Below are 46,644 nucleotides of genomic sequence, written 5' to 3' on the forward strand. Positions count from 1 at the left end.
GTGGTGCCACTTCGCGTAGGGTCGCCGCACCCGCCGTCTCGCCGTCATGTGACTCCTCCCCGTCCTGAAGGACGGGGCTTCTCGCTATGCCGGGTTGGCGTGGCGACGGACCAGCCCGGCCCGTAACACGTTGGTGGCTCCGATTGTGTCGGCGTGGGCGGTGTGGCCGCAGGCGACGCAGTGGAACTTTTCCTGGGTGGGCCGGTTCTCCTTGGCGGTATGCCCGCATGCGGGGCAGGTGCGGGAGGTGTTGCGGGGGTCCACGGCGATCACTTCCCGTCCGGCGCTTTCAGCCTTGGCGTGCAGGATCGTCAGGAACACCCCCCAACCGGCATCGTTGATCGATATGTTGAGCCCTGCCTTCGCGGCGGCCCCGTTGGGCAGGAACGCGCCCGGCTGGTCGGGGTCGGGCTTCGGCGCGGGAGCCTTGCTCATATTGCGGATCTTGAGGTCCTCGTGGGCGATGAAATCGTGTGCGCGGACCAGGCCGAGGGCGGTCTTGTGTGCGTGGTCGAGGCGCTGGCGCCGTACCTTGCCGTACAGTTCGGCGACTTTCTCCACAGCGCGCTGGTGGTTGGCGGTGCGGTCCTTGGCCTTGCGGCGCGGGAACCGGGACAGGGCCTGCTGCGCGGCTTCGAGTTTCGCCGCGGCCTTACGCCCGTGGCGGGGGTTGGGGACGAAATCGCCGTTCGAGTCGGCGAGGAAGTTCGCGATGCCCAGGTCGATCCCGACCACGCTGCCGGTCGCGGGCAGCGGCTCCGGCCGTTCCTGTTCGGCGGTCAGTACGACGAACCACCGACGGCCCTCACGCTTCACCGAAACGGTCTTGACCTTGCCGAGCACCGGCCGGTGCTGGTTGACCTTCACATGCCCGACGCCCTGGAGGCGGACGCGGGTGGTCGCATCGCGCGGCGTGGAGTCCCACCGGCAGCCGTCCCCGTCCTTCGGGAAGTCCACCGTGTCGAACCAGTTCACCCCACGGAAACGCGGATAGCCCGGCGTGTCACCGGACTTGACCCGACGGAAGAACGCGGCGAACGCTTTGTCGAGACGGCGCAAGGTGGCCTGCTGCGAGCTGAAGGACCAGCGGCCCTGACGCTCGGGGTCGAACGCCCGGATGCCCTTGAGCTGCGCCGACTGGTCACCGTACTTGACGCTGGTCTTCGACGGGTGCCGGTAGGCGTCACGCCGCTCCTGCAAGGCCCCGTTGTAGAGGGAGCAGTGATCCCGCAGCATCTCGGACAGTGCCTGCGCCTGACGGACGGTGGGCCGCAGGAGGAACTTGTACGCACGGATCATCCAGCCCACCCCCTCCGGTCGAGTTCGTCGATCCTACTACACTTGGTGTATGTCACCACGCTGGGAACCAGATCCCGACGTCAGACGGGGAAGCCACGTTGTCCACAACCTCCACGCACACTTGGTGTTTGTCACGAAGTACCGGCGGGAGGTCTTCGATGACGACATGTTGACGCGCTGCGAGGAGATCATGCGGGACGTGTGCCAGTCCTTCGAGGCCGAGCTGCGTGAGTTCAACGGTGAAGGCGATCACGTCCACCTGCTCGTGCATTACCCGCCGAAAATCGCCCTGTCCAAACTCGTCAACAGCCTCAAAGGCGTCAGCTCCCGCTACCTGCGCGCGGAGTACACCGGCCGGATCAACCGGATCGGCACGGGATCCGTGTTCTGGTCCCCCTCCTATTTCGCGGGGTCCTGCGGCGGCGCACCGCTGAGCATCGTCAAGGACTACATCGAGAGCCAGAAGCGGCCGGCCTGACCGTCACCCCACAGGCACAGAGAACTCCGCGCTTCGGACCTTCGGACCGAGGATCGCATTCCCGCCCGGCCTGAAGGCCGGGATTCCCTGCGAAAAGCAAGGGATGGGACCGAGGGTCCGTCTCAGGCGATCACGGTGGCGGGTGCAGTGTGGCTACCTCCTCGTCGCGGCACTCCGGGACGAGCTCGCGGTGCCAGTGTCCGAGGCCGGGGCCCCGGGCCGGCCGTGGAATCCGGGCCCGCCCGTCGAGGCGGTGCCGGCCGCCGCGGCGACCAAGCCGATCCGGATCGGGTACGCCCGCCGGGCCCGAAGCGGTCATCTCGACCATCGAAACACCACACACAACGTCTCCCGACCGTCTCGTCAGGAGACGCCCAGGACGGAATCATTCCCGAGCCTGCCGACCCGAGCACGAGCCGACTCGTCGTTCACGCCCGCTCTGGCCGGGTGTGACATGCCGCTGTCGGCCTAATGGGCTCGTTGGGCCGGTTGGCTTGGTCAGGCTGTGCGGGTTGATCACGGTCTTGTCAGGAGTCCGTGTGTACAAATCGCGTCAGTGGGTCTTCGAGCGGGTCCGCGTGGCCACCGAAACGGGCCTCCACCGTGCCCGGTGAAACCCCTGGAGGCAGACATGGACGACGCGGGTATGGCGGACGATGAACGGCCTGACAGCAGCGCGGTGGATCGGTCGGAAGGGTTCGGTGAGCGGCTGCTGGGCGTGCTACTCGACCGCGCGCACGAGATGCCGCCGCAGCTCATCGCTCCGCTGATCGTGGAGGAGGTCAGCAAAGTCGGTGGCCGGGACGTCTCGATCCTCTTGCAGGACTATGGGCAGCTGTATCTGGTGCCGCTGCCCGGCAGGCGGCTGGTCGTCGGCGAGCCCGAGCCGATCGGTGACTCCCACGCCGGCACCGCGTTCCTGCGTGCGGTCCCGGTCGAGGTTCAGCAGGCCGGCGGCGTCCGGATGTTCCTGCCGTTGCTGAACGGCAGCGACCAGGTGGGGGTGATGGCGCTGACCCTGGACACCGTCGATGACGATGACCGGCGTCTGTTGCGCAGGCTCGCCGGCCTGGTCGCCGACATGTTGGTCACCAAGCACAGCTACGCCGACCAGTTCTTCCTGGCCCGGCGCCTGGAACCGATGAGCGTGGCCGCGGAGATCCAGTGGTCCCTGATGCCGCCGCTGGCGATGGCCGTCCCGCAGGTCGCGGTGGCCGGAATCCTCGAGCCCGCCTACAACGTCGCCGGGGACAGCTTCGACTACGCGCTCAACGGCGACATCCTGCACCTCGCCGTGATCGACGCGATGGGCCACGGCCTGGACGCCGCCACGATGGCGACCGTCGCCATCGGTGCCTACCGGCATGCCCGACGCGCCGACATCAGCCTGTCCGAAAAGTATGCATTCATGGACCGGGCCATCGCCGAGCAGTTCGGGCCCGATCATTTCGTCACCGCGCAGATGATGCACCTGAACGTCACCACCGGTCATCTGCAGTGGGTCAACGCGGGCCATCCCGCACCGCTGCTCATCCGCGACCGCGAGGTCGTCCGGCAACTCCACGGGCCCACCACCCTGCCGGTCGGTTTCGGCGGCGAACAGCCCCAGATCAGCGAGCTGATGCTCAAGCCCGGCGACCGTGTGCTGTGCTTCACCGACGGGGTGATCGAGGAACACGCAGCCGGCGGCGAGCAGTTCGGCGAGGAACAACTCATCGACTGCGTCAACCGCACCGAGCAGGCCGAAGAAGGGGTGCGAGCGATGGTGCGCTCCCTGTCCCACACTCTGAAGCAGGAACGGGGCGGGATCACCAGCGACGACGCAACGCTCTTCCTGATCGAGTGGCGCGGCGGCGCCGCCGACCACCTCGCCACCATGGAATGAACCGACACTGCCTCGGAAGAGATTGCACGAGCAGGGCCACCAGGCGCCGTCCAGGAGAGCGCTCATGGCGGTGCCCGCGTGGTCAACTGGGGCGGTGGGCGTGGGCGCCTGGCCTGTGGTGCTTGCGGCTGGGGCAACCCCACCGCCGTCGCCGAACTACGGCGCCACAGACGTCGAGTTCCTCAGGGGCACCATCGAGGCCATCCCGCTGCCCGCGAACACCATCGACGGCGTGGTCTCCAACTGCGTGATCTACCTGTCCGTCGACAAGGCCGCCCTCTTCACCGAGACCTACCGCCTCCGGAGGCCCGGCGGCCGGATCGGCGTCTCCGATGTCGTCGCCGACGACACCCTCACCGCCGAGCAGCGCGCCGAGCGTGGCGACCACGTCGGCTGTATCGCAGGCGCGCTGTCCTTCGCCGAATACCGCTCAGGGCCGCAAGCCGCGGGCTTCACCGGCATCGAGATCACCTAGACCCACCAGGTCACCGACGGCATGCACTCCGCCATCGTCCGAGCCACCAAGCCGACGGCCACGGAACCCCCCTCCGAGCCGGCGGAGCCGGCCGGCGCGTGCTGCGGCGTCGATGCCTGCTGCAACCATGGCGAGACCTCCGTCGACCCCGCCCTGACCGTCACCGAGGCCAAGACAGCGTCCGGCTGCGGCTGCCAGAACTGAGGCCACGCGGGCAGGACTCCGCACACTTAGGGCCCTGCGCGGCGACCCGCCCCAACCTCTCCCCCGCCGGCGCCGCCACGCTTCCCTTTCCCTCACTCCAGCCAAGGGACGTGGGCGAAAGCGGCCGCAACGGCGACGTCAGCAGCAGATGGTGCGACAGATGTCGCAACCCAGTGCTGTTCAGCTCTCCAGGGCTGGAAAGCCGCGCGGCGGCACGGTCATCGATGCCGTGCCGCCGCGTTACTCGCCCCAGCGCCACCTGTCGCGTGCCCGCACAGAGCCGATCTACACGCTCCCACGGCTCATCGTCTTCCTGCGGAGAAATGCCCTGGAGGCAGGTGGTAACCCGCCCGAAGCGGGGATGAGCAGCAAGCCCCTGCTGGTCCTTCGGGAAACTGCTCCCGGAGGATTCACGCGTGGTGCAGCGGGCCCGGACTCACGCCCCGTCGTGCCAGGTGGCGATACTGGTCACCGTGACCTCGACGGTGACCCGCTCCACGGCGTCGAGGGCGGCGAGGTGGGAGATGACGGCGGCCGCCACCCGGTCGTGGACGTTCTGGGCCACGTCCAGCGCCCGGCGACTCTCGGACAGGACGCAGCGCACCTCGATGTGCCATCCCGAACCGTCCGGCGACCGGCCGGCGCGGATACCCGCCTCGGGCGATGTGTGGTACGGCGTGGGGTCTGTCAGGGTGGGCGCGGCGGCTGCCGCGAGGCGACGGGAGAGACGGGGTTGCAGGCCCGTTACGCCGGGAACCGCGAGGGCCGCCTCGACCGCGACGCCGAGGACGGTGGTCGTGCGGATGACGGTCATGATGGACCACCGCCGGGCGGGAGGAGCGGTTCCGGCTCCAGGACGTCGACCACGGTGATGTCCACGGCCGTCACGGCAAGACCCAGGTCCTGTACGGCCGAGTGGATGACCGATCGGCGCACCTGCTGGACCCGGTCGGGCAGGGGGCGGTCGAGAGCGGCGGCCAGGGTCATGGTCACCCGCACGTCGGTGCCTTCGCCGTCGGGTACGAGCCGGCAGGTCGCGGCCCAGGCGCCGGGCACGGTGTCCGCGGCCTGCCGGAGTACCTTCGCCGCGGCGCTCTCGGCGATCCGCAGGTCCCGGTCCGGGTCGGCCAGGGGCAGCAGCCGCCCGAGCCGTACCTCTGCTCTGACGATGTTCATGACGCGGTCGGCGAGTGCGTGGAGGCCGGGAGCTTCGGCGCGCAGCGCTTGGGTGGCCGCGTTCACCGCGGCCAGTCCCTCGGCGGCCTCGCGGCAGTGTGGACAGGACACGGTGTGCGGGTCTGCGGTCGGCGCCGCGTCCCGGGTCTGTTCCCAGACCCGGCTGAGCAGTCGGCCGCAGGGCAGGACCTCGTCACCTGCGAACGGGGGGACGTCGGCGGCACCCGGCTCGGGTCCGGTCCCATCGGCTCCGAGAGGTTCGGAGGGCCGCGCGTGCGGGTCGTCTAGCGCCATGGGCCCATCGCCTCCTGCAGGGATCGGCGTGCCCTGAACAGTCTGCCGCGCACCGTCTGTTCGCTGGTCCGCGTCACCTGGGCGATCTCCTTGTAGGGCAAGCCCTGCACTTCTCTCAGGATCCAGCAGAGCCGCTGCCCGGCGTCCAGTTCGGCGAGCGCGTGGGACAGGGCGGCGGTGGCCGCGTCCTGCTCGGCGGATCGGGCGGGCTGGCTCCAGGCATCTCCCGCCGCGGGCTCGACGACGGTGTCAAGGGAGAGGGGCGGCGGCCGGCGACGGCGCATGGTCAGGCATCGGTTGACGGTGATCCGGTACATCCAGGTACGGAACTCCGCGCTGTGGCGGTATTCCGGCAGTCGCCGCCAGGCGCTGACGAAGGCGTCCTGAACAGCGTCCTCGGCGTCCTGGGGGTTGCCGAGCATGCCGCGGGCCAGGGCGAGGAGGGACGAGCCGTGCCGCTGGACGAGAACGGCGAAGGAGTCCTCGTCCCCCTCGGCCGCCCGTACGGCCAGGAGGCCGTCCGGCAGGTCGCGTCCCAGCAGGTCGCGCCCCAGCGGTGGGGAAGCAGTGCGTTCGATCATGGCGCTCCCGCACAAGGCTCGGACAGTCCGCGTACCCGAGAGGCTCCATGTGATGCACATCACACTCGATGCGTGTGAGAAATGCGCCGCCCTCTGTATCCAACCTCTCGACGGGTGCCGCACCGGTGCCCGACCGACCGATCACCGTCATGACGGAGAACATCACCAGCGTCGGCGGGGGCAGCAGGCCCGAGGCGGGCATGAGCGCGCCCAAGGGCCGCACCGTGGCCGGGGCTCCGGCCGAGACACGGGGGAAGACCACCATCGCGGACGGGGTGGTGGCCAAGCTCGCGGGCATGGCCGCCCGCGAGTCACCTGGCATGACCGGCGACAGCTTCGACTACGCCCTCAATGGCGGTGTCCTCCATGCGGCCATGATCGACGCGATGGGCCACGGACTGGATGCCGCCACGATGGCCACGGTGGTCATCGGGGCCTACCGGCATGCCAGACGATCAGTGTCGGCCTGTCGGAGATTCGGCCCCGACCACTTCGCGACCGCTCAGACGATGCGGCTCGAGACAGCCGGGGGCCGGCTTCAGTGGGTCAACGCGGGACATCCCGCTCCTCTGCTGATCCGCGGTCGTACAACCGCTGCGCGGCCGACGACGCTCCCCGTCGGTTTCGGCGGTCAGGAGCCCCGGACCAGCTCATCGCCTGGTTGAACCGCCTTGAACCCCTGATCGAGTGACGCGGCTCGGGCTGACCGGACTCGCGGCCGGCGCCTGCTCGATGTCGTACGGTCAATGGTCACGGGCATGGCGCGGACCTGTCCCCGGGCTCGTGGATGCGGCCCGGCGTTGTCGACAACCTTGGGGACCTTGTCCCCAGCGCCGAGGGCCCGCCCGGCCAGAACCAGTCATGCTATTTGACCTGCGATCTTCTTGATCGCACGGCCTGCGGTCCGCACCCGGCCCGCAGGCCGCCGAGCACGGCGTCCATGACGGACCGGGTGCAGTTCGCCCGGCCACAGGTGCGCGTAGATCCGCAGCGTGATGACGGCTGGCGCTGCCGCTCGACGCGGGCGGTGCGTCCTTGGCCGCCAGTACCGCCGTCGAGAGTCCAGCCCCCTGGACAGGTCTGCGGCCATCCGCTGCTCCGCCCTGCGGTGTGTGGTGGAAGTCCATCGGCCCGAGGCGTACGGCCCGCGGTCGGCGCGGGCGGTGTACGCGTCGGCCCGCTCCCAAGAGGCACGATCGCCGGCCCTCGTGTACGACGGTATCCGCCACGGTGCGGCCCGCACTGCCGCTGTGGCGGTTCATACCCCGGTGATGGTCCATTCGTTGTTGGTGCTGGAGTTCGGTGTCCACATCACCGTGGTCGAGCCGACCGTGGTGCTACCGCTGCCGTCAAGGGCGGTGCCGGTGCCCCGATTGACGATCTGGTAGCGGTTGCCACCGAGGCTGTTGAGCGACCACTGTTGGTTGTTGCCACCGTTCCACGCCTCCTGGCGGGCGGGAGAGCCGTTGGCAGAGTTGCCCCAGCTGTCGGCTGCCATGCCGTTGGTGCGGTTCATGATGCGGTAGTAGCCGTTGCCGAGGTCGATCAGCTGCCACTGCAGGTTCGTACTGCCGTCGTAGTTCCACTGCTTGAGGTTGGAGCCGGACGCTACGTTGCCCCCGCTGTCGAGCACCAGTCCGCTGGTCACGTTGGCGATCCTGACCCAGGTTGTGGAGCCGCCCGGCGCGCCCAGGACGGGGATCTGACCGGAGAAGGTGAGCTTGACCGTGTACGCCAGGGCGCTGAACGGCGGGTTGGACGAGGGCATGGTGAGGTGCAGGCCGGAGGCATCCTGGGCCGGTGCGGGCAGATTGATGTAGGTGCCGGCCGTGTTGTTCAGGAGTTGCGCGCCTGTCAGGCTGCTGAGGTTGATCTGGTTCGAGTTCAGCGTCGTGATGGTCATGGTTCCGCCCTGCCAGCCCAGCGCGGTGGCGTAGAGGACCTTGTTGTCCTGGCTGCGGGTGAACCGGATGTCCTGCGGTTTGCCGGCCACCGGTCCGCTGAACGAGCCTCCGCCCATCTTGGTGGGGCCCTCGCCATAACTGGCCCAGGAACGGGTCGCGTAGACCGCCTCTCCGAAGCGGCCGAGCCAGTCACCCATTTCGAGCAGGATGGACTGCTGCCCGGAGGGGATGGTGCCGTCGGCCATCGGAGCGATGTTCAGCAGCATGCTGCCGCCCTTGCTGACCCTGTCGATCAGCGAGTGGAGCAGTGCCTGCGTCGAGTAGTAGCCGATGCCCACCGTGTAGCACCAACTGGAGGAGGAGATGCTGTCGTCGGTCAGCCAGTAGGGGGTGAGCAGCCCTTCCGGGCCGCCGCGCTCGAAGTCGTAGACCTCGCCCTTGTTGTCAAGGCCGTCCTTGTAGGTCGCGACCACGTCCTTGTTCCACGAGACGGCCTGGTTGTAGTAGTGCGCGAGGAACTGGAGCCGGTAGGACTCCTGCACCAGGCCCAGGTCGAAGTCCTGCCAGACCAGGTCCGGCTGGTATCCGTCGATGATCTCGATCAGCTTGTCGTACCAGAGCTTGTTCTCCGCGGCCGAGCCCTGCTGGCCGAAGAGGATGCGCAGCGTCGGGTCCGACTGGGACGGCACGTGGTCGTAGTAGCCGTTGAAGTGATAGGCGTGGTGCAGCGAGGCCATGAACTTCAGCCCCTGCCCGCGGATGGCCTGCGCCTGTAGCGCCGCGAGGTCGAGTCTGGGGCCGTGCTGGACCGAGTTCCACGGGTTGGCGCGGCTGTTCCACATGGAGAAGCCGTCGTGGTGTTCGGCGACCGGCCCGGCGAACTTCGCGCCCGCGGACTTGAACAGCCGGGCCCAGGCGTCCGGGTCCCAGTTGCCGCCCTGGGAGGCCGGTTTGGGGGCGAACTGCACATGGTTGCCGGCCTTGTCGCGGGCACCGTCGATGAAGTTGTTGTACGGCCAGACCGAGGGGTCGCCGTAGGTGGCGATGTGGTGCCGGTTCTCGGCGGAGCCGCCGATGTACATGTTGCGCGGATACCACTCGTTCCCGAACGCTGGAACGCTGAAGACGCCCCAGTGGTAGTAGATGCCGAACTTGGCGTCCTGGAACCAGGCCGGGGCCGGGGGGTGCTGGTCCACGGAGGACCAGCTCGCGGTGTAGCTTCCGGGGCCGTCGGTCGCGGCGGCCTCGGGGGCGAACCGCAGCAGGCCGAAGGCCGTGGCCGCGCCGGCCGCCGACAGCAGTCGGCGCCGGCTGAGCGGCAGGGAAGAGGAAGACATGTGGGGCCTTTCGGGGAATTGACGGAGGTGATGCGGGAGTCGCTGATCGTCAGCCGGTCACCGGATCAGTCGCGCGTCCACTTCTGGTTGCTGCTGCCGTTGCAGGTCCACAGTTGCAGCAAGGTGCCGTTGGCCGTTCCCGCGCCGGTGGCGTCCAGGCACAGGCCGGACTGGTCACCGGTGATCGTGCCGTCGGCGTGGATCGTCCATTTCTGGTTGCCGCCGCCGGTGCAGCCCCAGATGTCCACCTTGGTGCCGGGGCTCGTGCCCTGGCCCGAGGCGTCCAGGCAGTCGCTGCCGTAGACCCGCAGCTCACCGGCCGAGGTGTCCGTCCACTGCTGGTTGCTGCCGCCGTTGCAGTCCCATAGCGCCACCTGGGTGCCGGCCGTCTGCGACTGGTTCGGCACGTCCACGCACCGCCCGGAACCGGCCCCGACGATCGCGCCGCTCGTGCCGCCGTCGTTGCCGCCGCTGCCGGGAGTGATGGACAGGTTGTCGAACTGTGCCGTCTCGCCCTGGCTGGTCGCGTAGCCGATCTGTCCGGCGGCCCAGGTGCGGTCGTTCACGGAACCGACCGTGGCACCGTCGATGACGGCGGTGACGGTGGTGCCGGAGAAGGTGAGGGCCGCGGTGTGCCACCGGTTGGTGCCCAGCGCCGCGGTCGTGCCGCGGGCCAGGGTGGAGACGTTGCCGTTGGTGTTCGAGTTCAGGATCGACCAGGCCCCGGTGTCGCTCACCCGGAGGTGATAGGCGTTCAGCCCTCCGGTGCGGTCGTAGTCGTGACCGCCCGCGCGGCCGATCAACTCGGCGTATCCGGGCTGTTCGAGCATCACGTCCGACGAGGCCGTGTAGTTGCTCCAGCTCACGTCACCGAGCAGGGCGTGCGGATCGGTCAGCGCGTCCCAGGTGATCGGCCTCTGTTGGCTCATCTGGCGCACGCACTTGCCGCTGCGGCCGCCGCCGCAGCCCACGGCCTCGAAGGCGCCCTGCCAGTCCATGAGGTACTTGGCCTCGGTGCCGGTGGCGTAGCTGTCGAAGGAGTCGCTGTACGGCAGCTTCAGCTTCCCCTGGGCGGGACCGGAGGCGGTGCCCTTGCCCTGACCGGTCGTGGTGGTCAGGGTGTACACGCGGCCGGGCTGGACGGTGAGGCTGAAGCCGCTGCCGGACGGGGTGATGTCCGTGGTGTGCACGAAGTAGTCGGCCGGGTTGCCGGAGGTGACGTCGGTCGACCAGACGTGGACGGTCTTGGTGGACAGCCCCCCGGTGACGTTGAAGTTCAGCGTCTGGGCGCTGCCGGCGTCCATCGTCTCGATGACCGTGGAGTAGTCGGAGTCGTTGGTGGACTTCAGCGAGACGTAGCTGCCGTTGTTCCGGTTGCCGCCGATGTAACCGCTGGAGGCGTCGAGGTAGTGCCACCCCGGGGCGGTGAACTGGCTGGTCTGCGCCATCACCCAGGCGTTCTTGCCGATCGTGTAATGCCCGGACCAGGGCTGCGAGGCCAGGGCGAGACCCATGGTGGGGTACGGCAGGTTGGGCGTGATCGCGGCGACCACCGGCCAGTTGAGGTACGCGGTCATCCGGCCGTCGATGTATCCGCGGTTGATGCCGCGGGCCACGGCTTGAGCTCCCCCGTTGTAGTCGTCCGAGCCGTTCTCGCTCGCCCACAGTTGCTTGCCGGACGATGTGGCGGCCGACGGCACCGAGCAGTTGGACTGGGACGACCGGTAGCCGCAGGGGTAGTGCGTGCCGATGACGCTCACCGCGGAGGCGAACGCCGGGTTGGAGTTGATGTCGTTCGCCACGGACCAGTCCGAGTCGGCGGCGACGATCTTGACGTTTCCGTAGCCGTTGCTGTTGAGCGCGCCGCGCAGCTGCTCGTACCAGGAGACGTTGTAGCCCCGCTCGTTCCACCCGCCGAGGTAGTCGATGCTCAGCCCGTGCTGCTTGGCGCAGCCCAGCCACGAGAGCAGGTAGTTGGTCATGTCGTTGGACCAGAAGTTCCCGCCGCCGATCCAGCCGGGCGCGCCCCAGGCGAGCCCGTACAGCTTGATGTCCGGGTTGCGCGCCTTGGCCTGCTCCATGAGCCACCACTCGTAGCCCCGGTCGCAGTTCAGGTCGGACCGGGTGTGCTGGTGACTCGGCTCGGCGCCCGAGGTGGAGTTGGTGTCACCGCCGATCTCCGCCTTGAGGATCTGCAGGGAGGCGCCGTAGCCGGGCCGGAACAGGTAGTCGAGGATCTGGCCGCGCTCGGGCTCGGGATAGTCGATCAGGAGTCTGCTGTTGCCGCCCCCGCCGCTGATCGCACCGACGCCGTCGAAGGTCCGGCCGCCGGACGAGCCGTTGATCGTGACGGAGGTGGCGGCCTGGGCGGGCACGGCGGCAGTGGCCACGATGCCGCCGGCGGTCAGGAGGAGGCCCGCGAGCACGGCCGTCAAGGCGCGCAGGCGCCGGAACAACCGGCTGAATGATGACACGGTGGGTTCCTTTCTCAGATCGGAGGTGTCCCGTGGCCGGTATGGCGGGGGCGGCCACGGGGCCCGATGGCGGTGCGGTCAGCGGAGGGTGAAGTCCTGGTTCGTGCCGGGAGCGTTCTTGCACTGCCACTGGTCCAGTTGCTGGCCCAGATTGCTGCCGGCGCCGTAGACGTCCAGGCACAGACCGCTGTTCTTGTTCTGGAACTCGTACGAGCCGTCGGACTGCCGCACGGGCAGCCAGAGGCTGCCCGCCGCCGTGCCGGGGGTCTGCTGGACGATGTCGGGGGTGCCCGCCGCCGTGGAACTGCCGGCCACTGCCACGTCCAGGCCGGAGTTCTGGGCCCGCAGTTCGCCGTAGCCGCCCGAGGCGGGCACGAACCGGAACTGCTGGTTGCCCTGCCCGTTGCACGTCCACTGGTCGATCGCGGCCCCGGCGCTGCTCGAATTGCCGTAGACATCCAGGCACAGGCTGTTGGCGGCGACCACGAGTTGGTGGTAGCCGTCCGGGAAGCCGCCGCCGCCGGCCGAGGCCGGTGTCAGGTAGACGGAGAACGCGTCGTGCGCGCCCTGGAACGTGAGCGGCACGGTGATCGAGCCGCCCGAGGTGCTCACGTTCTGGTCGTACACCGTCTGCGGGGCGCCGAGCGGTGCCTGGTCCGGGATGCGGTGCACGGTGACGTGCACGCCGCCGGCGTTCGCCAGCCACGGTACGGAAGCCAGCCCGTCGAAGGTCACGGACGCGGCGCCGGTGTACCCGTTGGAGTCGCCGATGACCGCCACCGCTCGCTTGGCGGAGGAGTCCTCGGAGGCCGAGATCGCCGTCGAGCCGACCTGGCCGGAGGTGTCGACGAGGGTGCCGGTCATGTCGGCGTAGTCCCTGAGCGCCCACCAGTTGCCGGTCGGTTGCCAGCTCCCCCCGCTCTGGGTGAGGACTCCGGTCAGGTTCGGGGTGACGCAGCACACCCAGTTGCCGCGCATCGCGTTGGTGTACCCGGACTGCGCGAACCGCGCCAGATACCAGGCCGTCACACCGGCGGTCTGCCGGTCGGCCGGCTGGTACTCGTTCGAGGACAGTGGCAGCGGGCCTATGCCCGCCGCGGTCAGGTCGCTGTTCAGGGTCCGCGCGACGGTGACCGGGTCGTCGACATCGCCCTCGTTGTGGTTGGTGATCATGTCCGGCACCGTCCCGGCCGCCTTCACGTGCGCGAACCAGGTCTGCCATTCACCCGGGTTGTGCTGCGGGTTGAACGCGAGTGACGGCCCTACTATCTGTGCCCCGGGGGCGATGCGCCGGATCTCCCGGTAGGCGGTGTCCCACATCCGGAAGTACTGGTCGCTGTTCACACCCCGGGTCCAGAAGGCGGAGATGTCCGGCTCGTTCCAGATGTCGTAGGCGAACGTGAGTCCCGAAGCCTGCAGCGCTCCCACCGTGGAGTCGATGAAGCTGACCCAGTTGGAGCAGTCGCCGTTGTCGCACGGGTACCTGGTGTTCGACGGCTGGCCGCCGTTCGCGCCGTAGATGTCGCTCACCAGCACCTGGTACTGCGCGTGATAGGGCGGCCGGGTGAGCCGTTTCGCCTGCGCCGTGATCGAGTCGAGGTCGGCCCGGGTGGCCGAGCCGTACTGGTAGCCGTCCCTGATCCAGCCGCCGGAGAACCATCCGCCGCCGCGGAAGGCGTTGATCCCCAGCGGCTGGATGAACTGGTCCGCCGGCTGGCTGCCGTCTTGGTTGATGCCGTAGAGGAACCCCTCCCCCACGCCGGTCGACGGTCCCCGCGTCGAGGCCAGGTGCACGCTCAGCGACTCGCCCGCGGCGGCCTGGCTCACGGTCGTCGACAGCAGCGACAGCACGAACGCCAGGACGATGCCGACCGCCACTACCGGGCGGCCGGGCCTCGCTCTCGTCCTCATCCGATCCTCCTGCGGTTCGGCGCCGCTGCGCTGCGGCGCGCGTGATGGACGGGACCGGCTCCCGCGCGTGGGCGGTGCGGTGACGCGCCTGGGCGGTGGTCGGGTGCCGCCCCGGCGCCGGGTGCTACGGGTCCCTCAGGTGGTCAGCCCAGTGACCATTGCTGGTTGGATCCCCCGTTGCAGGTCCACAGTTCGACGGGGGTGCCGTTGGCGGTGGCGGCGCCGGTCACGTCCAGGCACAGGCCGGACTGGGCGTTGGTGATGGTGCCGTCCGTGTTGATGTTCCACTGCTGGTTGGTCTGTCCGTTGCAGGTCCAGGTGATGACCTTGGTGCCGGGGCTGGTGCCCCGGCCCGAGGCGTCCAGGCACAGCCGGCTGCCGCCGGAGTACACGGTGAGCTCCTGGGAGGCGGTCTTGGACCAGGTCTGGTTCGCCGCGCCGGTGCAGTCCCGGATCTGGGTCTGCGTACCCGGCGTCGTGGACGCGCCCGGCACGTCCAGACACCTGCCCGCGCCCACCGCACGCAGCGCACCCGTCGTGTCACCACCGCCGCTGCCCACCCCGTAGCCGGCTGCGGTGATGGCGGCCTGCACGGCGTTCTCGGTGGCGTCGGAGGGGTAGCCCGCCGTCATCGCGCCTTCGAAGAACTCGCCCACGCCATTGGGACTGTTGTCGCCCCCGGTGCCGAGCAGCACCGAACTGTCGAGCTTCATCGGCGAGTAGCCGTTCGGCAAGGGACCGGAGAAGGTGGTGGTCAGGCCGCCGCTGGTGCCGTTGCCGTATTTGAGGGTGAAGTTACTGGTGCCGTTGTTCTTCAGCCACGCGCTGACGAAGGGGTAGTGCACCCCGGTGTTGCCCGGGTCTTTGTTGGAGCCGGTGTTGGTGTGGTACATGCCGTTCTCCAGATCGGCCTCGACCCACGGGCCGTTGCCGGTGCATCCGTTGAACCAGCAGGCGTTGCCCCAGTAGATGGCGTTCATGGTGGCGTTGCCGGTGTCGGTGTGGGAGTTCTCACCGCTGCCGTAGTCGAAGCAGCACCACTGGTTCGTGTAGTTCGACGACGTCACCATGTAGATCCCTTCGGGCTGGGAACCGGTGGCCACGCCCTTCGCGTGGTCGATCCGGTAGCCGACACCTTGCTTGACCTTGACACCGAAGACCTGGTGACCGGCCGCGGTCACCGGCAGGGCCATGGCGTCCGCCCCGACGTCGGATCCGTTGGGCCCGGGGCCCTTCCAGAAGCCGCCCCAGGAGATCGGCAGGTCGTTGTGCTGGGTGGTCTGGTCGTAGATCTTCGTGATGGTGCACGACGTGCCCGAGCAGAACGACACCTGGGCCGCGGCGTCGGCGTAACCGCCCGCGCTGAGCACTCCGATGTCACGGTAGCTGTGATCGGAGGACCGCTGGATCTGGTACAGCGGGCCGTTGTACGAGGCGAAAAGCGCCCTGGTCGTGGCGTGCGCCGTCACACATGGCGTACCGCCCGCGGCGTAGATGTCACAGGGAAGCGACGCGTCCGCCGCGCGGTGGGCCTCCTGGTGGACGGTGGCGGTCGTACCGGCCTGCGGGGATGTGGCGAACGCCGGTGCGCCGAACGCGGCCACGGCCATCGCCAGGGCGACAAGGAGCACGGCTTTCCATCGCCTTCGCCGGCGATCGATGGCTGGTCCGAGCATGGAGACCTCCTCTGTGGCGGTGCCGCCCCCACGGCGGCGCCGAAGCTGCCAGTGGTCGATGCGGAGGCGCCCGGCTGTCCGCGGCGGGCAGGCCCGGACGACCCGGCCGGTGCGCGCAGGGGGACTCATCCCAGCGTCCACCGCTGGCTGCTGCTGCCGTTGCAGGTCCACAGCTCGGCGAGGGTTCCGTCGGCGTCGGCCGCTCCGGTGACGTCCAGGCACAGGCCCGACTGGACGCCGGTGATCGTGCCGTTGGAGTTCAGCGTCCACTGCTGGTTGGTCTGGCCGTTGCACGGCCAGATCTCCACCTTCGTCCCCGGGGTGGTCTCGTTGTTGTAGGCGTCCAGGCACATCTGGCGGCTGCCGGAGTAGACGGTGAGCTGGTTGGACGTGGAGTGCGTCCATGTCTGGTTGGCCCCGCCGTTGCAGCTCCAGATCTCCACCTGGGTTCCGGCGGTCGTGGTCGAGTTCGGAACGTCCAGGCACTTGCCCGCACCCACCGCGTGCAGCTCACCGGTCACGCTGGTGCCGCCGCCGCTGCTGGTACCGCCCGCGACCCGGTACATCACCGTGCCGTGCGCCGGCACCGTGGCGCTGATGGTGCCCGAGGTGGTCGAGGCCGCCCCCGACCACAGGTCGGTCAGCGCATAGACGGACGCCCCGGTCTTCCCGATCGCGGCCGCGGTGGTGGTGATGGTCGCCGTCGAGCCGGTCTCGTTGAACAGCGCCACCGACACGTCGCCGTTGGCCAGCGGCTTGGCCAGCACGTCCAGGCCGCCCGAGGACGACACCATGGTGCCCTGTCTGCCCAGGGGGTCCTGGTCGACCGCGATCACCCGGGAGTTGGTCAGCGTGGACAGGGTGTCCGCACTGGCTGAAGGGATGTTGGTGCCCGCGACAAGCGGCGCGGCCATCTCCGCCCACAGACTGAACTCACTGCGGCTCTCGGTGGCCGTCATCGAGCCGTTGCCGACCTCCAGCATGTCCGGGTCGTTCCAGTGGCCGGGGCCGGCGTAGGAGGCCAGCCCCACGTTGCTGTGGAAGATCGACAGCATGCTGGAGAAGTTCGCGCTGATGTCCCCGGTGGTGCGCCAGCTGTTGCCCACGCCCGCGCCCCAGGTCCACACGTTCTCCTGGCCCCAGTTGCACAGGCTGAACAGGATCGGCCGGCCGGTGGCCGCCAGGGCGTCACGCATCGCGGTGTACCGGGTCCGCGCGGGCGCCCCTGTGTTGTTGCAGTTGTCGTACTTCAGATAGTCCACGCCCCACGAAGCGAACGACTGCGCGTCCGTGGCCTCGTGCCCCAGGCTGCCCGGATACCCCGCACAGGTGGCGGTGCCCGCGTCCTCGTAGATTCCCAGCTTGAGCCCCAGCGAGTGCACGTAGTCCGCGGTGCCCTTGATGCCGTCGGGGAACTTGGCCGGGTCCGGCACCAGGTGGCCGCCGGAATCGCGACTGTGGGTCATCCAGCAGTCGTCGATGTTGACGTACGAGTAGCCCGCCGCCTGCATGCCGTTGGTGTGCATCGCCTGCGCGGTGGACTTGATCAGCGACTCGGAGACATCGCAGCCGTACGCGTTCCAGTCGTTGAACCCCATCTGCGGGGTCAGTGCGAGTCCGTTGCCCAGCGCGGCGGCGGGCTGCGCCGTGTCGAGGGCGAGGAGGGGGGCGGCCACGGCGAGCAGCACGACCGAGAAGGTGAGCGCCAGGGCCCGGCGCAACGACAGCAGCGGGGGCAGCGGCCGCAGTCGCCTGGCTCTCTCAGTGGTCATGGGCATGATTCATCGACTCCTGGGCCGAGTTGTGGGAGATCACATACATGGCAGCGGGACAGGTCTGGCGGCGGTCCTTCAGGCGTGCCGGAGGCCCCCTCACCTGTGAAAGGAGCTCAGCGGTAGCCGGTGGCGGTGATGTCGGCCTGCACCGCGTTGTCGGTCGCGTCGGAGGGGTAGCCGGCGACGATCGCTCCTTCGTAGAAGGTGCCGGCGCTCAGGTTGGCGCCGCCGCCGGGCTTGCAGCAGTCGCCGCCGCTCCCCAGGACGATGGCTCCTTGTTTCTTCATGGGGCTGTATCCGCCGGGCAGTCCGCCGTCCCACAGGGTGGTCAGGCCACCGGACTGCGCGTTGCCACCCTTGAGGGCGAACCTCGACGTCCCGTTGTTCTTCAGCATCGCGGTGACGAACTTGCTGGGAAAAGCCCGCTGGTTGGTGTTCCAGGACTGGCTGCCGCCGGAGTACAGGCCCCACTCGAGATCGGCCTGCACCCAGGGACCGCTGCCGGCGCAGCCGCCGAACCAGCACTCGGTACCGAAGTTGATCGCGTCCATCGCCCCGGCGGCGTCGGCCTTCCGGTCCGTCTCGCTGTTGCCGTAGTCGAAGCAGCAGCCGCCGTTGACGTGGGTGCCGCTGGTCACCATGTACGCCCCTTCGGGTGCGGTACCGGTCGGCACGCCCGTCAGGTGGCCGTCCCGCCAGTAGCTGTTCCCGGGATTGATGTACAGCGAGTACGCCTTGTTGCCCCCGGCGGTCAGCGACTCGGAGGTCGCCTTCGCGGGGCTGCTCTGGCTCGATCCCGGGACCTGGGCCGACCCCTGGTACCACAGGTCGTTGCCGTGCCCGGACTGGTCGCGGACGACCGTGATCACGCACGAGGTGCCCGCGCAGAACGAGTCCTGCGCCGCCGCGTCGGCGAAGCCGCCGGGCGCCAGCACCCCGATGTCCCTGGTCGCGTTGTCCGAGGAGCGCCTGACCTGGTAGAGGGTGCCGTGGTACGAACCGTAGAGCGCCCGCACCGTGCTGTGCGCGGCCACGCACGGCGTACCGCCCGCGGAGTAGATGTCGCAGGGGCCCGACCCGCCGGGCGGAGGCGGAGGCGGAGGTGTCGGGATGCTCCACTTCTGGTTGCTCTGGCCGTTGCAGGTCCACAGGATGACCGCGGTGCCATTGGCCGTGCCCGCCCGGTTGACGTCCAGGCACAAGCCGGACCGGACGCCGGTGACGGACCCGTCGGAGTTCTGTCGCCACATCTGGGTCGACCGTCCGTCGCACGACCAGATGGCCACCGGGGTTCCCGGAGCCGTCCGGTTGTCGTAGGCGTCCACGCACCGGGTGCCGCCCATCGTCCTCAGCTCACCCGCCGACGTGAACTCGAACGCCTGATTGACCTGGCCGTTGCAGTCCCAGATGTCCAACGCCGTTCCGAGCGAGTCGACGTTGCCCTTGACGTCCAGACACCGCCCCGTCGCCGAGCTCACCAGGGGTGCCACAGCTGCCGATGCCGACCATGCCGGCGCGGTCCCCAGCAAAACGGTCAGCAGTGCCATCACGCATACGGCGGCGGACGCCGATAAGCGTGGCCCGCGAGCGGGGCTCCGGGGCGAAACGGATGAAGGCTGCATTCTGTTCCTCGAATATGTGGGGGAAGGGGACAGAGAGCGCCGTGCCTGTCCGAAGGAATTCAGAGGGAGTCGACTTCGCCTACCGTCGACCGCTCCCGTCAGCGAGCCCGAGAGCTCCCACAGAGAACACTCAGACATCCCATGTCCCTAGTGATTCCACGCTCCCAACCCACTGTCAATACACATGTCTCACCGCATCGGAACTCGATCCATCCAATGTTTGCCCTGGTCAGCGCGTTATCACGGCATGCCGGGGCGCGCGCCCGGCGACGGCCGCCGTACCGGGCGCGGGTGTTCGTACTGGTCCGCCGAAGCGATCCAGGAGCAGGGGCGCGCTCGGCGCCGATCACCTCACCTGAGGTTCCAGTGCTGGTTGGCGCCGCCGGTTGAGTCCCAGACCTCGACGGGGGCCCCGTTGGCACTCTGTCCGGCGGGAACCTCCAGCGCCCGGCCGGAAGCGACGTTGGTCAAGGTGTACGAACCGTCGCCGTTCCGGCTCGCCCGCCAGTGCTGGTTCGCACCGTCATTGGCATCCCAGATCTCCATCCGCGTGCCATTTCCCGTCTGACCACCCGGCTCGTCCAGAACCCGCCCACTGCCGATATTCGTCAGCGTGTACGAACCATCACCGTTCTGACTCGCCCGCCACTGCTGATTCGCACCACCATGGGAGTCCCAGACCTGTAGGGGCGTGCCATTCGCCGTCTGCCCACCCGGGACGTCCAGCGCCCGGCCCGCAGCGACATCGACCAGCGAATACACCGTGCCCGAGACGATGCCCCCCGAGTCCCCCGTACTGCCGCCCAGCGCGGAGAGGACCGCGTCGTAGGCCGGCTTCTTGTTGCCGTTGCCGTTGAACAGCAGCGGGTTCTCGCCCGACCGCCACGAGTCGCTGTCCCTGATCCCCCACGCGGTGATGCCGGTGCAGCGGGAGACGTTCATGCACGCCTGCACCGTGTTGGCGTAGGCGGTCGGCGGCGCCTGGGCGATGTCGAGTTCGGTGATCTGGACGTCGACGCCGAGGGCGGCGAAGTTGGCCAGGGTGGTCTGGAAGCTCGACGGCGGGCCGCCGGCACCGAAGTGGCTCTGGAAACCGACGCAGTCGATGGGCACGCCGCGCGACTTGAAGTCGCGCACCATGGTGTAGACGCCCTGGGTCTTCGCGTCGGTCCAGTTCTCGATGTTGTAGTCGTTGTAGCAGAGCTTGGCCGAGGGGTCGGCGGCCCGCGCGGTGCGGAACGCCTCCTCGATGAATCCGTTGCCGAGCACGTCCTGGAAGACCGAGCCGCGGTGCTGGGTGGAGCCGTCGGCGAAGGCTTCGTTGACCACGTCCCAGGCGTAGATCTTGCCCTTGAAGTGGGTCATCTCGCTGGTGATGTGGTTGTCCATCACACTGCGCAGCGTGTTCGCGTCCCTGATGCCGCTGACCCAGCCGGGCAGCTGCGAGTGCCACACCAGCGTATGGCCACGCATCCGCTGTCCGTGCGCGGTGGCGTGGCCGACGATCTGGTCGGCCGGGCCGAAATTGAAGTTGCCGCGGGACGGTTCGGTGGTGTCCCACTTCATCTCGTTCTCCGGGGTGATCATGTTGAATTCCCGGTCGAGAATCGTGGAATACGTCAAGTCGCCGAGCTTCCCGGCGGCCACGGCCGTGCCGAAATAGCGGCCGCTGCCGGCCGCGGCCGCGCCCAGCGTGCCGGAAGCCGCATGGGCCGCGGGGGCCGCTGTCCCGGCCAGGGCCAGTACCGTGCCGGCTGTCAAACCGGTGACCGAAGCCAGGGCCCTGCGAAGACGGGGCCGCTCATTGAGCCAGGCCATAAAGGATCATTCTCCTTGTGTGGGGGGTGGAAGACACCGACCGCGAGACGGTGCTGCGGTGGAGTCGGGTCACGGGCTCAGGAGACCGGCAGAGCGGTCCACTGCTGGTTGGCGCCGCCGTTACAGTCCCAGATCTCGGTCCTTGTGCCGTTGGCGGTACCGCGGCCGGTGGCGTCGAGGCACTTCCCGAGCGCCCGCAGGGTGCCGTCGGAGCGCGCGGAACTTCAGGTCAGTTGAGACTCCATTGCTGGTTGGATCCACCGTTGCACGGCCAGAGTCCGGCCAGGGCGCCGTTGGCCGTGGAGGCGCCGGTGACGTCGAGGCAGAGTCGGGACTGGGTGCCGGTGACGGTACCGTCGGAGTTGAGCTGCCACTGCTGGTTGGCACCGCCGTTGCACGGCCAGGTCACCACCTTGGTGCCGGCGGACGTCTGGTTGTTGTACGCGTCCAGGCACATCTGGCTGCTGCCGCTGTAGACGGTCAGCTGGTTGGAGGACGTGCGGGTCCAGGCCTGGTTGGTGCCGCCGCTGCAGTCCCAGATCTGCAGCTGGGTACCGGCCGTGGTGGAGGAGTTCGGCACGTCCAGGCACTTGCCCGCGCCCACCGCGTGCAGCGCACCGGTGCTCGCCCCGCCGGAGGAGTTGCTGTATCCGGCCGCGGTGATGTTGGCCTGGACCGCGTTCTCGGTGGCGTCCGACGGGTAACCGGAGGTCATCACGCCCTCGTAGAAGGTGCCTTGGGCGCCCTTGCTGTTGTCGCCGCCGATGCCCAGGATGATCGCACCTTGTTTCCGCATCGGGTTGTAGCCCGGGACGTTGGGACGCGGTCCGTCGTAGAAGGTGGACAGGCCGCCGGACTGGGCGTTGCCCCCACGGATCGCCCAGTGGTTCGGGCCGCCCTTGATGATGGCGGTCGTGTACCGGTAGTTGATGGTCGGGTCGTTGGCGTTGTAGTGCTGGTTCACCCCGGAGAACAGGCCGTTCTCCAGATCGGCCATGATCCAGGGGCCGTTGCCCGAACCGTAGCCCCAGACCCTGATGTTGCCGAAGTAGATGGCCTCCATGGTGCCGTTGCCGTCGTCGTTGCTGTCCGTCTCGGCGTTGCCGTAGTCGAAGCAGCAGCCGCCGTTGTAGTGCGTGCCGTCAAAGATCGCGTACATGCCCTCGGGGTTGTCCCCGGTCGCGATGCCGCTGGTGTGGTTGTTGCGGTAACCCGTGCCGGGTGCCACGAAAACGCCGTAGGCCTTGTGACCTCCCACCGTGGTGGGCGCGGCGGTCGCGTTCGCGAGGTTGTCGGGGCCGCCCGCGGCACCGCCGCCGGGCGCCTGGGTGAGGTTGTTGCCGCGGCCGGACTGGTCGTAGATGACCGTGATGAGGCAGGTCGTCCCCGAGCAGAACGAGTCCTGGGCGGCGGCGTCGGCGTATCCGCCCGCGTTCAGGACGCCGATGTTCCGGGTGGTGTTGTCCGAGGCCCGCCGGACCTGGTAGAGCGGCCCGTTGTACGAGACGTACAACGCTCGCGTCGTGCTGTGCGCCGCCACGCAGGGTGTACCGCCTGCCGCGTAGATGTCGCACGGCCCGGACGTGTCAGCACGGGCCGTACCCGCCGTGGCCGTGGCGCCGGCCAGCGTGCCGGCGACGAGCACGGCTGCGGCCCCCGCACGGGCGAACACTTTCGGCCGGGAGGCGGGCGAGCGCGCCGGCAGGGGGACGTGTGCCCGGTCCGGCACGTTGTCCGGCCTGCCACGGCGCCGTACCGCCGTGAGTAACCGTTGCACGCCACCGCGGCCGGACAGCAGGTGGCGTCTTGTACGTATGGTTCCCATCTGATCTCCCTACCGTGCCGGCGCGACCCGATCGGGTCGTGTTGGTGGCGCTGACAATCCGGAAGCGCTTGGAGGTGCCGTGTTTGCAGCGAGATTGCAGAGAGGTTTCGGGGGGAGACGGTGCTCCCGGCTTCGTGAGCTGTCAAGGGTGCGGAGGCTCCTCCTGCGAACCTTGTCGCGGAATCGATTCGACGGCTGATTCCTGCGGTTGAGGATCGATCGGCACGCTCGAACACTTCCGGGGTGGAGGCATGCGGATGGCGGCGTGACCTTCCGCCGTGTGGGGCACGGTGGGCCGCGCGGGTGGGTCCGGCGACCGGGCCCGGCTCACCGTATGCCTGCCTTTCATGCCGGTGAGCAGGTACACAGCCGCCAAACCCCTATGACGGAGGGCCGGTCCGGAAGGCACTGGCCGAAGCGGCGGAGCCTCGGCCCGCGCGTCGGCGCCGCCTTCGCCGCGCGACACGCCATTGACCCCACACTCCGCCACTCGTACCATCACGTCGAAGCGCTTGCGTGGAATCGATTCGTCCCACGCCTTCCGGTAATACGTGAGACGCGGAACGCGTGACGGTTCCCGGCAGCCCGACGCCGTTCCCCGCGACTCATGGCACTCGGGCATCCTTCGTCCGCCCCGAACCGCCAGAGCGCGCAGGCCGGCTGCACGCACCGCTGGGCACCAGGGCGCTCGAACAGCACCATCCGTGACGAGCCCCGGGGACGGCTGCGACGCCGTACACACAGCCCACCGCCGCGGACCGAGCACCCTTGCGCCGCACGGCCGTAACGAAGTGGCACCGATCTCGAGGAATGACGCGATGAGACGAGACCTGACCGCCCGGGCACGGCTGCCACAGCTCTGCCTACGACGGCGACCATGCTGACGGCGCCGGCGCGGGGCGAGGCGGCCACGTCACCGGCAACCGGTTCGACGACGGCACCGCGACGGCCCCGGCACCCGGACGGACGTCGACAAGGGCCCGCTCGAGCCCGGCACCCGCCCGGCCGCTCCGTCACGCCCCGTACCGGGTGATCGCCGGTACACAAGGGCGCACACCCCTGACGCCCCACCTGCCCGCGTGGCCGCGGCAACCGCCGCGACTGCTTCGTCGGCTCGGCTGCGGATGCGCCCCCGGCCTCCGGGTTCGCGCTCAACGCCGCCGGATACCGCCGGGAGCACGGCGGTACGGCCCCGTGTCGTCGCGGTCGGGTATGAGTGAGCGCCGGACCGCACCAGCCGCGAGGATCCGATCGCCCCTGCCGGACGGCGGTGGTCGCCGTGTGTGGCGTGTGGGCGGGCTGTCGAAGCCGGGCTACCAAGGAGGTTACTGATGCCAGGAAGCGCACTTTCACGGCGGGGGCCCGAGGGCTTCCCGTCCGGTCGGACACAGCCCGGCTTACGGGCACGGCCCGTCACGACGGTTGCGGCCTCGATCGTGGCCGTCGCGGGACTGATCGCTGCGATGCTCGCGACCCTCCAACCGGCGTCGGCCGCCGGCAACCCCTACCAGCGCGGCCCTGATCCCACCGTGGCAAGCGTCGCCGCCAGCAGCGGCCCCTTCACCACCGCGTCGGTCAGCGTGCCACCTGGCAACGGATTCAACGGCGGCACGATCTACTACCCCACCGACACCAGTCTGGGCACCTGGGGTGCCGTCGCGATCGTCCCCGGCTACACCGCCCGTTTCGCCGACGAAGAAGCATGGATGGGGCCATGGTTGTCGTCCTTCGGTTTCATCGTGATCGGCGTCGAGACCAACAGCCGCACCGACTACGACACCGCCCGCGGCACCCAGCTGCTGGCAGCGTTGGACTACCTCACCCAGCGAAGCCCCGTGCGTGACCGGGTCGACCCCGACCGGCTCGCGGTCATCGGCCACTCGATGGGCGGCGGCGGGGTCGTCAGCGCCTCCGAACGACGGCCGTCACTGAAAGCCGCCATCGCCCTCGCGCCCTTCTCCCCCTCACAGAACCTGACCACCGATCTGGTACCCACCATGGTCATCGGCGGGCAGAAAGACACGGTTGTCACCCCCTCCTACCTCGACGGCCTGTACGCCACCATGCCCGCCGCCACGCAAAGCGCCTTCCTCCAGATCGCCGGAGCCGACCACGTCTACTACACCCACCCCAACAACACCGAGATGAAGGTCCTGATCCCCTGGCTCAAGACCTTCGTCGACGACGACACCCGCTACACCCAGTTCCTCTGCCCGGCCCTGGCCGACCCCGCCGGCATCTCGACCTATCACAGCAAGTGCCCGTACGTACCTCCGCACACCACACCGCCCAGCGGTACGGGTGCGCTGCGTGCGGTGGGTGCGGGCAGGTGTCTGGAGGTGCCGGGCGGATCCACGACGGCGGGTGTACAGACGCAGATCCGGGACTGCACCGGCGCGGCTGACCAGACCTGGTCCCAGACCGCCTCCCACGAGCTCACCGTCCACTCCGGCGGCAGCCGACTGTGCCTGGACGCCTCCGGCCAGGGCACCAGCCCCGGCACCAAGGTCATCACCTGGACCTGCAACGGCCAGACCAACCAGCAGTGGACGCTGAACTCCAACGGCACCATCACCAACGCCCGGTCCGGCCTGTGCCTGGACGTCACCGGCGCCGCCACCACCAACGGCACCCCCGTGGAACTGTGGACCTGCAACGGCGGATCCAACCAGCAATGGTCACTGAGCTGACCTTGTGAGAGACCCGCGCTCGACGCCGGGGCGGCACCCGACCGCCGCCCCGGCAGGTCACCCCGCGCCCGATGGCGAGTCGACTCGCGCGAGGTATCCTTTCGACCCGCGGGCAAGTTCTCGGGGAGCTGCATGAACATCGGGGAGATCGCTCGGCGCGCCGGCGTGTCACGCAGCACGGTGTCTTACGCTCTCAGCGGCAAACGACCCGTCGCGAGCGGCACCCGCAGACGTATCCAGGACGTGATCAACGAATTGGGGTATCGCCCCAACGCGACCGCGAGGGCCCTCAAGGAGGGCCGTACCCGGACGATCGGTCTCGTCATCCCGCCGGCCGGCAACAGGCTCACACACATGCAACTGGACTTCGTTGCCAGCGTGGTCGACGCCGCCGCCCGGGTCGACCTGGATGTGCTGCTGTCCCCTTCCGGCGGGGATCACGACCGCTCCTTCGAGCGGTTGGTCTCGGAGAGCCGCGTGGACGGTGTCATCCTGATGGAGATCCGCCTGGAGGACCCTCGTGTGGGTCGCCTACAGGATGCCGGGCTGCCCTTCGTCGGCATCGGGCACACGGCCGGCGACCAGCAGATGTCCTGGATCGACGTCGATTACGCCGGCTTGGTCCAGCACTGCGTGCGGCACCTCGCCGATCTGGGACACCGCCGAGTGGCTCTGATCACTCGTTCCCCGGAACTCGTCTCCGCCGGTTACGGTCCGGCGCGCAGGGCCAGAGAGGGTTTCGAGGCCGCCGTGGCGGAACGCGGCCTCGACGGCATCGAAGTGCCTTGCGGGGACGACGCCCGCTCAGGTCAGGAATGTATCGAGGCGCTGCTGCACAGCCATCCGGACCTCACCGCTGTCACCACCATCAACGAGGCCGCCCTGCCCGGCATCCAGCGCGCGCTGGCGGACACTGGCCTCCAAGTGCCGTACGACTTCTCCATCACCGGAGTGGCGGCCAAGACCTGGGCCGAGGACTTCCGCCCGCCGCTCACGGCAGCGGACGTACCGGCCCTGGAAATGGGCGAGAAGGCTGTTTCCCTGCTGGTGGAACGCATCGCCGCGCCGGACACCCCGCCTCGGCACATCCTGTTGACCCCCCCGATCTCGCTGCGCTCCAGCACAGCCGCCGCACGCACCGGCCGGCAGGTGTGAGTCAACCGCGCGGCGCGCTGAGTCGGGGGGGGGTACGGCGATCCCGTCCACAAGACGCCCCCGACGCCGACCGTTCCGCAGGCCGAGGGGCGATGTCCCGCCAGGCCTTGATCTCGTCGGCCAAGGCGTCGGCGTAGTCACCGAACGGGGAGACGGCGCTCTGGCGGCGGGCCAGCCCCTGGCGACGCGGCGGCGCAGATCCTCCGGCAGTCGGTGGGCGAGGTCCCGGGCCATCTCGGAGGGCAGGTCCGGGTGGGCGACCAGGACGAGCCGCAGGTTCCTGCCGTTCGTGTCCGCGTCGGGCTGGCTCATACCTCCTCGTCCTGCCGCCGGGCAGGCCTCGGTGATGTCGCGCCTCGCCCCTTCCCCCAGGCCGCCACCACAGGGAGGGCTCCGCTCGTCCCCCCGTTCGGCATCACGCCGCGCCTGCGGGCCGGGGCACCCCTAGCATGCTGACTGTGCGACCCATTCTCCCGAAGATCGAGGGCGGCCGGGTACAGGGCCTCCTGCAGCTCATCGAGGACGGCATCCACCTCCTCGTCGCCGCGCTCCTCGTATTGCTCGCGGGGCTCCTGACCGTCGGGGTCGTCCATGACGTCAGCAGGTCGATCCAGGGGCCGTACCGCGGGGCGCCGGTCGTTCTCTCCGCCCTGGACAACAGCCTTGTGCTGTTCATCGTGGCCGAGCTGCTCCACACCGTCCGCCTCACCATCAGGAACCAGACCCTCGACGCGGAGCCGTTCCTCGTCGTCGGCCTGATTGCCGGCATCCGCAAGGTGCTCATCGTGACGGCCGAGGCGGAGAAGTCCTTCCGGTGGAACGTCGAGGGGATCGAACTTCTCATCCTGGCGGGGCTGATCCTCGTGATGGCGACAGCGGCGTACGTGTGGCGGCGCTCAACGCGGCCGGGAGACTACTTCCCGCTCCAGGAGAGGGGGCGCTCCCCGTCGCCGGCGCCGTCACCCACCCCGGTGCGCGGGCCCTGATCCGTCACCTTCCGCCGCCATGGCCGCCCGCATCCGCCGCTCCTCCCGAGCCGAGCCGACGTCCCGTTCCAGGGGTGTGCGGCTCACGGCCGTCGCAAGGTCCTCCAAGGCCCGCTTCTGCAGTTCCGCTCCGCGCCGCACCACCGGGCTCCGCTCCCCGGCGGCGGCGCCCTCCCACGAGTGGAGCACCTCCTCCACGCGCCCCCAGTCCGGATTCCTGTGCTCCCGCACGTCGACTGCCGCCCGCGCGGTGTCCGCCTCCAGGGCCTCGGCGAACCGCTCCGCCTCGGGGACGAAACGGCTGTCGGCCCGCGGGACGTGGCCCTCCATGAGCATCGCCGCCCGGCCGAACCCCTTGAGCGCCTCCTGCGCCTCCTCCGCCTCGCGCGACGTCAGACCCCTCGGGCGGACCGGTTCCTGCCTTGCCCGGTCGTACGCCTCCTGCCAGGCGGCACGTGCCTCCCTGCTCGCCAGCAGTGCCCTGCGCATGTCGGCGCGACGCTCCCGGGTCGGATCGGCATAGCTGCGGAGCACCGCGGCCGCGTAGCGGCCGTTGGCGGCGAGCCAGTCCGCAAGCCGGCCCGGCAGCCGGGGCGTCTCCCATGCGGGGAACACCACGTACGCCAGCATTGCCAGGGCCCCGCCGAGCAGGGTCAGCACCACCCGCTCCGGGACCGTCTGCTCCCATGCCTGGCCGCCCATACCGAGCAGGAAGACGACGTACGCGGCAGTGAAGCACTGGGAGTAGGCGTAGCCGGTACGGATCAGCGTGTACGACAGGCCCGCCGAGACCACCGCCAGCGCGCCGAACACATGGGCGTCCGGGCCCAGGGTCCGTACCATCCCGGTGGCGAGCGCGACCCCCGCCAGGGTCCCGGCGAGACGGGCCACCGCACGCGCGTACGTCCGGTGGAAGTCCGGCCGCATCACCATCACCGAGGCGATGGGCGCCCAGTAGCCGTGGCCCAGTGGTAGCCGGGCGGCGATCAGATAGCCGAGCGTGGCCACCGCCGCCAGGCGGACGGCGTGCCGGAACACGGGCGAGTCCCTGCAGAGCTCACGGCGGACCGCCCGGACGACGACCGGGACCAGCCGGAACAGTGTCGGGCGCACCAGGAACTGGGCGCCCGCGGGGCCGGGCGGCGTGGGCGTCTTCCCGCGCGCGCCGCCGCTCCTGGCGATCTCCAACGCCTCGCCGAGCAGTTCCACGAGCCGCTCGGCGGCCTGCCGCGCGGGGCCGTCCAGCACCTCGTGCTCCTCGTCGATGCGCAGGACGTCCGTGCTCCCGGGCGGCACCTCGGCGGGAGTGCCGCAGCGGATCGAACGGGCGGCCGCGTCCAGGACGTCGGCGGCCGCGTCGAGCAGCTCCCGCGCGCGGTCCCGCCCGGGTCCCTCCGCCGGGGCGCCGACGACCGGGTCGGCGAGCGCGGCGACGACCGGCCGAATGCGCTCGGCGAGGCCCCGGGGGCCGTGGAGGACAGGGGGACGGGTGCGGGCCTGCGACGGCGTCACAGCGGCCGCGTCCCTGGCCGTCATCAACGGCTCCGGGTCGAACGGGGCGGTCGGGTCGTGCCGCAGCCGGCGGGCGTAGTCCGCAACAGCGGCCAGGGCGTCGGCGAGCGCGTCACGATGCGCCCCCCAACGGCGGATCGGGAACAGCAAGATCAGCACGGCCTGCACCACGCCTCCGAGCGCGATGACCCCGGCGTGTTCCAGGGCTCGCCCGACACTCGTGGGCAGGGTGATGGTCACCAGCATGCTGCCGACCGTCGTCGCCGCGACGATCCCGGCGGTCGATCCGACGGCCCACGCCATCCCCGCGACAAAGGCCCATACGGCCAGCAGCGGGAGGAACGTCACGAGACGCCCCGCGGCCAGGTAGCCCACGAAGGTGCTGAGCGCCAGTCCCGCGCCCGCGCCGAGCGCGATCACCTTGCGTGGACGCCAGGTGCGCTGGAAGGTGGCCCCACCCGCGGAGTAGGCACCGAGGGCGGCGGACGCGGCATACGCAGGGGAGGCCAGCCACAGCGCCGGCCCGATGACGATCGCCACCCCAGCGGCCGTGCGCAGCGCGAGCAGGGGCTCCAGCCGCGTCTCCTCGATCGTGAGCCCGGATCGCACGACCTCCCCGAAGGCCCGCAGCCACGTCACGGGTGTGAGCCTAGCCGGAACACCCTGCCGGGTCGCGCCGGCCGCGCCGCCGCCTCCTGGCGGCGCGGCGCTCGGCGGGCGCGCGATCCCGGGCCGATCTACACTCACAAACCCGCACCCTCGCGTACATTGGCGAGCCCGCCCGGCCACCGCCGAGCTGTATCAGCCCGAATACGGCGCTCCGGGACCGCCCACACTGCCCCGCAACCGCCGGGCGGCCCGGCCTCTGACCCCGTTCATCCAGGCCGATACCCGCTTTCACGACGTCGCCTGGCGGCAAGGCACCAAAGGACCTCGCGTTTCGTAGTGGTTGAGGTGCGTCCGTCGGGAAGGGGAGCCTCCCGCACAGCCCAGGAACAGGCTGGCGGCCGCAGCCGCTGGGACGGGTGCTGCCACTGCGGACACTGCTGGTCGAACGGCCCGCAGAAGCCGACGAGCCGGCCGGCTACTGGATGACCGACCTGCCCTCCACCACGCCGATCGCCTACCTCGTGCGGTGGGCGGAGATGCGCTGGCGGATCGAGCATGACCGATCCGTTGGTACGGCGGCCCTCGGGTCCCTCACCGCTTGTGGCCGTTCCCGTGTCCGTTCGGATGCAGGACCACCTTGGTCCAGCCCTCGTCACGGGCGTCGAAGTGCTCGTAGGCGGTGGGGGCCTCGTCCAGGCTGAGTTCGTGGGAGACGACGAAGCTCGGCGTGGCCTTCCCGCCGGCGATCAGATCCCGCAGCGCCCGGTTGTACCTCTTCACCGGCGCCTGCCCGGTGCCCATGTGCTGGCCCTTGAACCACATCATGCCGAAGTCGATCGGGACCTTGCCCTGCGCCTCCAGCTCCCCCTGTGCCTCGGCACCGCCGGGGTCCTCGGGCAGGAACACGCCCACCACACCGATGTCGCCCGTGAACCTGACCGAGTCGATCAGTCCGTTGAGCGTGAGGCTGGCGTCCTCGTGTCCTTCGGGGTCGTGTGCCTGGTAGCCGACGCACTCACAGCCGTTGTCGGCGCCCAGACCGAGGGTGGCCTCCTTGACGACCTCCGCCGGGTTCTGCTCGGCGGTGTTGATCGGGATGGCCCCGATCTCCTCCGCCTTGCGCAGCCGGTCGGGCTGGTAGTCGGCTACCCAAACGCGGCCGGCGCCCTTGAGGAGGGCGGAGTAGGCCGCCATCAGCCCGACGGGACCGGCCCCGAAGACGATTGTCTGGTCGCCAGGTTTGACGTGGGCCATCTCTGTGGCGTGATAACCGGTGGGGAAGATGTCGGCGAGCATCACATAGTCGGTCTGCCGGTCGGCGGCGTCCTCACCCAGACGCAGCGCGTTGAAGTCGCCGTAGGGCACGCGCAGCAGTTCCGCCTGGCCGCCCTGGTAGGGGCCCATGTCGGCGAATCCGTAGGCGGCTCCGGCGAGGGCCGGTTCCGGCTGCATGGTCAGGCAGTAGTTGGTGAGACCCCGCTCGCACTGCTTGCAGAAGCCGCAGGCGATGTTGAAGGGCAGGACCACATACTCGCCGACCTGGACCTTGCGGACGGCCGAGCCGACCTCCACGACCTGGCCCATGTTCTCGTGTCCCAGGGTGCGGCCAGACTCGAACGAGGTGCGGCCCTCGTACATGTGCAGGTCCGAACCGCAGATGTTGGTGGTGGTGATCTTGACGATGATGTCGCAGGGGTGTTCGATCTTCGCGTCCGGTACGTCCTTCACCGTGACCGTTCGCGGACCTTCATATACCGCTGCTTTCATGATTGCTTCCTTCGGTGCCGCGGCGTGACCGCAGCACGGCGGTGATGGAGACGGCGCAGAGAGCCTGACTCCCGGGAGTTCGGGCGACGGGGTCCGTGGCTCTGGCATGCCTCTGGGGGCCGTTCACCCGGATCAAGTGGAACGGTGGTGCCGCCGCCCCGCCAGGCGGAGCCCCGGCGCTCCGGCGGCGTGCCGGCCGGGTCCCCGTCGGCCCCCGACGCGAAACAACCACGCCCCGATCGATCAGCGGAATCTTCGTACCCGGACGACCACCAACCACCGACGAATCTCCGGCTCAGGTCACCAGCTAGTCACCGTCGTCGTCTCGGAGCATGTGGCGACGCTCCTGTTCGCGCTTGGAATAGGCGGCTGCCCGGATCGCCTCGTCGCTCTCCAAGCCTGATCCCAGCGCGCCGCCCACCGTGGCGACCGAAGCGACGAACCAGGCCAACGTCCAGTATTCCGTTGCGTGCAGCGGGGTTCGTGTCATGGAGGCGAACACTTGGTCGTTGAGGATGAACAGCGCCCACACCAAGTTGATGACGATCAAACCCACGTAGCAGACGAGCACCCCCATACCCACGGTCATGACCGTCGAGGCGTTGTAGAGCCTCGCCCTCTGCCTCGCCTCCGGCGAGACCTCTGTTGATCGATCCCACAGCTGTGCGTCTACGATCAGCCAGCCGATCATGAGCCCGACAGACCCGACCATGGCGATCACGAGGCGTGGCGCGCTCAGAGACTCGGCCAGGCTCCAGATGGTGGAGTTCACGGTGGCGACTGCTCCCGTGGCGAGTGCGGCCGCCAGGGCTTTCGACAAGCCCGGCACCAACCGCCACGGCTGGTTGGCGCGGACCATACCGACGAGCACCCTCAGGTAACCGCGCGGCCCACTGACGACGTACCGAAGATCAGCGGTCTCCTCCTCACCGACCGGGCCCGGGTGGATAGGCGTGAGACGACCGGCAAAGGGCCCCAGAAGCGGTTGACTTTGCGGACCCGCCAAGCCAAGCACGGCTTCTTCCACGGCCCGCCGGGCCCTCGTCTGCAGACGCAAGCCCAGCGGAGGAAGAGACAGCAGCGCCAAGCCGTGTTCGTGACTCAGATCCACAACGAGCTTGCGCCCGTGTGAGTGCAGCGGAAGGTCGGTGAGGGCCACGACGATGTCCCAATTCTCCGCTCTTCCGCGGTCCATGATCCGGTGCATCAAGGTGGGCGGGTCATCCGTCCCTGACGTGAAGGGCTCACTGACCACCTCGACGTCGAACCGTCGCCCCTGGCCCGACTTGTCGGCGAGCCGAGTGGGAAGTATCTGGGCCATGCGCCGCGCGATTTCCGTGGGCGCGTCCGGATCCGCCAGGAGAGCTACGACCGTGACGTCCTGAGGCGACACCCGCATGACCGGACCCTTCTCGTCGGCTGCCCCCGCGATCGCAAGTGCCCACAGGATGCCCCCGAGGCAACGTCGACGCCGCGTGACACGCTGGCCCCCGCCAGCGGTTGTTGCGGCAAGGCCAGATCTCCTCGTCCTCCCAGTACAGGGCCTGCTCCCACCAGCGGGCCACGACCGCGTGCGCCACCGCGAACGCCCGCTCCGCGCCACCCCGGCCCGCACCGCACGCCGCGCCCCCTCTTCGGTGTCCGGCCCGGGAGTAACGGCTCGGTCCGCGCCCCCTGCGCGTCGGTCAACGGCGCACCCGGACCAACGATCCGGTGATCCAAACGAAACGGCGTAGGCGTGAGTGGAGCGCTGCTCCCGGACTCCGGCAAAGCCCTTCCACCCGGGAGGATCCAGAACGCCAGCGCGGCACCGCACACGTCCTGCCCGGCGTCCGCGGGCGGTTGCGGCTGCTAGGCGGGATGGTCCGCGTCAACCGGCCCTGGCCGCTTGCGCCCTTTAGGTGGGGCCGCTCCGCGACGCGGTGTTCACCCTGCTGTCGATCCGCACGCCCGTCCGACCACCCGGGCAGTCGGACGCCTGGGCCTGGCAGGGCAATACAGGGAGGCTAATTGGGCCCGCCATGCGCATGCGTTGGCGCGCCCCCGTCGGCCAGGCTGACTGGGAAGCCCAGGGGGCCGGGAGCCACCCCGGCGCCCGCTGCCGGAGGTTGCCGTCATGACCGTGATGTCCATCGCCAGGTTCGAAAGATTCTTCCGCGCGGCCGCCGGGCTGGACGTCGACAAGAACGATCTCAAGCGCTACAGCGACTTCGTCGACGCCAAGCTCTACGATCTGCTGACCGTCGCCCAGGCCACTGCCAAGGCCAACGGGCGCGACATCATCCGGACCTGTGACCTACCGATCACGAAAGGCCTACAGGAGAGCATTCACCACTTCCGGAACATCGACCAGGAAGTGGAACTCAAGCCGATCCTGGAACAGCTCGCCACCCACCCGGCTCTGGACCGCACGCCCGACGAGGAGACCGAGGCGGCCTATCCGGACATCATCGGCGGACTCAGCCTGGCCCTTGCCCAGAGCTTCAAGATCCTCCACCCCGACCTGAAGAACCCCCAGACCCAGCACTGGGACGAGGCCCGAGCCGTCTTCGACCTCCTGCTGTGAGTGGCGACCGGACCAGGCGGTGCAGGCCATGGCCAAACAGCGTCAGCGCGCTCTGCTTCCTCGGCTGCCGCAACGATCCTGCTGGCCCGACGCGGCTGGGCAAACAGCCCTCGGGCGGCTGACGCACCTGGTCGGTGAGTCGGGTCCGGGGAGCGGCTGAGCGACACCATCGCGCAGCGCATGCGTACCAGGCCGATGCACCTGCCCACGGAGATGGTGAGGGCTTTCCTCCCTCCCCGGTCGATCGGCACCGGGCGGGTCGTTTCGACGGCGGTTCTGGAGCCTGCGTACGGACTGGGCGGCGATGCTTTCGACCATGTGTTCACCGAGGACGTTCTGCACGCCACAATCCTTGGCGGCATCGGGCACGATCTGGCGTCCGGACTTGCCACCTCTGTAGCGCTGGCTCGCGGGCACCGTGGACCAGGCGCTGGCGAAGTGGCTTCCGGAGCGGTTCTGCACGGGTGTCTTCACCCAGTTGCACATGCCCGCCGGTGTGCTGCGATGGTGCAACTGCGGCCACCCGCCTCCGTTGCTCATCCGTCGCCACCGCCTGGTCCATAAGGCCTTGGAGCGGCCTCCTGAGCCTCCTTTGGGTCTGCCCGCCAATCTCGCCGGGACCGCCCGTCAGGTGCACGACGTCAGGCTCGAACCCGGTGATCGAATACTGCTCCACGCAGACGGCGTCGTGGAGTCACGCGACGAGGCAGGCGAAGAGTTCGGCCTGGAGCGCTTCACCGACTACATCATCCGGTCGACCGCAGCGGGGCAGAGCGCCCCGGAAGTGCTGCGCCTGCTCATCCATGCCATCCTCGAGCGTGGTATGGCGTCGCTCAGGTGCAGCGCCATACCCGCGCAGGCAGGGCCCTTCGGACAATCAGCACACTCGGCAACCGCCCGCGACCTATTGGTGGGACGGCCGGAGCGCCGCAGCCCTGACGATGGTCGGCAGCTGGGCGCCGAACTGTACGGCCGTCTCGACCGGGAGACGATCCCGGAGCGGGTGCAGCACGGCCCTAAGTGCCGCGTACGACTGCTTGCGCCGTTCCTTGGGCCATTCGAAGGCCTCCTCGACGTCCTTGAGGAGCCGATTGGCCTTGTCCACCATGGTGTCGAACGAGGAGAAACCTGTCTCAACCATTTCCGTGGGCCTTTCGTTCTGGGCGCCTCACGGGCTCAGTCCGCGAGGTCGGCCTTGCCGAACAGGACCGCGTAACTGGAGGGGAGTTGGCTGATGATCTGATTCAGCTCTCCGCCGGTGACAGCGTCGGCAACGGTGGTCAGGACTGCGCTGGCGTCCCACTGCGCCGTACGTGGCCGGGCATGGGTGCGCTCGGCGACCCGGCGGTAGAACTCTTCGATCCCGAAGCTCTGCGCCTGCTTCGGCGTGGCTTGGTCCAGAACTTGTCCCAGCGGGCCGGGCAGCTGGGATGCGAGGTCCTTGACCTCTCCCGGGCTGATCCGTTGGGCCAGCACTTCCAGCACGGCGTTGGTGACGTCCGCGGCTTCGTCCTGGTCGTTGTATTCGCCTCGCTCGCGTACACGGGCGAGGAATCCGTCGTATTTCATCGCTGCCTTCCTTCTGCCCGCTCCGGTCACCGCTGGACATGGGGGTCGCTCGGTGCGCCTTCGGGCCGGCCGGGTCCGTCCGCCGGCGCGTAGCTGCCGCTCGCAAGGCCCTTGGCCCGGGACTCCCGCACGGACTCACGCAGGGCACGGCGGAAGCGTCCGGGGCCCAGGAACGGCCGTCCACTGCCTGTTCGAGTCGGTCGCGGCGCGTCGGGCCGGCTTCTTGGAGCGCGTCGGTGATCTGTTCGATCTCGTCGTCGAGGCCTTGTTCGGCCATGGCGGACGTACGGCTTGCCGTGCCCGCGGTGCCGGCCATCCCCGGCGAGTTCAGGGTACTGCCCGGTCCGGTGCCCGGGCGGTAGCGGCGGGCTCCGGCGCGCTCCCGCTCCCGGCGGCGTGCGGCGCTGGCAGCCGACCTCGGCCGGCGGCTGGCCTTCGGGTGCGGAGTGGAGGGAAGCAAGCGATATCCGACGGCTCAGGACGCCGAGCGTTACGCACGGGTATTCGACCGCGAGGACCAGGCGGACATGGGGCGGCGAGCACCGCTGGGCCTGCTCCCCCTTCGGCTGCTGCGCGCCTGGTGTCTGCGGCGTCGAAAGGAAGCCGTTGGAGAGCCACGTGCCGCGTCTCCGCCGCCGTGAGGGGTTGTGATACGGGACGTCGTTCATGAGTCACCCGGGTGTCGAGCCTCGCCGGCCCGGCCGCGGTGCCGGACGTGTGTCCGGAACCGCGGCGTTCGCGTCTCAGGCGCTGCTCTCGGTGCTTTCACTCGTCTCGCTGATCTCGATGTGCCGGGGCTTTGCGACCTCGGCCTTGGGGACGGTGATGGTAAGCACCCCGTCCGACATCTGCGCATTGATCTTTTCGGTGTCGAGCTCTCCGGGCAGCCGCAGCCGGTACTCGAAGGCTCCGGTGCGGCGGGTGCTCCGGCGCAGGACGCCTTTGCGTTCCTTCTCCTTGATCTCTCCGGTGACCACCAACTCCTGGCCGTTCGCTTCGACGTTGATGTCCTTGCTCTTCACGCCGGGGAGTTCGATCTCGACGTGGAAGGCGTCGTCGGACTCCGTGACATCCGCCAGGGGTGTCCACGCGACTGCGGGCGCCGCGCCTCCCACCGTGGATTCGATCAGTCCGCTCATCTCGCTGAGCAGTTGATCGAACTCGGTCAGCGGATTGCGTGCCCAGCCAAGGGGCCTGTCCTGCATTGCGCCACCGCGGGGGCGCCGGACGGGCGTGGTCATTCCCATCGCCTCCTTCTCCTTCTCGTGATCTCGTCGCCCGCTGGGTGTCATGCGAGCCAAGCGGACTCCTTCGGACGGGTGTGCGGGGAGCTGTCGGTGCCGCCGGGCGCGGCCGTTTGGCCCAGGTAGCGGTGCACGAAGTGGATGCTCATCGCGCCTTCGCCGACCGCGGAGGCCACGCGTTTCACCGAGCCGCTGCGGACGTCGCCGGCGGCGAAGACGCCAGGCAGACTGGTCTCCAACGTCAGGCAGTCGCGGCCCTGGCTCTGCCACAGTTCGGGAACGGAGCAGGCCTGCGCCTCCGCTCCGGTGAGCACGAAGCCGCGTGCGTCGAGGGCGAGCGCGCCGGACAGCCACTCGGTGTGGGGGTCGGCGCCGGTGAAGACGAACAGGGCCCGCACCGCGAGGTGGCGGTGCTCGCCCGTACGGTGGTCGACCACGGTGACCGCCTCCAGCACCTTGTCGCCGAGTGCCTCGGTCATCTCGGTGTGCAGCAGCACGCGCACCCGCGGGTGCCGCTCGATCTGATCGATCAGGTAGCGGGACATGTGCGCCTCGAGGCTCGGCCCACGGACGAGCAGATACACCTGCGGTGCGTACCCGGCCAGGAAGAGCACGGCCTGCCCCGCGGAGTTGCCGCCGCCGATCACCGCCACCGGGTCGGTACGGCACTGCTGCGCCTCGTAGACGGTCGCCGAGTAGTGGACGCTCGTGCCCTCCAACGGCTCGATGCCGGGCACATGGAGGCGGCGGTAGCGGGCGCCGGTGGCCAGGACGACGGTACGGGCGGTGATCTCGCTGCCGTCGGCGAACCCGACGGCGTAGTGGCCGTCACGCCGTTCGAGCCGGGACGCCTCCGCCGGGACGCTGATCCGAGCGCCGAACTTGCCCGCCTGGAGCACAGCGCGCTCGGTGAGTTCGGCGCCGGAGATGCCGGAGGGGAAGCCGAAGCAGTTGTCGATGCGGGAGGACGTCCCGGCCTGGCCGCCGGTGGCCAGCGCCTCGACCACGGTCGTGTCGAGGCCCTCCGAGGCGGCGTTCACCGCGGCGGCGAGACCGGCCGGACCGGAGCCGACGATAAGGAGATCGCCGCGGCCGTTGCCCGACGGCAGGGGCGGCAGACCGATGAGCCGGGCCAGTTCGGCGTTGCTCGGATTGCGCAGCAGGGTCGTGTCCCGCCAGATCACCAGCGGCGTCTCCTCCGGACCGACCGCGAAGCGGCGCAGCAGCGCCTCGGCCTCCTCGTCCGTCTCCAGATCGATCCAGCGGTGCGGCAGCCGGTTGCGGGCGGCGAACTCGCGCAGCCGCCGGGTGTCGGGCGAGTAGCGCGAGCCGATGATGCGGAAACCGGCGCCCTGCCCGACGAGCAGGGCACGGCGGCCCAGGCAGGCGCGCAGCACCACATCACCAAGGAGGGAGTCCCGGGTCACCAGGTCACGCAGCTGATCCATGGACAGGGCGAGAATCTCGCCGGGGTCCCTGACCACGGCGGTGTAGAAGGCCACCTGTCCGTTCAGGAGGCCGAGTTCGCCGATGAAGCGGCCAGGGCCGTGCACACGTAGCAGGTGTTCATCGGGCGTGCCGTAGCCCTCGACGATGGCGACCGAACCACTGAGGACGACGTAGAACACCTCGCACCGCTCCCCCTCCCGGATCAGGACGTCACCGGCGTCAACCGCGCGCCGCCGGCCATGCTGCGCCAGACGGGCCATCTGGTCGTCCGACAGACGGGGATAGGCGCCGTAGATGTCGGGGGTCTCGAAGGGGACGCTCTCCTCCGCCTCGTCCGGCACAGGCGCTGCGCCGGGCCGCGTCTCGTCGCCGGGCATCACACGAACGCCTCATGGGCGAAGCACCACCGCCAGTCCTCGCCGGGCTCCAGCGACGCCACGATCGGATGGCCGTCGGCGGCGGCGTGACGGCGGGCGTGCCGGTTCGGCGAGGAATCGCAGCAGCCGACGTGGCCGCAGGTCAGGCAGAGCCTGAGGTGGACCCAGGGGGAATGCGTGGCCAGGCATTCCTCGCACCCCGGGGCGCTTGGGGTGACGGGGCGTACGAGGGCGAGGTGGGGGTCGGTTCGTATGGTCATGGCCGATCATCCCTTCCCGGCCGGTGCGCGGCCCGCGATCGACTGCTCCACCCACCGCCGCAGGGCAGGGGCAGGTGCGGCACCCGCCTGCCGGGCGATGGTCTGTCCTTTGTCGAGGATCAGCAGCGTCGGTACGGCCTGGACCTCGAACCGCCGCGCCAGGCGCGGGTTCTTGTCGATGTCGACCTTGACCAGCTTGATCGTTCCCGCGAGATCGGCGGCGACCTTCTCCAGCGCGGGGCTCACCATGCGGCAGGGGCCGCACCAGGTGGCCCACAGGTCGACGACGACGGGCACGGTGGCCTGCTCGACGACCTCGGTGAAGTCGTCGTCGCCCGCGTCGGCCATCCACGGCAGAGGCTGCTTGCAGTTGCCGCACCTGGGGCGGCCCTCGGCGGCCACGGGTACCCGGTTGGTGCGCCCGCAGTGTGGGCAGGCGACGCTGGTGGCTTGCACGGTACTCATGCCGCCCTCGCTCCCTTCACGTCCTCGGGCTGGTCGTAGGTGACCACGAGTTCTCCGTGCTCGGCGTCGACGCGGACCGTCGCTCCGTCCTGGACGTCGCCGCGCAGCAGGGCACGCCCGACCAGGGTCTCGACCTCGTGGGAGATGTAACGCCGCAGCGGCCGGGCCCCGTACACCGGGTCGTAGCCCTGGTGGGCGATCAACTCGCGTGCCGCGTCGGTGAGTTCGACGGTGATGCGGCGCTCGGCGAGGCGGCGGCGCAGTTCGTCGAACTGCAGCTCCACGATGCGCTCGATCTGCCGCTCACCGAGCGGCTTGAACAGCACGATGTCGTCGACGCGGTTGAGGAACTCCGGGCGGAAGTGCCCGCGCAGCTCGCCCATCACCAGGGCGCGGGCGTCCGGCTTGATCTCACCCTCGGCGGTGGCGCCGTCGAGGAGGTGCTCGGAGCCGATGTTGGACGTCATGATGATCACGGTGTTGCGGAAGTCGACGGTGCGGCCCTGAGCATCGGTGATGCGGCCGTCGTCGAGGACCTGAAGCAGGGTGTTGAAGACATCGGTGTGCGCCTTCTCGATCTCGTCGAACAGCACAACCGAGTACGGCTTGCGGCGTACGGCCTCGGTGAGCTGGCCGCCTTCCTCGTAGCCGACGTATCCGGGCGGTGCGCCCATGAGCCGGCTGACGGTGTGCCGCTCCTGGTACTCGCTCATGTCGAGGCGGACCATGTTCTCCTCGGAGTCGAACAGGGCCCGGGCCAGGGTCTTGGCCAGCTCGGTCTTCCCGACGCCGGTGGGGCCGAGGAAGATGAACGAGCCGATGGGGCGGCGAGGGTCGCGGATGCCGGAGCGGGCGCGGATGATGGCGTCGGCGACGAGCTTGACGGCCTCGTCCTGGCCGATGACGCGCTCGCGCAGGATCTCGTCGAGGCGCAGCAGTTTCTCGCGTTCGCCCTCCTGGAGGCGGGAGACGGGGATGCCGGTCCAGGCGGCGACGATCTCGGCGATCTCCTCCTCGGTGACGACCTCGCGCAGCAGCCGGTTCTGCCCTTGTTTGGCGGCCAGTTGCTCCTCCTCTGCGGCGAGTCGGCGCTCCAGGTCCTGGAGGCGGCCGTAGCGGAGTTCGGCGGCGCGGTTGAGGTCGTAGGCGCGTTCGGCCTCCTCCGCCTCGTGGCGGACCTGCTCCAGTTCCTGCCGCAGTTCCTGCACGCGGCGGATCGCCTGGCGTTCGGCCTCCCACTGGGCGTGTTTGGCGTCGGCCTCGCCGCGCAGGTCGGCCAGTTCCTTGCGCAGTTCCTCCAGGCGGGTCTTGCTGGCGGGGTCGGTCTCCTTGGACAGGGCGGCTTCCTCGATCTCCAGGCGGGTGACGCGGCGGGTGATCTCGTCGAGTTCGGCGGGCATCGAGTCGATCTCGGTACGCAGCCGGGCGCACGCCTCGTCGACGAGGTCGATGGCCTTGTCGGGCAGGAACCGGTCGGTGATGTATCGGTGGCTGAGGGTGGCCGCGGAGACCAGCGCGGTGTCCTGGATCTTCACGCCGTGGAAGACCTCCAGGCGTTCGCGCAGTCCGCGCAGGATGGAGATGGTGTCCTCCACGCTCGGCTCGTCGACCAGGACCTGCTGGAAGCGGCGTTCGAGGGCCGCGTCCTTCTCGATGTGCTTGCGGTACTCGTCGAGGGTGGTCGCGCCGATCATGTGGAGTTCGCCGCGCGCGAGCATGGGCTTGAGCATGTTGCCCGCGTCCATGGCCCCTTCGGCGGCGCCCGCGCCGACGACGGTGTGCAGTTCGTCGACGAAGAGCAGGATGCGTCCCTGGGCGGCCTTGACCTCGCTGAGCACGGCCTTGAGGCGTTCCTCGAACTCGCCGCGGTACTTGGCGCCGGCGACCAGGGAGCCCATGTCGAGGGCGAACACCGTCTTGTCGCGCAGTCCTTCGGGGACGTCGCCGCGGACGATGCGCTGGGCCAGGCCCTCGACGATGGCGGTCTTGCCGACGCCGGGGTCGCCGATGAGAACGGGGTTGTTCTTGGTCTTGCGGCTGAGGATCTGGGTGACGCGGCGGATCTCCGCGTCACGGCCGATGACCGGGTCCAGCCGCCCGGAGCGGGCCTCGAGGACCAGGTCGCGACCGTACTTCTCCAGAGCCTCGTAGGCCACTTCGGGGTTGGCGGAGGTGACGCGCTGGTTGCCGCGGACCTGGGTGAGCGCGCTCAGGAACGAGTCCCTGGTGATGCCGGCCTCCTTGAGCAGGCGCCCGGCGGCGGTGGACGACCCCTCCTCGGCCAGGGCGAGCAGGAGGTGCTCCACGGACACGTACTCGTCCTTGAGGCGTTTGGCCTCCCGCTCGGCGGCATCGAGCAGGCGGGCGAGGCGCTGAGTGACGAAGACCTGGCCGGGCGCGGCGCCGGGGCCGGTGACCTTCGGGCGGCGAGAGAGTTCCTCGCGCACGGCGGCGCGCAGTTCCTTCGGCTCGTTGCCGGCCTGTTGCAGCAACCGCGGGATCAGACCGTCCTCCTGATCGAGAAGTGCGAGCAGCAGGTGTTCCCCGTCGACCTCGGTGTGCCCCATGCGGACGGCCGCGGTCTGGGCCTCCTGGAGGGCTTCCTGGGACTTCTGGGTGAGACGGTTCATGTCCATGGGGGTGTTTCACTCCTCGTGCCGCGCCCGCGCAGGGCGGCTTCGAGCAGGCTGATGCGGTCGAGCAGGTCGAGCACCAGGCCGATGGATGCGTAGTTGAGGCAGAGTCCGAAGCGCAGCCGCTGGATGCGGGCGAGGACCGCCGGGGCCGTGGGGTCGAACACCAGGTGCCCCGCGGCGTCGCGCTCGGCGTCGACCAGGCCGAGGGCGACGAACCGGCGGATCAGATCGGGGTGGAGGCCCGAGCGACGGGCCACGGCGTCCAGGGAGAGCCTGGGGGCGGGCACGAGCGCGTATCGGACAGCCGTCGAGGCGGTCACGTCGGCGCCCGTCCGTACCGCACGGTCGCCCACGCCGGCCCGGCCGGTGCCTGCCGCTCCCGCGGATCGGTCGTTCATCACGTCCTCCTGGGGTCGAACGAGGAGGTGGCGGCGAGCTCCTCGAACAGTTCGCGCTCCCGGTCGCTGAGGGTGGGCGGCACCATGACGCGGAGTTCGGCGTACAGGTCGCCGTTCGCGCCGCGCGGGTTCGGCATGCCCTCGCCGCGCAGCCGCAGCCGCCGGCCGCTGGACGAGCCCGCGGGCACCGTGACCTTGGCCGTGCCGCCGCCGGGGGTGGGCACCGGCACGGTCGCACCCAGGGCCGCCTCCCAGGGGGCGACCGGGACCTGGACGTGCACGTCGCGGCCGTCCAGCCGGAACCGCGGGTGGGGCTGGATGCGCACCCGCAGATACAGGTCGCCTCCGGGGGCGTCACCACTGCCCCGGCCGCCCTCGCCCGCCAGCCGGATGCGCTGCCCGTCGGTGACGCCCGGCGGCACGTCGACCTCGTACCGCCGCGGCTGCCCGGTGGGACCGGCGAGCGTCACGGTACGACGGCCGCCCCTGTACGCCTCCTCGACGGTGAGCGGCAGTTCGGCCTCCTGGTCCGCTCCGGGGACGCCCCCTGGGGCGGCGCCGGCTCCGAACATGGAGCCGAACAGGTCCTCGATGTCGATGCCCTCCGCACCGAAGCCGTCACCGAAGCCGGTGGTGTACCGGACACGGGGGCCGCCCGCGCCCGCGGTCCTCCGAGCGCGGAACCCACCGCCCGCTCCGGCCGCGACCCGTTCGTCGAAGTCCTCGGGGATCTTTCGGAAGTCCTCGCCGAAGCGGTCGTAGCGGGCCCGGGTCTTCGGATCCGACAGGACGCTGTATGCCTCGTTGAGGTCCTTGAAGCGTTCCTCCGCCTCGGGGTCCTTGTTGACGTCGGGGTGGTACTTGCGGGCAAGCTTGCGATATGCCTGCTGGATCTCGTCCTGGCTCGCGGTCCGCGACACGCCCAGCACCTCGTAGAAGTCCCGTGCCATGGCCGGTCACTCCCGCTTCGCGACAGTCACGGAGGCCGGCCTGAGCTGCCGCTCGCCGTCCCCGTAGCCGGGGCGCAGCACCTCGACGACGGTGCCCGGTGCAGCGTCGGGATCCTGGACGACGCCGACCACCTCATGCCGGGCCGGGTCGAAGGCGACGCCGGTCTCCGCGTGCCGCGGGTAGCCGAGGAGTTCGAGGACGTTCACCGCCTGGTCGCGGACCGCCCGGACCCCCTCCACGATCGCGCCCGGATCGGCGCCGGCGTGGGTCAGGGCGAGTTCGAGGTTGTCGAGGACGGGCAGGAAGGCGGCCGCCGTGCGGGACCGCTCGACCGCCCGTTCCCGCTCCAGTTCCCTGGCGTGCCGCTTTCGAAGGTTGTCGAGGTCGGCGAGCGCGCGCCGCCAGCGGTCCTCCAGTTCCTGGATAGCGGTCGTGTACTCGTCCTCGGCAGACGCGGGGCCGGCGGCGTCGGGTCCCGGCTCGTCGTTCGCTGCTCCCGGCCGGGGCGGCGGGCCCGGTTGGGGCAGATCCCCACGAGGAGGGCGTACGGCGCCTTCCGGAACCGGTCCGACCGGATCAGACGCGGCCCGGTCGGGTTCCTGGGGGTGGCTGGGCATGGCGCACCTCAGTCCTTGTCGAACTCGGCGTCGATCACATCGTCGTCACCGCCACCGCCGCTCGTGGGGCCACCGGTGGCGGCGTCCTCGCCCGGACCGCCCGTGGCGGCGGCGCCCTGATGGGCGACCAGCCCGGCGAGCACCTGCTGGAGTTCGGAGGTCAGGGGCCGCACGCGCTCGACGCCCGCCTCTTCCTTGACCGCCGCCCGCGCGTCGGACACGAGCATCTCGGCGCGTGCCTTCTCGTGCGCGGGCGCTGCGTCGCCCAGTTCGGCGAGGCGCTTCTCGACCTGGTACGCGACGGCGTCCAGCTCGTTGCGGGCGTCGACGGCCTCGCGGAGTGCCTGGTCCTGGCCCTGGTTGCGCTCGGCCTCCTGGACCATGCGTTCGACCTCACTGCGGTCCAGGTTGGAGCTCTCGCTGATGGTGATGCCCTGTTCCTTGCCGGTGTCCTTGTCGCGGGCCTTGACGTTGAGGATGCCGTTGGCGTCGATGTCGAAGGTGACCTCGATCTGTGGTTCGCCCCGCGGCGCCGGCCGGATGTCGGTGAGCTGGAACCGGCCGAGCACCCGGTTGTCGGCGGCCCGCTCGCGCTCCCCCTGGAGGACCACCACATCGACGGCCGGCTGGTTGTCCTCGGCGGTGGAGAAGGTCTCGCTGCGGCGCACCGGGATGGTGGTGTTCCGCTCGATGATCTTCGTCATCACTCCGCCGCGCGTCTCCACGCCCAGCGACAAGGGCGTGACGTCGAGCAGCAGGACGTCCTTGACCTCGCCCTTGAGCACCCCGGCCTGGATCGCGGCACCCAGGGCCACGACCTCATCGGGGTTGACGGTCATGTTGGGGTCCTTGCCGCCGGTCAGTCGCCGGACCAGAGCCTGGACCGCCGGGATACGTGTGGAGCCGCCTACGAGGATGACCTCGTCGATGTCGCTCTCGCCGACCTTGGCGTCGGCCATTGCCTGCTGGACCGGTCCCAGGCAGCGCTCCACCAGGTCGCCGGTGATCTGCTCGAACGTGGACCGCATGATCGAGTCGGTGAGGTGCTTGGGGCCCGAGGCGTCGGCGGTGATGAACGGCAGGCTGACCTGCGTCTGCGTCACCGAACTCAGCTCGGTCTTGGCCTTCTCCGCCGCCTCGAACAGTCGTTGCAGCGCCTGCGGGTCCTTGCGCAGGTCGATGCCGTTCTCCTTCTGGAAGTCGTCCGCGAGGTAATCCACCAGACGCCGGTCGAAGTCATCGCCGCCCAGATGGCTGTCGCCGGCGGTGGAGCGCACCTCCACCACGCCGTCGCCGACGTCGAGGATGCTGACGTCGAAGGTGCCGCCGCCCAGGTCGAAGACGAGGACGGTCTCGTGCTGCTTCTTGTCCATGCCGTACGCGAGGGCGGCCGCGGTCGGCTCGTTGATGATCCGCAGCACCTCCAGTCCCGCGATCCGTCCGGCGTCCTTGGTGGCGGTGCGCTGAGCGTCGTTGAAGTAGGCGGGCACCGTGATGACCGCCTCCGTGACCCGTTCCCCCAGCTGCTTGGAGGCGTCGTCGGCGAGTTTGCGCAGCACCTGTGCGCTGATCTCCTCAGGCGCATACAGCTTGTCGCGCACCTTGAAACGGGCCTCACCGTTGTCTCCCGCGACGACGTCGTAAGCGACGGCCTTGGCCTCGTCGGAGATCTCATCGAAGTGCCGGCCGATGAACCGCTTGGCCGAGTAGATGGTGCCCTTGGGGTTGAGGATCGCCTGGCGCCGGGCCAGCTGGCCCACCAGTCGCTCACCGGTGTCGGTGAAGGCCACCACGGACGGCGTCGTGCGGTTGCCCTCGCTGTTGGGCACGACGGACGGCTCGCCGCCCTCCCACACGGCGATCACCGAGTTGGTGGTGCCCAGGTCGATGCCCACTGCCTTGGCCATGAGGAACTCCTCCCGGTACGGCGGCCTGCGCCGACTCTCCGGATCACGTTCGTTCAGGTGCGGGTGCGACCTCCGCCGGTGGTCCGCAGCCCGCCGATCAGCCGTACGGCCTCGTCGGCGACCTCCTCGTCCACAACGACCTCGTACCGGCTCGGCTGCATCGAGCGGAGCGAGGCGAAATCCCGGCGACCGCCCTGCAGGGCGTGCAGCAGCATGCCGAACAGAGCGCCTACGATCGCTCCGAAGATCAACCCGTACAGAGCGAGGAGCAGGGCGGAGACGACGGGGTCGAGCCAGTTCACAAGGCCGAACAGCCAGCCGATCAGGACACCGGGGAGCGCACCGCTCGCCGCTCCGTGAAGGGCGGCCCTGCCGTAGTCCATCCTGCCGATCACCTGCTCGACCAGGCGCACGTCCTGGCCGATGATCGCCACCCTCTCCACGGGAAACCCATGGTCAGAGAGGTGGTCAACGGCGCGTTCCGCTTCCCGGTAGGTCTTGTACGAGGCAACCGGCCTGCGATGCTGCTCGGTCATCGCCCAGCCCTTCCTGCCAGTGCGCACGGAGGTCTCGAGCACTCCCCAGGGTGGCGAGCCGAGTGGCTCCACGCCTGCGCCTGGCGAGTCAAAAATGCACAGGTCCGGTCGCCCCACGAGTACTAGGGCCTGTGTGACGTTGTGATCAGCCAGTTGCCTTCAGCAGGTCGTTGATCCAGATCATTGAGGCACGGAGGTGGAGGCCGGCGAGGTAGC

33 protein-coding genes and 4 pseudogenes are annotated in these 46,644 nt (G+C 69.5%); 9 read left to right on the forward strand and 28 right to left on the reverse strand.

Annotated features, from left to right (window positions below; genetic code table 11):
* Nucleotides 1-84: 84 nt before the first annotated feature.
* Nucleotides 85-1,299 carry an RNA-guided endonuclease InsQ/TnpB family protein gene (locus ACWGJM_RS34645; RefSeq protein ID WP_453415722.1) on the reverse strand — a complete coding sequence of 405 codons (1,215 nt, stop codon included), beginning with the start codon at nt 1,297-1,299 and terminating at the stop codon, nt 85-87.
* 49 nt (nt 1,300-1,348) lie between these two features.
* On the opposite strand from ACWGJM_RS34645, the gene tnpA reads away from it, so the two are divergent.
* The 3 genes and pseudogenes from tnpA to ACWGJM_RS34660 form a co-directional block, all read left to right on the forward strand.
* Complete coding sequence (gene tnpA, locus ACWGJM_RS34650; protein WP_453415723.1) at nt 1,349-1,777, forward strand: IS200/IS605 family transposase; 429 nt, start codon at nt 1,349-1,351, stop codon at nt 1,775-1,777.
* Between the two features lie 646 nt (nt 1,778-2,423).
* On the forward strand, nt 2,424-3,662 hold the full coding sequence (locus ACWGJM_RS34655) for a PP2C family protein-serine/threonine phosphatase (protein ID WP_453415756.1): 1,239 nt from the start codon (nt 2,424-2,426) through the stop codon (nt 3,660-3,662).
* A gap of 160 nt (nt 3,663-3,822) precedes the next feature.
* Nucleotides 3,823-4,341, forward strand: a pseudogene (locus ACWGJM_RS34660) (methyltransferase domain-containing protein); the annotation flags it as partial.
* A gap of 436 nt (nt 4,342-4,777) precedes the next feature.
* Here the strand turns inward: ACWGJM_RS34660 and ACWGJM_RS34665 are convergent.
* From ACWGJM_RS34665 to ACWGJM_RS34675, 3 genes are read right to left on the reverse strand one after another with little or no spacing between them, the layout of a single operon-like run.
* The gene (locus ACWGJM_RS34665; protein ID WP_453415724.1) at nt 4,778-5,155 is read right to left on the reverse strand and encodes a hypothetical protein; all 378 of its coding nucleotides are present in this window, start codon (nt 5,153-5,155) and stop codon (nt 4,778-4,780) included.
* Entirely contained in the window at nt 5,152-5,811 is a 660-nt protein-coding gene (locus tag ACWGJM_RS34670; RefSeq protein ID WP_453415725.1) for a hypothetical protein, read from the reverse strand. The genes ACWGJM_RS34665 and ACWGJM_RS34670 overlap by 4 nt, the downstream gene beginning before the upstream one ends.
* Entirely contained in the window at nt 5,802-6,392 is a 591-nt protein-coding gene (locus ACWGJM_RS34675) for an RNA polymerase sigma factor (protein ID WP_453415726.1), read from the reverse strand. Before ACWGJM_RS34675 ends, ACWGJM_RS34670 begins: the two co-directional genes overlap by 10 nt.
* Before the next feature lie 320 nt (nt 6,393-6,712).
* Between ACWGJM_RS34675 and ACWGJM_RS34680 the strand changes: the two are divergent.
* A pseudogene (locus tag ACWGJM_RS34680) lies at nt 6,713-7,042 on the forward strand (PP2C family protein-serine/threonine phosphatase); the annotation flags it as partial.
* Between the two features lie 608 nt (nt 7,043-7,650).
* On the opposite strand, the gene ACWGJM_RS34685 reads toward ACWGJM_RS34680, so the two are convergent.
* From ACWGJM_RS34685 to ACWGJM_RS34725, 9 genes and pseudogenes are all read right to left on the reverse strand, one after another.
* Nucleotides 7,651-9,633, reverse strand: a complete 1,983-nt coding sequence (locus tag ACWGJM_RS34685; RefSeq protein ID WP_453415727.1) for an alpha-L-fucosidase — start codon at nt 9,631-9,633, stop codon at nt 7,651-7,653.
* Nucleotides 9,634-9,698: 65 nt separating this feature from the next.
* Entirely contained in the window at nt 9,699-12,107 is a 2,409-nt protein-coding gene (locus ACWGJM_RS34690) for a ricin-type beta-trefoil lectin domain protein (RefSeq protein ID WP_453415728.1), read from the reverse strand.
* 78 nt (nt 12,108-12,185) lie between these two features.
* Nucleotides 12,186-14,018: an RICIN domain-containing protein gene (locus ACWGJM_RS34695; RefSeq protein WP_453415729.1), complete on the reverse strand. Its 1,833-nt coding sequence runs from the start codon at nt 14,016-14,018 to the stop codon at nt 12,186-12,188.
* Nucleotides 14,019-14,161: 143 nt separating this feature from the next.
* The gene (locus ACWGJM_RS34700) at nt 14,162-15,694 is read right to left on the reverse strand and encodes an arabinofuranosidase catalytic domain-containing protein (RefSeq protein WP_453415730.1); all 1,533 of its coding nucleotides are present in this window, start codon (nt 15,692-15,694) and stop codon (nt 14,162-14,164) included.
* A gap of 125 nt (nt 15,695-15,819) precedes the next feature.
* The gene (locus ACWGJM_RS34705; RefSeq protein ID WP_453415731.1) at nt 15,820-17,466 is read right to left on the reverse strand and encodes a glycoside hydrolase family 27 protein; all 1,647 of its coding nucleotides are present in this window, start codon (nt 17,464-17,466) and stop codon (nt 15,820-15,822) included.
* A gap of 116 nt (nt 17,467-17,582) precedes the next feature.
* Nucleotides 17,583-19,016: an arabinofuranosidase catalytic domain-containing protein gene (locus tag ACWGJM_RS34710; RefSeq protein ID WP_453415732.1), complete on the reverse strand. Its 1,434-nt coding sequence runs from the start codon at nt 19,014-19,016 to the stop codon at nt 17,583-17,585.
* A gap of 429 nt (nt 19,017-19,445) precedes the next feature.
* Nucleotides 19,446-20,909, reverse strand: a pseudogene (locus tag ACWGJM_RS34715) (endo-1,4-beta-xylanase); the annotation flags it as partial.
* 77 nt (nt 20,910-20,986) lie between these two features.
* Nucleotides 20,987-21,109, reverse strand: a complete 123-nt coding sequence (locus ACWGJM_RS34720; RefSeq protein ID WP_453415757.1) for an RICIN domain-containing protein — start codon at nt 21,107-21,109, stop codon at nt 20,987-20,989.
* Between the two features lie 29 nt (nt 21,110-21,138).
* Nucleotides 21,139-22,734, reverse strand: coding sequence for an arabinofuranosidase catalytic domain-containing protein (locus ACWGJM_RS34725; protein WP_453415733.1), 1,596 nt, complete (start codon nt 22,732-22,734; stop codon nt 21,139-21,141).
* Nucleotides 22,735-24,170: 1,436 nt separating this feature from the next.
* Here ACWGJM_RS34725 and ACWGJM_RS34730 point away from each other — a divergent pair.
* From ACWGJM_RS34730 to ACWGJM_RS34740, 3 genes are all read left to right on the forward strand, one after another.
* On the forward strand, nt 24,171-25,424 hold the full coding sequence (locus tag ACWGJM_RS34730) for a poly(ethylene terephthalate) hydrolase family protein (RefSeq protein WP_453415734.1): 1,254 nt from the start codon (nt 24,171-24,173) through the stop codon (nt 25,422-25,424).
* Nucleotides 25,425-25,556: 132 nt separating this feature from the next.
* Nucleotides 25,557-26,579: a LacI family DNA-binding transcriptional regulator gene (locus ACWGJM_RS34735; RefSeq protein ID WP_453415735.1), complete on the forward strand. Its 1,023-nt coding sequence runs from the start codon at nt 25,557-25,559 to the stop codon at nt 26,577-26,579.
* Nucleotides 26,580-27,028: 449 nt separating this feature from the next.
* The gene (locus ACWGJM_RS34740) at nt 27,029-27,565 is read left to right on the forward strand and encodes a phosphate-starvation-inducible PsiE family protein (RefSeq protein WP_453415736.1); all 537 of its coding nucleotides are present in this window, start codon (nt 27,029-27,031) and stop codon (nt 27,563-27,565) included.
* Here ACWGJM_RS34740 and ACWGJM_RS34745 read toward each other — a convergent pair.
* The 3 genes from ACWGJM_RS34745 to ACWGJM_RS34755 form a co-directional block, all read right to left on the reverse strand.
* A complete protein-coding gene (locus ACWGJM_RS34745; protein WP_453415737.1) occupies nt 27,539-29,716 on the reverse strand; it encodes an FUSC family protein in 2,178 nt (725 codons plus the stop codon). The two genes, ACWGJM_RS34740 and ACWGJM_RS34745, sit on opposite strands and share 27 nt — an antisense overlap.
* A gap of 561 nt (nt 29,717-30,277) precedes the next feature.
* Nucleotides 30,278-31,453, reverse strand: coding sequence for a glutathione-independent formaldehyde dehydrogenase (locus ACWGJM_RS34750; protein ID WP_453415738.1), 1,176 nt, complete (start codon nt 31,451-31,453; stop codon nt 30,278-30,280).
* Nucleotides 31,454-31,760: 307 nt separating this feature from the next.
* Nucleotides 31,761-32,852, reverse strand: coding sequence for a hypothetical protein (locus ACWGJM_RS34755; RefSeq protein WP_453415739.1), 1,092 nt, complete (start codon nt 32,850-32,852; stop codon nt 31,761-31,763).
* Nucleotides 32,853-33,569: 717 nt separating this feature from the next.
* Between ACWGJM_RS34755 and ACWGJM_RS34760 the strand changes: the two genes are divergently transcribed.
* Together ACWGJM_RS34760 and ACWGJM_RS34765 are read left to right on the forward strand one after the other, a co-directional pair.
* The gene (locus tag ACWGJM_RS34760) at nt 33,570-34,019 is read left to right on the forward strand and encodes a DUF1931 family protein (RefSeq protein WP_453415740.1); all 450 of its coding nucleotides are present in this window, start codon (nt 33,570-33,572) and stop codon (nt 34,017-34,019) included.
* A gap of 153 nt (nt 34,020-34,172) precedes the next feature.
* A pseudogene (locus tag ACWGJM_RS34765) lies at nt 34,173-34,836 on the forward strand (PP2C family protein-serine/threonine phosphatase); the annotation flags it as partial.
* 87 nt (nt 34,837-34,923) lie between these two features.
* On the opposite strand, the gene ACWGJM_RS34770 reads toward ACWGJM_RS34765, so the two are convergent.
* From ACWGJM_RS34770 to ACWGJM_RS34825, 12 genes are all read right to left on the reverse strand, one after another.
* Complete coding sequence (locus ACWGJM_RS34770; RefSeq protein WP_453415741.1) at nt 34,924-35,160, reverse strand: DUF2267 domain-containing protein; 237 nt, start codon at nt 35,158-35,160, stop codon at nt 34,924-34,926.
* 35 nt (nt 35,161-35,195) lie between these two features.
* Entirely contained in the window at nt 35,196-35,588 is a 393-nt protein-coding gene (locus ACWGJM_RS34775) for a DUF2267 domain-containing protein (RefSeq protein ID WP_453415742.1), read from the reverse strand.
* A gap of 743 nt (nt 35,589-36,331) precedes the next feature.
* A complete protein-coding gene (locus ACWGJM_RS34780; protein ID WP_453415743.1) occupies nt 36,332-36,829 on the reverse strand; it encodes an Hsp20/alpha crystallin family protein in 498 nt (165 codons plus the stop codon).
* 47 nt (nt 36,830-36,876) lie between these two features.
* Nucleotides 36,877-38,658 carry an FAD-dependent oxidoreductase gene (locus tag ACWGJM_RS34785; protein WP_453415744.1) on the reverse strand — a complete coding sequence of 594 codons (1,782 nt, stop codon included), beginning with the start codon at nt 38,656-38,658 and terminating at the stop codon, nt 36,877-36,879.
* Nucleotides 38,658-38,918 carry a UBP-type zinc finger domain-containing protein gene (locus ACWGJM_RS34790; RefSeq protein ID WP_453415745.1) on the reverse strand — a complete coding sequence of 87 codons (261 nt, stop codon included), beginning with the start codon at nt 38,916-38,918 and terminating at the stop codon, nt 38,658-38,660. The genes ACWGJM_RS34785 and ACWGJM_RS34790 overlap by 1 nt, the downstream gene beginning before the upstream one ends.
* 6 nt (nt 38,919-38,924) lie before the next feature.
* On the reverse strand, nt 38,925-39,383 hold the full coding sequence (gene trxA, locus ACWGJM_RS34795) for a thioredoxin (protein WP_453415746.1): 459 nt from the start codon (nt 39,381-39,383) through the stop codon (nt 38,925-38,927).
* Entirely contained in the window at nt 39,380-42,019 is a 2,640-nt protein-coding gene (gene clpB / locus ACWGJM_RS34800; RefSeq protein WP_453415747.1) for an ATP-dependent chaperone ClpB, read from the reverse strand. The genes trxA and clpB overlap by 4 nt, the downstream gene beginning before the upstream one ends.
* The gene (locus ACWGJM_RS34805) at nt 42,010-42,417 is read right to left on the reverse strand and encodes a chaperone modulator CbpM (RefSeq protein WP_453415748.1); all 408 of its coding nucleotides are present in this window, start codon (nt 42,415-42,417) and stop codon (nt 42,010-42,012) included. The genes clpB and ACWGJM_RS34805 overlap by 10 nt, the downstream gene beginning before the upstream one ends.
* Nucleotides 42,417-43,367, reverse strand: coding sequence for a DnaJ C-terminal domain-containing protein (locus ACWGJM_RS34810; RefSeq protein WP_453415749.1), 951 nt, complete (start codon nt 43,365-43,367; stop codon nt 42,417-42,419). The genes ACWGJM_RS34805 and ACWGJM_RS34810 overlap by 1 nt, the downstream gene beginning before the upstream one ends.
* Nucleotides 43,368-43,373: 6 nt before the next feature.
* Nucleotides 43,374-43,985 (reverse strand): nucleotide exchange factor GrpE, encoded by a 612-nt coding sequence (locus tag ACWGJM_RS34815; RefSeq protein WP_453415750.1) that lies wholly within the window; start codon nt 43,983-43,985, stop codon nt 43,374-43,376.
* A gap of 8 nt (nt 43,986-43,993) precedes the next feature.
* Entirely contained in the window at nt 43,994-45,892 is a 1,899-nt protein-coding gene (gene dnaK, locus ACWGJM_RS34820; protein ID WP_453415751.1) for a molecular chaperone DnaK, read from the reverse strand.
* Between the two features lie 53 nt (nt 45,893-45,945).
* Nucleotides 45,946-46,428, reverse strand: a complete 483-nt coding sequence (locus tag ACWGJM_RS34825; RefSeq protein WP_453415752.1) for a general stress protein — start codon at nt 46,426-46,428, stop codon at nt 45,946-45,948.
* Nucleotides 46,429-46,644 lie beyond the last annotated feature (216 nt).

The sequence above is a fragment of the Streptomyces sp. NPDC054834 genome (genome assembly GCF_053611185.1).

Bases quoted from the DNA above. Each gene is read 5' to 3' on its own strand.
- ACWGJM_RS34755 (WP_453415739.1), bottom strand. From the start codon at position 32,852: ATGCGGGTGTCGCCTCAGGACGTCACGGTCGTAGCTCTCCTGGCGGAT.
- ACWGJM_RS34790 (WP_453415745.1), bottom strand. From the start codon at position 38,918: ATGACCATACGAACCGACCCCCACCTCGCCCTCGTACGCCCCGTCACC.
- ACWGJM_RS34825 (WP_453415752.1), bottom strand. From the start codon at position 46,428: ATGACCGAGCAGCATCGCAGGCCGGTTGCCTCGTACAAGACCTACCGG.
- ACWGJM_RS34670 (WP_453415725.1), bottom strand. From the start codon at position 5,811: ATGGCGCTAGACGACCCGCACGCGCGGCCCTCCGAACCTCTCGGAGCC.
- ACWGJM_RS34655 (WP_453415756.1), top strand. From the start codon at position 2,424: ATGGCGGACGATGAACGGCCTGACAGCAGCGCGGTGGATCGGTCGGAA.
- ACWGJM_RS34700 (WP_453415730.1), bottom strand. From the start codon at position 15,694: ATGCTCGGACCAGCCATCGATCGCCGGCGAAGGCGATGGAAAGCCGTG.
- ACWGJM_RS34705 (WP_453415731.1), bottom strand. From the start codon at position 17,466: ATGACCACTGAGAGAGCCAGGCGACTGCGGCCGCTGCCCCCGCTGCTG.
- trxA (WP_453415746.1), bottom strand. From the start codon at position 39,383: ATGAGTACCGTGCAAGCCACCAGCGTCGCCTGCCCACACTGCGGGCGC.
- ACWGJM_RS34785 (WP_453415744.1), bottom strand. From the start codon at position 38,658: ATGCCCGGCGACGAGACGCGGCCCGGCGCAGCGCCTGTGCCGGACGAG.
- ACWGJM_RS34725 (WP_453415733.1), bottom strand. From the start codon at position 22,734: ATGGGAACCATACGTACAAGACGCCACCTGCTGTCCGGCCGCGGTGGC.
- ACWGJM_RS34750 (WP_453415738.1), bottom strand. From the start codon at position 31,453: ATGAAAGCAGCGGTATATGAAGGTCCGCGAACGGTCACGGTGAAGGAC.
- ACWGJM_RS34735 (WP_453415735.1), top strand. From the start codon at position 25,557: ATGAACATCGGGGAGATCGCTCGGCGCGCCGGCGTGTCACGCAGCACG.
- dnaK (WP_453415751.1), bottom strand. From the start codon at position 45,892: ATGGCCAAGGCAGTGGGCATCGACCTGGGCACCACCAACTCGGTGATC.
- ACWGJM_RS34685 (WP_453415727.1), bottom strand. From the start codon at position 9,633: ATGTCTTCCTCTTCCCTGCCGCTCAGCCGGCGCCGACTGCTGTCGGCG.
- ACWGJM_RS34810 (WP_453415749.1), bottom strand. From the start codon at position 43,367: ATGGCACGGGACTTCTACGAGGTGCTGGGCGTGTCGCGGACCGCGAGC.
- ACWGJM_RS34815 (WP_453415750.1), bottom strand. From the start codon at position 43,985: ATGCCCAGCCACCCCCAGGAACCCGACCGGGCCGCGTCTGATCCGGTC.
- ACWGJM_RS34775 (WP_453415742.1), bottom strand. From the start codon at position 35,588: ATGAAATACGACGGATTCCTCGCCCGTGTACGCGAGCGAGGCGAATAC.
- ACWGJM_RS34675 (WP_453415726.1), bottom strand. From the start codon at position 6,392: ATGATCGAACGCACTGCTTCCCCACCGCTGGGGCGCGACCTGCTGGGA.
- ACWGJM_RS34645 (WP_453415722.1), bottom strand. From the start codon at position 1,299: ATGATCCGTGCGTACAAGTTCCTCCTGCGGCCCACCGTCCGTCAGGCG.
- ACWGJM_RS34665 (WP_453415724.1), bottom strand. From the start codon at position 5,155: ATGACCGTCATCCGCACGACCACCGTCCTCGGCGTCGCGGTCGAGGCG.
- ACWGJM_RS34770 (WP_453415741.1), bottom strand. From the start codon at position 35,160: ATGGTTGAGACAGGTTTCTCCTCGTTCGACACCATGGTGGACAAGGCC.
- ACWGJM_RS34695 (WP_453415729.1), bottom strand. From the start codon at position 14,018: ATGAGGACGAGAGCGAGGCCCGGCCGCCCGGTAGTGGCGGTCGGCATC.
- ACWGJM_RS34760 (WP_453415740.1), top strand. From the start codon at position 33,570: ATGACCGTGATGTCCATCGCCAGGTTCGAAAGATTCTTCCGCGCGGCC.
- tnpA (WP_453415723.1), top strand. From the start codon at position 1,349: ATGTCACCACGCTGGGAACCAGATCCCGACGTCAGACGGGGAAGCCAC.
- ACWGJM_RS34710 (WP_453415732.1), bottom strand. From the start codon at position 19,016: ATGGCACTGCTGACCGTTTTGCTGGGGACCGCGCCGGCATGGTCGGCA.
- ACWGJM_RS34740 (WP_453415736.1), top strand. From the start codon at position 27,029: ATGCTGACTGTGCGACCCATTCTCCCGAAGATCGAGGGCGGCCGGGTA.
- ACWGJM_RS34805 (WP_453415748.1), bottom strand. From the start codon at position 42,417: ATGAACGACCGATCCGCGGGAGCGGCAGGCACCGGCCGGGCCGGCGTG.
- ACWGJM_RS34780 (WP_453415743.1), bottom strand. From the start codon at position 36,829: ATGACCACGCCCGTCCGGCGCCCCCGCGGTGGCGCAATGCAGGACAGG.
- clpB (WP_453415747.1), bottom strand. From the start codon at position 42,019: ATGGACATGAACCGTCTCACCCAGAAGTCCCAGGAAGCCCTCCAGGAG.